At 70.3% G+C, this 41,849-nt stretch carries 39 protein-coding genes and 1 riboswitch; of the genes, 28 read left to right on the top strand and 11 right to left on the bottom strand.

Features of this window, described 5'->3' with window-relative positions:
* Positions 1-40: 40 nt before the first annotated feature.
* A complete protein-coding gene (nadA, locus tag ACFT9I_RS33745; protein WP_382570816.1) occupies positions 41-1,228 on the bottom strand; it encodes a quinolinate synthase NadA in 1,188 nt (395 codons plus the stop codon).
* Between the two features lie 342 nt (positions 1,229-1,570).
* Here nadA and ACFT9I_RS33740 point away from each other — a divergent pair, with 342 nt between their 5' ends.
* Entirely contained in the window at positions 1,571-1,927 is a 357-nt protein-coding gene (locus ACFT9I_RS33740) for an iron-sulfur cluster assembly accessory protein (RefSeq protein WP_023542295.1), read from the top strand.
* A 119-nt stretch (positions 1,928-2,046) separates the two neighbouring features.
* Here the strand turns inward: ACFT9I_RS33740 and ACFT9I_RS33735 are convergent, their stop codons facing one another.
* Both ACFT9I_RS33735 and ACFT9I_RS33730 read right to left on the bottom strand, forming a co-directional pair.
* Positions 2,047-3,549: a hypothetical protein gene (locus ACFT9I_RS33735; protein ID WP_382570813.1), complete on the bottom strand. Its 1,503-nt coding sequence runs from the start codon at positions 3,547-3,549 to the stop codon at positions 2,047-2,049.
* 85 nt (positions 3,550-3,634) lie between these two features.
* Positions 3,635-3,847, bottom strand: a complete 213-nt coding sequence (locus tag ACFT9I_RS33730; protein ID WP_382570810.1) for a hypothetical protein — start codon at positions 3,845-3,847, stop codon at positions 3,635-3,637.
* Between the two features lie 132 nt (positions 3,848-3,979).
* Here ACFT9I_RS33730 and ACFT9I_RS33725 point away from each other — a divergent pair, with 132 nt between their 5' ends.
* Positions 3,980-4,954, top strand: a complete 975-nt coding sequence (locus ACFT9I_RS33725; protein ID WP_382570807.1) for a carbohydrate kinase family protein — start codon at positions 3,980-3,982, stop codon at positions 4,952-4,954.
* An 83-nt stretch (positions 4,955-5,037) separates the two neighbouring features.
* Here ACFT9I_RS33725 and ACFT9I_RS33720 read toward each other — a convergent pair whose 3' ends face one another.
* Positions 5,038-6,423, bottom strand: a complete 1,386-nt coding sequence (locus tag ACFT9I_RS33720; protein ID WP_382570804.1) for a cysteine desulfurase/sulfurtransferase TusA family protein — start codon at positions 6,421-6,423, stop codon at positions 5,038-5,040.
* 279 nt (positions 6,424-6,702) lie between these two features.
* On the opposite strand from ACFT9I_RS33720, the gene coxB reads away from it, so the two are divergent.
* The 4 genes from coxB (at position 6,703) to ACFT9I_RS33700 (ending at position 11,179) form a co-directional block, all read left to right on the top strand.
* The gene (gene coxB, locus ACFT9I_RS33715) at positions 6,703-7,665 is read left to right on the top strand and encodes a cytochrome c oxidase subunit II (RefSeq protein WP_382570802.1); all 963 of its coding nucleotides are present in this window, start codon (positions 6,703-6,705) and stop codon (positions 7,663-7,665) included.
* On the top strand, positions 7,662-9,401 hold the full coding sequence (ctaD, locus tag ACFT9I_RS33710) for a cytochrome c oxidase subunit I (RefSeq protein ID WP_382570800.1): 1,740 nt from the start codon (positions 7,662-7,664) through the stop codon (positions 9,399-9,401). Before coxB ends, ctaD begins: the two co-directional genes overlap by 4 nt.
* Complete coding sequence (locus tag ACFT9I_RS33705) at positions 9,398-9,796, top strand: cytochrome c oxidase subunit 4 (RefSeq protein ID WP_382570797.1); 399 nt, start codon at positions 9,398-9,400, stop codon at positions 9,794-9,796. The genes ctaD and ACFT9I_RS33705 overlap by 4 nt, the downstream gene beginning before the upstream one ends.
* A gap of 129 nt (positions 9,797-9,925) precedes the next feature.
* Positions 9,926-11,179: an Ig-like domain-containing protein gene (locus ACFT9I_RS33700; protein ID WP_382570794.1), complete on the top strand. Its 1,254-nt coding sequence runs from the start codon at positions 9,926-9,928 to the stop codon at positions 11,177-11,179.
* 32 nt (positions 11,180-11,211) lie between these two features.
* Here ACFT9I_RS33700 and ACFT9I_RS33695 read toward each other — a convergent pair whose 3' ends face one another.
* Positions 11,212-11,613, bottom strand: a complete 402-nt coding sequence (locus tag ACFT9I_RS33695; RefSeq protein WP_382570792.1) for a hypothetical protein — start codon at positions 11,611-11,613, stop codon at positions 11,212-11,214.
* Between the two features lie 221 nt (positions 11,614-11,834).
* Between ACFT9I_RS33695 and ACFT9I_RS33690 the strand changes: the two genes are divergently transcribed.
* From ACFT9I_RS33690 to ACFT9I_RS33665, 6 genes are all read left to right on the top strand, one after another.
* Positions 11,835-12,455, top strand: a complete 621-nt coding sequence (locus tag ACFT9I_RS33690) for a heme-copper oxidase subunit III (protein WP_382570790.1) — start codon at positions 11,835-11,837, stop codon at positions 12,453-12,455.
* A 77-nt stretch (positions 12,456-12,532) separates the two neighbouring features.
* Entirely contained in the window at positions 12,533-13,342 is an 810-nt protein-coding gene (locus ACFT9I_RS33685; protein ID WP_382570788.1) for a c-type cytochrome, read from the top strand.
* Positions 13,339-14,391, top strand: coding sequence for a Rieske 2Fe-2S domain-containing protein (locus tag ACFT9I_RS33680; RefSeq protein ID WP_382570786.1), 1,053 nt, complete (start codon positions 13,339-13,341; stop codon positions 14,389-14,391). Before ACFT9I_RS33685 ends, ACFT9I_RS33680 begins: the two co-directional genes overlap by 4 nt.
* Positions 14,388-16,016 carry a cytochrome bc complex cytochrome b subunit gene (locus ACFT9I_RS33675; protein WP_382570783.1) on the top strand — a complete coding sequence of 543 codons (1,629 nt, stop codon included), beginning with the start codon at positions 14,388-14,390 and terminating at the stop codon, positions 16,014-16,016. Before ACFT9I_RS33680 ends, ACFT9I_RS33675 begins: the two co-directional genes overlap by 4 nt.
* Before the next feature lie 202 nt (positions 16,017-16,218).
* Positions 16,219-17,286: an anthranilate phosphoribosyltransferase gene (trpD, locus tag ACFT9I_RS33670; protein ID WP_382570781.1), complete on the top strand. Its 1,068-nt coding sequence runs from the start codon at positions 16,219-16,221 to the stop codon at positions 17,284-17,286.
* A gap of 177 nt (positions 17,287-17,463) precedes the next feature.
* Positions 17,464-17,581: riboswitch (SAM riboswitch) on the top strand.
* Between the two features lie 253 nt (positions 17,582-17,834).
* On the top strand, positions 17,835-19,202 hold the full coding sequence (locus ACFT9I_RS33665; protein ID WP_382570778.1) for an aminotransferase class V-fold PLP-dependent enzyme: 1,368 nt from the start codon (positions 17,835-17,837) through the stop codon (positions 19,200-19,202).
* A 10-nt stretch (positions 19,203-19,212) separates the two neighbouring features.
* Here ACFT9I_RS33665 and ACFT9I_RS33660 read toward each other — a convergent pair whose 3' ends face one another.
* Both ACFT9I_RS33660 and ACFT9I_RS33655 read right to left on the bottom strand, forming a co-directional pair.
* Positions 19,213-19,494 (bottom strand): Lrp/AsnC family transcriptional regulator, encoded by a 282-nt coding sequence (locus ACFT9I_RS33660; RefSeq protein ID WP_382570776.1) that lies wholly within the window; start codon positions 19,492-19,494, stop codon positions 19,213-19,215.
* Entirely contained in the window at positions 19,491-20,201 is a 711-nt protein-coding gene (locus ACFT9I_RS33655) for a rhomboid family intramembrane serine protease (protein WP_382570773.1), read from the bottom strand. The genes ACFT9I_RS33660 and ACFT9I_RS33655 overlap by 4 nt, the downstream gene beginning before the upstream one ends.
* 200 nt (positions 20,202-20,401) lie before the next feature.
* Here ACFT9I_RS33655 and ACFT9I_RS33650 point away from each other — a divergent pair, with 200 nt between their 5' ends.
* The 5 genes from ACFT9I_RS33650 to ACFT9I_RS33630 all read left to right on the top strand — a co-directional run bounded on the left by ACFT9I_RS33650 (position 20,402) and on the right by ACFT9I_RS33630 (position 26,082).
* Positions 20,402-20,644, top strand: coding sequence for a hypothetical protein (locus ACFT9I_RS33650; protein WP_354607100.1), 243 nt, complete (start codon positions 20,402-20,404; stop codon positions 20,642-20,644).
* Positions 20,645-20,679: 35 nt separating this feature from the next.
* The gene (locus ACFT9I_RS33645) at positions 20,680-22,041 is read left to right on the top strand and encodes an NYN domain-containing protein (RefSeq protein ID WP_382570770.1); all 1,362 of its coding nucleotides are present in this window, start codon (positions 20,680-20,682) and stop codon (positions 22,039-22,041) included.
* A 338-nt stretch (positions 22,042-22,379) separates the two neighbouring features.
* The gene (locus ACFT9I_RS33640; RefSeq protein WP_382570767.1) at positions 22,380-23,405 is read left to right on the top strand and encodes an NlpC/P60 family protein; all 1,026 of its coding nucleotides are present in this window, start codon (positions 22,380-22,382) and stop codon (positions 23,403-23,405) included.
* A gap of 310 nt (positions 23,406-23,715) precedes the next feature.
* On the top strand, positions 23,716-24,744 hold the full coding sequence (locus tag ACFT9I_RS33635) for an NlpC/P60 family protein (protein WP_382570764.1): 1,029 nt from the start codon (positions 23,716-23,718) through the stop codon (positions 24,742-24,744).
* Positions 24,745-24,813: 69 nt separating this feature from the next.
* Positions 24,814-26,082 (top strand): hypothetical protein, encoded by a 1,269-nt coding sequence (locus tag ACFT9I_RS33630; RefSeq protein ID WP_382570762.1) that lies wholly within the window; start codon positions 24,814-24,816, stop codon positions 26,080-26,082.
* Between the two features lie 63 nt (positions 26,083-26,145).
* Here ACFT9I_RS33630 and ACFT9I_RS33625 read toward each other — a convergent pair whose 3' ends face one another.
* Positions 26,146-27,471, bottom strand: a complete 1,326-nt coding sequence (locus tag ACFT9I_RS33625) for a glycosyltransferase 87 family protein (protein ID WP_382570760.1) — start codon at positions 27,469-27,471, stop codon at positions 26,146-26,148.
* Positions 27,472-27,579: 108 nt separating this feature from the next.
* Between ACFT9I_RS33625 and ACFT9I_RS33620 the strand changes: the two genes are divergently transcribed.
* Entirely contained in the window at positions 27,580-28,734 is a 1,155-nt protein-coding gene (locus ACFT9I_RS33620; protein ID WP_382570757.1) for a glycosyltransferase family 4 protein, read from the top strand.
* A gap of 16 nt (positions 28,735-28,750) precedes the next feature.
* Here the strand turns inward: ACFT9I_RS33620 and ACFT9I_RS33615 are convergent, their stop codons facing one another.
* Positions 28,751-30,559: an AMP-dependent synthetase/ligase gene (locus ACFT9I_RS33615; RefSeq protein ID WP_382570754.1), complete on the bottom strand. Its 1,809-nt coding sequence runs from the start codon at positions 30,557-30,559 to the stop codon at positions 28,751-28,753.
* A 279-nt stretch (positions 30,560-30,838) separates the two neighbouring features.
* Between ACFT9I_RS33615 and ACFT9I_RS33610 the strand changes: the two genes are divergently transcribed.
* The 6 genes from ACFT9I_RS33610 (at position 30,839) to ACFT9I_RS33585 (ending at position 36,022) form a co-directional block, all read left to right on the top strand.
* The gene (locus ACFT9I_RS33610) at positions 30,839-31,693 is read left to right on the top strand and encodes a metallophosphoesterase (protein ID WP_382570752.1); all 855 of its coding nucleotides are present in this window, start codon (positions 30,839-30,841) and stop codon (positions 31,691-31,693) included.
* A gap of 100 nt (positions 31,694-31,793) precedes the next feature.
* A complete protein-coding gene (locus ACFT9I_RS33605; RefSeq protein WP_382570749.1) occupies positions 31,794-32,279 on the top strand; it encodes an SRPBCC family protein in 486 nt (161 codons plus the stop codon).
* Positions 32,279-33,565 carry an ArsA family ATPase gene (locus ACFT9I_RS33600; protein WP_382570747.1) on the top strand — a complete coding sequence of 429 codons (1,287 nt, stop codon included), beginning with the start codon at positions 32,279-32,281 and terminating at the stop codon, positions 33,563-33,565. Before ACFT9I_RS33605 ends, ACFT9I_RS33600 begins: the two co-directional genes overlap by 1 nt.
* A gap of 88 nt (positions 33,566-33,653) precedes the next feature.
* On the top strand, positions 33,654-34,130 hold the full coding sequence (locus ACFT9I_RS33595) for a DUF5304 domain-containing protein (RefSeq protein WP_382570744.1): 477 nt from the start codon (positions 33,654-33,656) through the stop codon (positions 34,128-34,130).
* Between the two features lie 66 nt (positions 34,131-34,196).
* Positions 34,197-35,138, top strand: coding sequence for an ROK family glucokinase (locus ACFT9I_RS33590; protein ID WP_354608638.1), 942 nt, complete (start codon positions 34,197-34,199; stop codon positions 35,136-35,138).
* A 137-nt stretch (positions 35,139-35,275) separates the two neighbouring features.
* Positions 35,276-36,022, top strand: coding sequence for an endonuclease/exonuclease/phosphatase family protein (locus tag ACFT9I_RS33585; RefSeq protein ID WP_382570741.1), 747 nt, complete (start codon positions 35,276-35,278; stop codon positions 36,020-36,022).
* An 84-nt stretch (positions 36,023-36,106) separates the two neighbouring features.
* Here the strand turns inward: ACFT9I_RS33585 and ACFT9I_RS33580 are convergent, their stop codons facing one another.
* Positions 36,107-36,829, bottom strand: coding sequence for a hypothetical protein (locus ACFT9I_RS33580; protein ID WP_382570740.1), 723 nt, complete (start codon positions 36,827-36,829; stop codon positions 36,107-36,109).
* Positions 36,822-37,601, bottom strand: coding sequence for an alpha/beta hydrolase (locus ACFT9I_RS33575; protein WP_382570737.1), 780 nt, complete (start codon positions 37,599-37,601; stop codon positions 36,822-36,824). Before ACFT9I_RS33575 ends, ACFT9I_RS33580 begins: the two co-directional genes overlap by 8 nt.
* Positions 37,602-37,746: 145 nt before the next feature.
* Here ACFT9I_RS33575 and ACFT9I_RS33570 point away from each other — a divergent pair, with 145 nt between their 5' ends.
* From ACFT9I_RS33570 to ACFT9I_RS33555, 4 genes are all read left to right on the top strand, one after another.
* Positions 37,747-38,499, top strand: a complete 753-nt coding sequence (locus ACFT9I_RS33570; protein WP_382570735.1) for a lysophospholipid acyltransferase family protein — start codon at positions 37,747-37,749, stop codon at positions 38,497-38,499.
* Between the two features lie 66 nt (positions 38,500-38,565).
* Complete coding sequence (gene macS / locus ACFT9I_RS33565) at positions 38,566-39,828, top strand: MacS family sensor histidine kinase (protein WP_382570732.1); 1,263 nt, start codon at positions 38,566-38,568, stop codon at positions 39,826-39,828.
* Entirely contained in the window at positions 39,825-40,550 is a 726-nt protein-coding gene (locus tag ACFT9I_RS33560) for a response regulator (protein ID WP_382570730.1), read from the top strand. The genes macS and ACFT9I_RS33560 overlap by 4 nt, the downstream gene beginning before the upstream one ends.
* A 145-nt stretch (positions 40,551-40,695) precedes the next feature.
* Positions 40,696-41,724 carry a 6-phosphofructokinase gene (locus ACFT9I_RS33555; RefSeq protein ID WP_382570729.1) on the top strand — a complete coding sequence of 343 codons (1,029 nt, stop codon included), beginning with the start codon at positions 40,696-40,698 and terminating at the stop codon, positions 41,722-41,724.
* The last annotated feature ends 125 nt before the right edge of the window (positions 41,725-41,849 follow it).

Genomic DNA, 41,849 nt, shown 5'->3' with positions numbered 1-41,849 from the left:
CCCGCCAATGGCGGGCGCCCCTCACCTTCGTCCCTGTGCGTTACGGCAGCGCCAGCATCCGCTCCAGCGCCAACTGGGCGAAGTCCGCCGTCTCCTTCTCGACCTGGATCCGGTTGATCTCCTTGCCCTCGGCGAGCGATTCGAGCGCCCACACCAGGTGCGGCAGGTCGATGCGGTTCATCGTCGAGCAGAAGCACACCGTCTTGTCGAGGAAGACGATCTCCTTGTCGTCGGCGGCGAATCGGTTCGCCAGCCGCTGCACCAGATTCAGCTCGGTGCCGATCGCCCACTTCGAGCCGGACGGCGCCTCCTCCAGCATCTTGATGATGTACTCCGTCGAGCCCACGTAGTCGGCCGCGGAGACCACCTCGTGCTTGCACTCCGGGTGGACCAGCACGTTCACGCCGGGGACCCGCTCGCGGACGTCGTTCACCGAGTCCAGCGAGAAGCGGCCGTGCACGGAGCAGTGGCCGCGCCACAGGATCATCTTCGCGTTCCGCAGCTCCTCGGCCGTCAGACCGCCGTTCGGCTTGTGCGGGTTGTAGAGGACGCAGTCCTCCAGCGACAGCCCCAGGTCCCGTACGGCCGTGTTGCGCCCCAGGTGCTGGTCGGGCAGGAAGAGGACCTGCTCGCCCTGCTCGAAGGCCCAGTTGAGGGCGCGCTCGGCGTTGGACGAGGTGCAGATGGTGCCGCCGTGCTTGCCGGTGAAGGCCTTGATGTCGGCGGAGGAGTTCATGTACGAGACGGGGACGACCCGCTCGGCTATGCCGGCGTCGGTCAGCACGTCCCAGCACTCGGCGACCTGTTCGGCCGTCGCCATGTCCGCCATGGAGCAGCCCGCGGCCAGATCCGGCAGGACGACCTTCTGGTCGTCGGTCGTCAGGATGTCCGCCGACTCGGCCATGAAGTGGACGCCGCAGAAGACGATGTACTCCGCCCCGGGGCGCGCGGCCGCGTCCTTGGCGAGCTTGAACGAGTCCCCGGTCACGTCGGCGAACTGGATGACCTCGTCGCGCTGGTAGTGGTGGCCGAGGATGAAGACCTTCTCCCCGAGCTTCTCCTTCGCCGCACGGGCGCGTGCGACCAGATCCGGGTCGGACGGCGACGGCAGGTCGCCGGGGCACTCCACGCCGCGCTCGCTGCGGGTGTCGGCCTCGCGGCCGAGCAGGAGCAGTGCGAGGGGCGTCGGCTGGACTGCGAGATCCTGACGGGCTTGGGCCGTGGTCACGTCACGCACCCTTTCTTCTCTGCGGAGGAGCCTTTTCGTCTAATTGACGTTATCAATCATAACCGCTTCACGTCACTTTGACGATGTCGATAGCGTCGATGTGACGCATTCCCGGGAGCGTGACCCGTGCCGCTCCTGAGGCGGGTGTGCGAGCATGAAGAGAGAACGACCGAGCACGACACAGCACGAACACAGCACGACAGAAGAGCGACAGAAGAACGGCAGACGAGGCGAGCGGCGGGGCCCGGAATGAATCCGCGGCTGTGCTGGTTGTAGCTGTCGGCAATGAGTCCGTACTTCCCCTGCCTCCGGCGGGGAGGCCCCACCCCGGGAGAGAAGCAGATGTCCGTATCGGACGAGACCACCACCGTGAGCGACGGCATCCTCCTGTCCGACGCCGCCGCGGGCAAGGTCAAGGCCCTGCTCGACCAGGAAGGCAGGGACGACCTCGCGCTGCGCGTCGCGGTCCAGCCCGGCGGCTGTTCCGGTCTCCGTTACCAGCTGTTCTTCGACGAGCGCTCGCTGGACGGCGACGTCGTGAAGGACTTCGGCGGCGTCAAGGTCGTCACCGACCGGATGAGCGCCCCGTATCTGGGCGGCGCCTCGATCGACTTCGTCGACACGATCGAGAAGCAGGGCTTCACGATCGACAACCCCAACGCCTCCGGTTCCTGCGCCTGCGGCGACTCCTTCAGCTGATCGCTGATCGCGGTTCGGCTCACGAGTCGTACGCCCCGTGACGGGACAGTGAAAGGCGGCGGCCCCTCGACCAGGGACCGCCGCCTTTCGCGTGCGCCGTTACCTCCGGTACTTCCGGGCTACTTCCGCAGCGGCACGGCATCGCCCGTGACCGCGTCCAGGACCTTCCGGTCCCCGAGCGGCCGGTCCAGCGTCACCTTCTCGGTGAAGACCTTGGCCATCGCGATGCACACACCGCCCTTGGGGGCGGAGTCGACCACCTCCACCCGCACCGTGGACCCGCTCTCGTCGGCCCGCAGGGAGTACTCGCCGCACACGCCGCCCGTGAAGCGCACGCTCAACGTGCTGCCGTCGGCGGTGTAGGTGTCGATCGGCGACCCCTTGTTCTCCTGGGGGTCCTGAGGGGTCCCGGGCTGCTCGGTGGGGGGCGTCTCGCCACCCTGGGTCAGATACTCGGGAAGCACCGCCGTCCGGGTGACGGTCGACGTCGGTCCGTCCCCGGCGGCCGTCACCTCGAACCACCACGACGGTACGAGCGCGGCCCGCCCGTCCACCTGCTGCGACGCCAGCCCGAAGACCGCCTCGCCCACCGGCACCGGCGTGGGCTTCGCCGGCTCCGCGCCCTTGCCCTTGGGCCCGCACGGGGTCGCGGGCTCCGGCCCGTCCTTGTGCGGCACCGCGGACGCGCAGCCACCGATCCCGCTCGTGGCCGGGGCGTTCGACGCCTCGTTGAGCAGCTTCAGCGCCTCGGCCGCGCCCACCACCGGATACTCGGCCCCCTTCGCGGGGGCCTTCAACTTCCCGCTGCCGGCCACCACTTGGCCGTCCGCGCCGATCTGGATACCGGTCGACCAGCCGTACGTCGGCAGCCCGCCGATCACCGGCGCGGCGTTCACCACCCGTACGGCGCCCATCAGTTGGCCCGCGTCGAGGGCCGCGTCCTGCTGGCCCAGCGCCTTCAGCACGGGCGCGGCGGCCTTCTTCGCGGCCTGCTCGCTCACCGGACCGGCCCCGCTCTCCGGTACGACGGGGTTGACGCCGCCCCCGCCGCCGCTCGGGCACTCCTTGCCCTTCAGGCAGTTGTCGCCGCCGGGCGAGGAACCGTAACGGCCGAACGTCCAGGTCCCGGGCGCCTGCTTGTCGACACTGAGCAGCGGGCCCGAACCGTCCTTCTGGGCCCCGACCTTCCAGGCCGTACCGGAGAGTTCCGGCGTACCGGCCACCCCGAGGGCCTCGGCGAGCCGTGCCACGTCGGCCGCGGCGACCGATCCCTCGGGGAGATGTACGGCGGCGGAGTCGGGCCCCTCGGGCAGCGTGCCGGTCGCGCGGTACTCGACGCCGTACGGGCTCGGCTCACCCGGCGCGATGCCGGGCCCGCCCGCCTCGCCGCTGCCGAGCGTCAGCGGCGGCGGAGCCGGATCGCCGCCGCGCGCGGTCGATTTCGAGCCATCGCCGCCGTCCGACGAAGCCGTGGCGAAGTAGGCACCGCCGCCGCCCACGATGAGGACGGCCGCCGCCACCGACACGATCGCGAGCGGGGAACGCCGCAACCCGGAGCGCACCGCGCCTCGTTCGTCGTCGCGTTCGTCGTCGCTGTCCTGGGGTCGTTCGGTACTGGTCACCGTCTGCTCCTTCGGCCGGATCGGCCCCGCCGTGGCCGGGACACCGGTGAGACGGGCGGCAGGAGCGCTCGGTTCCCCGCGACCGTCAGTCGCCGTATTCGGCCATGCCGTCGATCAGCCGGGCCGAGGCCGCCGGGACCGTGATGCCATGGATCAGCGACGGAGGGACGGGGGCGGGAGCGGCGGCGGCCGGCTTCACCCAGTCCGGCGCCATCCGCGCGCAGTCACCGCGCAGGTCGGCCAGGCTGGTCTCGGACTCACGTACGGCGCGCTCACGGGGGACGACGTTGTTCCTCATATACGCACCGTAAGCACGGAGGGGTCGGGAGAAAAGCCCTACTATCGGGTAGTTCTGCCGTTTGGAGGCCCCGGGACGCCGAACCGATACCGTGAGGTGTCAACCGTTCTCCTCCACAGGAGCAGTCACGCCGTGAGAATCGCAGTCACCGGCTCCATCGCCACTGACCACCTCATGACCTTCCCCGGTCGCTTCGCCGACCAGTTGGTCGGGGACCAGCTGCACACGGTCTCGCTTTCCTTCCTCGTCGACAACCTCGACGTACGCCGGGGCGGTGTCGGAGCCAACATCTGCTTCGGTATGGGCCAGCTCGGCACCGCGCCGATCCTGGTCGGCGCCGTCGGATCCGACTTCGCGGAGTACCGCGCCTGGCTCGACCGCCACGGTGTCGACACCGGGTCCGTCCGGGTCTCCGAGGTGCTGCACACCGCGCGCTTCGTCTGTACGACGGACGCCGACCACAACCAGATCGGCTCCTTCTACAGCGGCGCCATGAGCGAGGCGCGGCAGATCGAACTGAAGTCGGTCGCCGACCGCGTCGGCGGCCTCGACCTGGTCCTGATCGGCGCCGACGACCCGGAGGCGATGCTTCGCCACACCGAGGAGTGCCGCACCCGGTCCATCCCGTTCGCCGCGGACTTCTCGCAGCAGATCGCGCGGATGGACGGCGACGAGATCAGGCTGCTGCTCGACGGCGCGACGTACCTCTTCTCCAACGAGTACGAGAAGGGGCTCATCGAGTCCAAGACCGGCTGGACCGACGCCGAGATCCTGGCCAGGGTCGGCCACCGGGTCACCACCCTCGGCTCGCGCGGCGTGCGCATCGAGCGCGTCGGCGGCGACCCGATCGAGGTCGGCTGCGCGGAGGAGACGGCCAAGCTCGACCCGACCGGCGTCGGCGACGCCTTCCGCGCCGGCTTCCTGTCGGGTCTGGCGTGGGGTGTGGGACTGGAGCGGGCCGCGCAGGTCGGCTGCATGGTCGCGACCCTGGTCATCGAGACGGTGGGCACCCAGGAGTACACGCTGCGCCGGAACAACTTCATGGACCGCTTCACCAAGGCGTACGGCCACGAGGCGGCCAACGAGGTCCGTACGCACCTGGAGTAGGAGCCTTGTGCTTGTCGGCGCGTGCCGCTCCCGGGGACCTCTCCGCGGGCGGCACGCGCCTTCCGGCCAACGGCAGTTGAGGCTCAGACGAGGCGGCGCACCAGGAACGCGGTGCCGCTCCGGCCGCCGTACTCGTGGCCGCGCATCTCGCACCAGGCCGGGATGTCCAGCCGGGCGGCCTCGTCGTCGGACAGGACGGTCACCGTGCCCCCCACCGGCACGTCCCCGATCACCTTCGCCAGCTCGATCACCGGGATCGGGCACAGCTTGCCGAGCGCGTCCACGACGAGTGACTCCGCCACGTCCGGCGCCGCGACCCCGCCGCCGGGCGCCGCCGGCGCGCCGAGCCGTTCCCGTACACCCGCCACCAGCCCCGGCAGCACCTCCAGGAACCGGTCCACCTCCGCCTCGGCCGTACCGGACGGCAGCGACACCCGGACGTTGCCCTCCGAGAGCACCCCCATCGCCCGCAGCACATGGCTCGGCGTCAGCGTGCTGCTCGTGCACGAGGAGCCCGACGACACGGAGAAGTCGGCCCGGTCCAGCTCGTGCAGCAGAGTCTCCCCGTCGACATAGAGACAGGAGAAGGTGACGAGATGGGGGAGGCGGCGCACCGGATCGCCCACCACCTCGACATCGGGGACCAGTTCCGGCACCCGCGCCCTGATCCGGTCCACCAGCACGCGCAGCCTGGCCGCCTCGGCCTCGGCCTCGCCCCGTACGGCGCGCAGCGACGCGGCGGCGGCGACGATCGCCGGCAGGTTCTCGAAACCGGGTACGCGCCCCGACTCCCGCTCGTCCACCGGGCCTTGGGGCGCGAACCGGACCCCCTTGCGTACGGCGAGCAGCCCCACCCCGGCGGGCCCGCCCCACTTGTGCGCGCTCGCCGTCAGCAGCGACCACGCCCCGTCCACCGGCCCCCACCCCAGCGACTGCGCGGCGTCCACCAGCAGCGGCACCCCGGCCGCCCGGCACGCCTCGGCGACGGCCGCGACCGGCTGCACCGTGCCGACCTCGTGGTTGGCCGACTGGAGGCAGGCCAGCGCCGTGTCGGGGCGCAGGGCCGCCGCGTACGTCTCCGGGGACACCGCCCCCGTACGGTCCACCGGAACCTCCGTCACGGCCGCGTCGGCCCCGTCGGTGACCCGCGTGTGCGCGGCGTGAAGCACCGACGAGTGCTCGACCGCCGAGACCACCACATGGCCGCCGACACGCCGACGGCCCGCGAGCGATCCGGCCATTCCCGAATGGACCGCGTACGTCCCCGAAGGAGTGAAGACAAGTTCGTCGGGGCGGCAGCCCACCGCCTCCGCCGCGGCCTCGCGCGCGGCGTCCAGCAGCAGCCTGGCCCGCCGCCCCTCCCGGTACAGCCTGCCCGGATCGGCCCAGCCCTCGTCCAGGGCGGCTTGCAGGGCCTGGTGTGCGACGGGGTGCAGCGGGGCGGAGGACGCGGAGTCGAAGTAGGCCACGCCGCCACGCTAATCCTTGCCCTCCCTACCGAGACCGCGCCCCGGTCGGCCAAGACGTTCGCGCCGTCTGGAGGGGCCGTCAGAAGCGCCCCGGAGCCGGTCATTCCACCCCTTCGGGGTGCCGGACGGCGCGTTGGGCACCCTCCATGCGCGACCCCAAATTGCGTCCAGTAGGGTTTGGTCCGCATAAACATCCAAACCCCTGCCCGCGTCAGGGCCGGCGACCGACCGTGACGGCCGCAGCCGGCTGTGCGGGCGAGACTCTCGGGAAGGCGCTACGTGAGTCCCAACGGCTCCGACCGCTCGTCGCGGCGCCCGATGCGGCGGAAGCTGCCGCAGGTGCTGACTGCGGGCCTGATCCTCGCGACCGCCACCGGTTGCACATACAGGGATTTCCCCCGCCTCGGAATGCCCACACCGGTGACCGAGGAGGCCCCCAGAATCCTCTCCCTCTGGCAGGGCTCGTGGGCGGCAGCGCTCATCACGGGCATCCTGGTGTGGGGGCTGATCGTGTGGAGTGTCATCTTCCACCGGCGGACCCGCACCAAGGTGGAGGTACCTCCACAGACCCGTTACAACATGCCCATCGAGGCCCTGTACACGGTCGTTCCGCTCATCATCGTCTCGGTGCTCTTCTACTTCACCGCGCGTGACGAGTCGAAGCTCCTCTCTCTTGAGGACAAGCCGGCCCACACCGTGAACGTGGTCGGCTACCAGTGGAGCTGGGGCTTCAACTACGTCGAGAACGTGGACGGCGAGACCTCCACCGGCGCCGAGGTTCCCAAGGAACTCGGCGACATCCCCCAGAAGTTCCAGGACGACTTCCCCGCCGGTGCCGAAGGCGTCTACGACGCCGGAATCCCGGGCACCAAGAATCCCCAGAACGGCAACCCGGGTCCGACCCTGTGGCTGCCGAAGGGGGAGAAGGTCCGGTTCGTCCTCACGTCACGTGACGTCATCCACTCCTTCTGGGTCGTGCCGTTCCTGATGAAGCAGGACGTCATCCCGGGTCACACCAACGCCTTCGAGGTGACTCCCAACCGGGAGGGCACCTTCATGGGCAAGTGCGCCGAACTGTGCGGTGTGGACCACTCCCGGATGCTCTTCAACGTCAAGGTCGTCTCCCCGGAGCGTTACCAGCAGCACTTGAAGGAGCTGGCCGACAAGGGGCAGACCGGCTACATCCCGTCGGGCATCGAGCTGACGGACCCGGCCAGGAATGCGGAGAAGAAACAACTGTGAGCATCCTCAACGAACCCAAGGGTGCCGCCGTAGCAACTGACGACTCGTACGCGAACGAGTTGCCGGTACGGCGCAAGCAGCCCGGCGCTGTCGTCATCAAGTGGCTGACCACCACCGATCACAAGACGATCGGCACGCTCTACCTGGTCACGTCGTTCGTCTTCTTCTGCATCGGTGGTGTGCTCGCGCTCTTCATGCGCGCCGAGCTGGCCCGTCCCGGCACGCAGATCATGTCGAACGAGCAGTTCAACCAGGCGTTCACGATGCACGGCACGATCATGCTGCTGATGTTCGCGACGCCGCTGTTCGCCGGTTTCGCGAACTGGATCATGCCGCTGCAGATCGGCGCGCCCGATGTGGCGTTCCCGCGGCTGAACATGTTCGCCTACTGGCTCTATCTGTTCGGCTCGCTCATCGCGGTGGGCGGTTTCATCACCCCGCAGGGCGCGGCGGACTTCGGCTGGTTCGCGTACTCCCCGCTGTCGGACGCGGTCCGTTCACCGGGCATCGGCGCCGACCTGTGGATCATGGGTCTGGCCCTCTCCGGCTTCGGCACGATCCTCGGCTCGGTCAACTTCATCACCACGATCATCTGCATGCGCGCGCCCGGCATGACGATGTTCCGGATGCCGATCTTCTGCTGGAACGTGCTCCTGACCGGTGTGCTGGTCCTGCTCGCCTTCCCGGTGCTGGCCGCCGCGCTCCTCGCCCTGGAGGCCGACCGGAAATTCGGTGCGCACATCTTCGACGCCGCCAACGGCGGCGCGTTGCTGTGGCAACACCTGTTCTGGTTCTTCGGGCATCCAGAGGTGTACATCATCGCCTTGCCCTTCTTCGGGATCATTTCCGAGATCATTCCGGTGTTCAGCCGGAAGCCGATGTTCGGCTACATCGGGCTCATCGGCGCGACGATCGCCATCGCCGGCCTGTCGGTGACGGTCTGGGCGCACCACATGTATGTGACGGGCGGCGTACTCCTACCGTTCTTCTCCTTCATGACGTTCCTGATCGCGGTACCAACGGGTGTGAAGTTCTTCAACTGGATCGGCACGATGTGGAAAGGCTCGTTGTCCTTCGAGACACCGATGCTCTGGACCATCGGCTTCCTGGTCACCTTCACCTTCGGTGGTCTGACGGGCGTCATCCTGGCCTCGCCGCCGATGGACTTCCACGTCTCCGACTCGTACTTCGTCGTCGCGCACTTCCACTACGTCGTCTTCGGCACGGTGGTGTTCGCGATGTTCGCCGGCTTCCACTTCTGGTGGCCGAAGATGACGGGCAAGATGCTGGACGAACGGCTCGGGAAGATCACCTTCTGGACGCTGTTCATCGGCTTCCACGGCACGTTCCTGGTGCAGCACTGGCTGGGAGCGGAAGGCATGCCACGGCGGTACGCGGACTACCTCGCGGCCGACGGCTTCACCGCGCTGAACACCATCTCCACGATCAGCTCGTTCCTGCTGGGCATGTCGGTCCTGCCGTTCTTCTACAACGTCTGGAAGACCGCCAAGTACGGGAAGAAGGTCGAGGTGGACGACCCGTGGGGCTACGGGCGTTCACTCGAATGGGCGACTTCCTGCCCGCCGCCCCGGCACAACTTCCTCACACTGCCGAGGATCCGCTCCGAATCCCCGGCGTTCGACCTGCACCACCCGGAGATCGCGGCGCTCGAACACCTTGAGAACGACGGACAGAAGGACGCCGCTCTGCTCGGTGGAAAGAAGGTCGGCAAGTGAAGGTCCAAGGCTGGATGTTCCTCTGGCTGAGCCTCTTCATCCTCGTTGTCGCCGGTGTGTACGGCGTGTGGTCGAAGGAGCCCGTCGGCACCACCGCGCTCTTCCTGGCGTTCGGTCTGAGCCTCATGATCGGCTTCTACCTGGCCTTCACGGCCCGGCGGGTCGACGCGATGGCGCAGGACAACAAGCAGGCCGACGTCGCGGACGAGGCCGGCGATGTGGGGTTCTTCTCCCCGCACAGCTGGCAGCCGCTCTCGCTGGCCATCGGCGGGGCGCTCGCGTTCCTCTCCATCGCCATCGGCTGGTGGCTGCTGTTCTTCTCCTTCCCGGTACTCCTGGTCGGCCTGTGGGGCTGGGTCTTCGAGTACTACAACGGTGAGAACCAGAACCAGTAGCCGAAACGGCGGCGGACAGCCGTCACCGAGACAAGGGCCCGGCTCCCCCTCACCCCTGAGGAGGATCCGGGCCCCTCGTTTGCAGTCACACAGCGCGCCGTAACCGGACATTCTTCATAACGTGTGCATATGAACCACACGCCGCGCTTTCGCACCGTTCTCGGCTGCACTCTGCTGGTCCTGTCCCTCGGGGCGGTAGCGACCGGCTGTGGCGCCTCGGACGGCCACCCGCTGTCCGGGAAGCCCTACGACGCAGCCGATCAGGTCTCCCTCAACGCGCCCAAGGGCGACACCAAGGCGAACCCCGACAAGCCTCTGGAAGTCGTCGCCAAGGGTGGCGACGGACGGATCACCGACGTGACCGTCACGGACGCCGTCGGCCACCACCTGGCGGGCGAGCTGGCCGCCGACGGCGGCCGCTGGCACTCCACGGCGCCGCTGGCCGCCGGTGCCCGCTACACGGTCAAGGTCTCCACGGAGGACGAGGACGGCGCTCCAGGCAGCCGTACGCTCACTTTCGAGACGTCCTCGGTGCAGCGGAACCTGAGCGTCAAGTTCGGCCCGCAGGCGGGCAAGTACGGCGTCGGCCAGCCCATCACCGCGGAGCTCAGCTCGCCGGTCAAGGACAGGGACGCCAGGGCCGTCGTCGAACGGGGCCTCAAGGTCCGCTCCAGCCCCGCCGCGGAGGGCTCCTGGCACTGGGTCGACGACAAGACCCTGCACTTCCGGCCCAAGGAGTACTGGCCCGCCAACGCCACCGTCAACGTCAGCAGCACCCTCGACGGCATCAAGGTGGGGAACAAGCTGTACGGCGGCCCGGTGAAGCCCCTCAAGATCACCACCGGCGACCGGCTCGAAGCCATCGCCGACGCCGGTTCCCACCACATGACGGTGATGCGCAACGGCGAGGTCATCAACACGATCCCGGTGACCACCGGCAAGCCCGGCTTCTCGACCCGTAACGGCATCAAGGTCGTGCTGGAGAAGCAGCAGTTCGTACGGATGCGCGGCACCAGCGTCGGCATCGCGGCCGGCAGCAGCGAGTCGTACGACCTGCCCGTCTACTACGCCACACGCGTCACCTGGAGCGGTGAGTACGTGCACGCCGCCCCGTGGTCCGTAGGCTCACAGGGGTCGGCGAACGTCAGCCACGGCTGTGTCGGCATGTCCACCGACAACGCCGAGTGGTTCTTCGACACCGTCCGCCAGGGCGACATCGTCAAGGTCGTCAACAGCGGTGGCGAGGACATGGATCCGTTCGGAAACGGCTTCGGCGACTGGAACCTGGACTGGGACAAGTGGCGCCAGGGCAGCGCCCTGGTCGCCGGGACCAAGGACGGCGGCGGCCCGGTGGAAGCCGCCCGGCTCCGTCCGCAGGTCTGACACGGGCCGGGTGACCGGACCGGGTGGAGCCGTCAGGCCTCCACGGCGAGCCTGGTGCGCAGCAGCGCGGCCAGCGCCTCCGGGAAGCCCACCGGCTCCACCGGCAGCGTCACAGCGGTCTCGGCGCGGCTCCAGGTGGCCAGCCAGGCGTCCTGCGGGCGGCCCATCAGCAGCAGCACGGGCGGGGAGTTGAAGATCTCGTCCTTGATCTGCCGGCACAGGCCCATGCCGCCGATGGGGGTGGCCTCGCCGTCGAAGACACACGCGTCGACGCCGCCCTTGTCGAGCACCTTCAGTACGGCGTGCATCGTCGCGCACTCGATGTACTCGACGGGCGGCAGGTCGGCGGCCGGCCTGCGGCCCGCTGCCGTCCGCACCTGCTCGCGGGTGTTCGCGTTGTCGCTGTAGATCAGGACCGTGGCGGTCGGCTGCATTGTTCCTCCGTGACATCCGTCGTGACATCCGCGTCTGCGAGGGCTTCGGGGCCCGGGCCCCGTCGACCCGCTGCGCGGATGCTACTCCGTCGGACACCATGTCAGCACGGGTCCCGGCCCTCCCGCGATGGGCCGTTCGGTCCTGGCTCGCGTCCCGTCCGAAGTGGCTGACACTCCGAATGGCACCCCCGGGAGTGAGGGCGGGATAAGCGACCGACATAATGTCGGTCGTGGCGACAGCAACGACAGTAGAAACCGGGCACGCGCACCCGACGGTCAATCGGCCGAACCTCACCAGTGTCGGAACCATCATCTGGTTGAGTTCCGAGCTGATGTTCTTCGCGGCCCTCTTCGCGATGTACTTCACCCTCCGGTCGGTGACAGGGGCGGCGTTCTGGTCGGAGAAGGCCGATTCGCTGAACATCCCGTTCTCCGCGGTGAACACCACGATCCTGGTGCTCTCCTCACTCACCTGCCAGCTCGGCGTCTTCGCCGCCGAGCGGGGCGACGTGAAGAAGCTCCGCTCGTGGTTCACGATCACGTTCGTGATGGGTGCGGTCTTCATCGGCGGTCAGATCTTCGAGTACACGGAGCTCGTCAAGCACGAGGGCCTCTCGCTCTCGTCCGACGCTTACGGCTCCGCGTTCTATCTGACCACCGGCTTCCATGGTCTGCACGTGACAGGCGGTCTGATCGCCTTCCTGCTGGTTCTCGGCAGAACGTACGCGGCCAAGAGGTTCACCCACGAGCAGGCAACCGCCGCCATCGTCGTGTCCTATTACTGGCACTTCGTCGATGTCGTCTGGATCGGCCTCTTCGCCACGATCTACCTGATCAAGTAGCGGGCCACAGCGCCCGACGCGCTTGCACACACCGTCCAGAAGCACCGACGCAGAAGATCCTGACACCGGGGTAATCCGTGAAAAAGCTCTCCGCACGACGACGCCATCCGTTGGCGGCGGTCGTCGTCCTACTCCTCGCGCTGGCGGCCACCGGGGGGCTGTACGCCGCGTTCGCGCCCGCGGGCAAGGCACAGGCAGACGACACCGCCCAGTCCCTCGCCATCGACGAGGGCAAGAAGCTGTACGCCGTTGGCTGCGCGAGCTGCCACGGCGTCGGTGGTCAGGGCACCTCCGACGGCCCGTCGCTGACCGGCGTCGGCGCCGCCGCCGTGGACTTCCAGGTCGGCACCGGCCGGATGCCGGCGCAGCAGCCCGGCCCGCAGGTACCCAAGAAAAAGGTCATTTACGACCAGAAGGAGATCGACCAACTCGCGGCGTACGTCGCCTCGCTCGGCCCCGGTCCCTCCATCCCGACCGCCGAGCAGTACAACCCGGAAGGCGCGGACTCCGCCAAGGGCGGTGAACTGTTCCGTTCGAACTGCGCCCAGTGCCACAACTTCGGTGGTGAGGGCGGCGCGCTGACGAACGGCAAGTACGCGCCGGGGCTTGAAGGGGTATCCAACAAGCACCTGTACGAGGCGATGCTGACCGGTCCGCAGAACATGCCCTCGTTCCCCGACTCGACGATGCCCGAGGAGCAGAAGCGGGAGATCATCAAGTACATCGAGGACGTGAACGGTGACGAGTCGTCGAACCCCGGCGGTCTCAAGCTCGGTGGCATCGGCCCCGTCAGTGAGGGCCTGTTCTCCTGGATCATCGGTCTGGGCCTGCTGATCGCAGTCGCCATCTGGACCGCGGCGCACACCGCTAAGGCCAAGAATTCATGAGTAGCAACCGGATTTCAGACGAGAACCTGCCGGCTGAGCAGGAACCCGCGCACGCCGAGGTCGAGCGTGCCGACGACCCGTTCGCCAACCCCGGCATGCCGGCCCACCGGCCGCGTATCCAGGACATCGACGAGCGGGCGGCCAAGCGCTCGGAACGCACGGTGGCGGGGTTCTTCACGCTGTCGATGCTGGCCACGATCGGCTTCATCGCCTCGTTCGTCGCGTTCCCCATCGAGAAGATCGTGTACATCTGGCCGTTCGGTCATGTGAGCGCGCTCAACTTCTCGCTGGGGCTGACGCTCGGAGTCGCCCTCTTCGCCATCGGCGCGGGCGCGGTCCACTGGGCGCGCACCCTGATGAGCGACGTGGAGATCGTCCAGGAGCGTCATCCGATCGAGGCCACCCCCGAGGTCGCCGCGAAGGCGAAGGAGGACTTCCTCCTCGGCTCCGCGGAGTCCGGCTTCGGGAGGCGCAAGCTGATCCGCAACACGATGTTCGGCGCGCTGGCCCTGGTGCCGCTCTCCGGCGTGGTCCTGCTGCGCGACCTCGGTCCGCTGCCCGAGGACAAGCTCCGCAAGACGTTCTGGAAGAAGGGCTTGATGCTCATCAACCAGAACACGAGCGAGCCGCTGCGTCCCGAGGACGTCACCGTGGGGTCGCTGACCTTCGCCCAGCCCGAGGGGCTGGACGACCACAACGAGAACTTCAACAATGAGATCGCCAAGGCGGCTCTCATGATCGTTCGCATTCAGCCCGAGGACATCAAGGACAAGCGCGAACTCGAGTGGTCGCACGAGGGCATCGTCGCGTACTCCAAGATCTGCACCCATGTCGGCTGTCCCATCAGCCTGTATGAGCAGCAGACGCACCACGTGCTCTGCCCGTGCCACCAGTCCACCTTCGACCTCTCCGACGGCGCCCGCGTCATCTTCGGCCCGGCCGGTCACGCGCTTCCGCAACTGCGGATCGGTGTGAACGAAGAGGGTTACCTCTACGCGCTCGGCGATTTCGACGAGCCCGTCGGTCCGTCCTTCTGGGAGCGCGGATGAGTACTGCGTCTGACGAAAAGAGCCGCCAGGCACCCGCGGGAGAGCGGGTCGCCGACTGGGCGGACGGTCGCCTCGGGATCTACGGCGCGGCCAAGGGCATGGTGCGGAAGGTCTTTCCGGACCACTGGTCGTTCATGCTGGGCGAGATCGCCCTGTGGAGTTTCGTCGTCATCATCCTCACGGGTGTGTATCTGACGCTGTTCTTCCACCCGAGCATGAACGAGGTCGTGTACGACGGCAGTTACGTGCCGATGCAGGGTGTCCGGATGACCGAGGCGTACGCCTCGACGCTGGACATCAGCTTCGACGTCCGCGGTGGTCTGCTGATCCGGCAGATCCACCACTGGGGCGCGCTGATCTTCGTGGCCGCGATGTTCGTGCACATGATGCGCGTCTTCTTCACGGGCGCGTTCCGCAAGCCCCGTGAGATCAACTGGGTGTTCGGGTTCCTGCTGTTCTTCCTGGCACTGCTCACCGGACTCACCGGGTACTCACTGCCGGACGACCTGCTGTCCGGCACCGGTGTGCGCTTCGCGCAGGGCGCGATCCTGGCCATCCCGATCGTGGGCACGTACATCTCGATGTTCCTGTTCGGCGGGGAGTTCCCCGGCCATGACATCGTGGCGCGGTTCTACTCCATCCACATCCTGCTTCTTCCGGGCATCATGCTCGGGCTCGTGGTGGCGCACCTGATCCTGGTCTTCTACCACAAGCACACGCAGTTCGCCGGTCCCGGCAAGACCAACAACAACGTGGTCGGCGCGCCGTTCCTGCCGATCTACATGGCCAAGGCCGGCGGCTTCTTCTTCCTGGTCTTCGGTGTCATCACGATCATCTCGGCCATCGCCACGATCAACCCGGTGTGGGCCATCGGCCCGTACCGCCCGGACATGGTCTCCACCGGAGCACAGCCGGACTGGTATCTGGGCTTCTCCGAGGGTCTGATCCGAGTGATGCCCGGCTGGGAGATCAACCTCTGGGGTCATACGCTCGCACTGGGCGTGTTCATCCCGTTCACGGTCTTCCCGTTGGTCCTGGTGATCCTCGCGGTCTACCCGTTCGTGGAGTCCTGGGTCACCGGCGACAAGCGCGAGCACCACATCCTGGACCGGCCGCGCAACGCGCCGACCCGGACCGCCTTCGGTGTGGCGTGGCTGACCGTGTACTTCGTCCTGCTCGTCGGCGGCGGAAACGACATCTGGGCCACCCACTTCCATCTGTCGATCAACACGATCACCTGGTTCGTCAGGATCGCGGTCTTCGTCGGCCCGGTCGTCGCGTTCGTGATCACCAAGCGGTTCTGTCTGGGACTTCAGCGCCGCGACGCCGAGAAGGTGCTGCACGGACGCGAGTCCGGCATGATCAAGCGGCTGCCGCACGGTGAGTTCGTGGAGGTCCACCAGCCGCTGAGCCAGGGAGAGCTGCACTCGCTCACCGCTCACGAGCAGTACAAGCCGGCCGAGATCGGGCCGACTGTCGACGAGAACGGTGTCGAGCGCAAGACCTCTCCGGTGGAGAAGCTGCGGGTCAAGCTGAACAAGGGCTACTACGGCGAGGGAAACCAGATTCCCAAGCCGACGGCCGAGGAGTACAAGGAGATCACGAGCGGCCACGGCCACCACTGATCACCTGATGTACGTGGGCCCCGGCCCGGCTCCCTTCGGGGGACCGGGCCGGGGCCTTCGTACGTCCCGGGTACGGCTCCGGCGGCCCGGCTGTCCGCAGTTCGGTCAGCGGGTCTTGGATCGCGGTCGACGCCGATAGGCTGGCGCCTGGCAGCACGGGTCAGAAGGCCGTGCACCCGTCCACAGATCCCCAGGAGCGAGCATGAGCAGCGCTGTTGCACCGGCCGGAGGCGACACCCTGGCGGCTCGTTCCTGGCCGGGTGTACTGAACTCGCTGCTGCGCGGCCAGGATCTCGACGCCGGGGCCACGGCCTGGGCCATGGACCGCATCATGAGCGGCGAGGCCACCGACGTACAGATCGCGGGTTTCGCCGTCGCGCTGCGCGCCAAGGGCGAGACCGTGGACGAGGTCTCGGGACTCGTACGCGCGATGTACGAGCACGCCAAGACCATCGAGGTGCCCGGCGCCACGGTCGACGTCGTCGGCACCGGCGGCGATCTCGCCAAGACCGTCAACATCTCCACGATGGCCGCGATCGTCGTGGCCGGGGCGGGCGGCAAGGTCGTCAAGCACGGCAGCCGCGCGTCGTCGTCCGCGAGTGGTGCCTCCGACGTGCTGGAGAAGCTCGGCGTCAATCTGGAGCTGACGCCGCAGCGGGTCGTGGAGGTCGCCGAGGAGGCGGGCATCACGTTCTGCTTCGCGGTGAAGTTCCACCCGGCGCTGCGGTACGCGGCCAAGGCCCGCAAGGAGCTGGGCGCGCAGACCACGTTCAACATCCTGGGACCGCTCACCAACCCGGCGCGGGTCCGCGCCCAGGCGGTCGGCGTGGCGGACCTCCGGATGGCGCCGATCGTGGCCGGTGTGCTCGCCGAGCGGGGCAACTCCTCGCTCGTCTTCCGCGGTGACGACGGTCTGGACGAGCTGACCACGACCGCCACTTCACACGTATGGGTGGTTCGGGACGGCCAGGTCACGGAGCAGGCCTTCGACCCCAGGGACATCGGCCTGGAGCTGGTTCCGGTCGAGGCCCTGCGGGGCGCGGACGCGTCGTACAACGCGGACGTCGCGCGCCGGCTGCTGGCCGGTGAGACCGGCCCCGTACGGGACGCGGTCCTGCTGAACGCGGCGGCGGCGCTGGTGGCGCTGGAGCCGGCCGACGGCACACTGAACGACCAGCTCGCGGCGGGATTCGCGCGGGCGGCGGCAGCGGTGGACTCGGGCGCGGCGAAGCAGGCGCTGGAGCGCTGGGTGGCGGCGAGCAACGCGTAGTGGCAGGCGCCGGCCGAGGACGGCCGGTGGCCGGTTCGTCCTCGACCGCCGGACGGGCTCGATCGCGCCCGTCCGGCGATCGAGGACAGGCGCGGCCCATGAGCCGCGCACCGCGGCGTGTCCCGTATCGCGGACGCCGTCTGGGCCGTCGCGCACGGGTGGGGTAATCTCACCCCAGGTCATGAGTGACAGCGACTACGGCCCCGGCCCGCTGTCCGGCAACCCTCCGTCCGTGGCGGGGTGCCCCGGGTGAAGACCAGGCCGTAGGCAGCGAGGTCTGCGGCAAGCGCGGACCCCTGGACATCGTTCGGATGTCGTCATCCCTGGGGTCCTGGTCCTCAAGGGAGCAGTCTCGTGAGCAAGCGAATGCGATAGGGCCTTCGGCCCTTCCGGTGCGTCCCGCGCCGGAGACAAGGGCCCGAGCCCTCTTCAGTGAGCGCCACCCCCGCAGTGCGTCCCGCGCCGTCACGGCATCCGCCGTCACGACGACGCGTCCGCCTGTCGGGTCCTGATGCCGTTTCCGCCTCGTCCTGCCGGGAGATACCGCCATGTCCGCACCCATCGACGCCCTCAGCCACACCACCACCGACCAGCCGCTGCCCGTCCTCGGACGCGATGTCACCGTCCCCCTCGTCACCGGCGGCGAAGTCACCTACGCGGCCCTCGACTACGCGGCCAGCGCCCCCGCCCTGCAGCGTGTCTGGGACGACGTCGCCGCCTACGCCCCGTACTACGGCAGCGTCCACCGCGGCGCCGGGTACCTCTCGCAGCTCTCCACCGACCTCTTCGAGAACAGCCGCCGCACCGTCGCCGACTTCCTCGGCTGTCGCGAGGACGACCAGGTCGTCTTCACCCGGTCCACCACCGACTCGCTCAACCTGCTGGCCGCCGTGCTGCCCGCGGACTGCGAGGTGTTCGTCTTCGAGACCGAGCACCACGCGTCGCTGCTGCCCTGGCGCGACGCCCGCGTCAGCTACCTGAACGCGCCGCGCACCCCCGACGAGGCCGTCGACACGCTGGAGCGCGCCCTCGCCGGACACGACCCGAAGGACCCCGCCCTGGTGTGTGTCACCGGCGCCTCCAACGTCACCGGCGAGCTGTGGCCCGTGCGTGAACTGGCCGCCACCGCGCACGCCCACGGCGCGCGCATCGTCCTCGACGCCGCGCAGCTCGCCCCGCACCACCCCGTGGACATCGCGGAGCTGGACGTGGACTGGGTGGCCTTCTCCGGGCACAAGCTGTACGCGCCGTTCGGCTCCGGCGTGCTCGCGGGCCGCGCCGACTGGCTGCGGGAGTCGGAGCCGTACCTCGCCGGTGGTGGCGCCAGCCGCAAGGTCGCGCGCCGCGGCGACGGCGGTGTGGACGTCGAGTGGCACACCACCGCGGCCCGGCACGAGGCCGGATCGCCGAATGTCATCGGTGTGTACGCGATCGCCTCGGCCTGCAAGGCGCTCACCGAGGCGGGCTTCGACCGGCTCGTGGAGCGTGAGCAGGAACTGGTGGCCCGGGTGCGCGAGGGGCTCGCGGAGGTGCCCGAGGTGCGGGTGCTCTCGCTGTTCGGCGACGACGCGCCCCGGGTGGGTGTCATCTCCTTCGTCGTGGACGGCTGGAACAGCTCCCACTTCGCCGCCGCGCTCTCGGCGGAGTACGGCATCGGCGTACGGGACGGACTGTTCTGCGCCCACCCGCTGGTCAGGACCCTGCTGGGCGGCGACGCCGGGGACCCGGGGGAGTGCGGCGCGCCGGACGCCGGTCCCGGTGAGAAGTCGCTGAACGCGATCCGGGTCAGCTTCGGGGCCGGCACGCCGGACGAGCACGTGGCCCGCTTCATCGGCGCGGTCGGGGAACTCGTCCGGGACGGCGCCCGCTGGAACTACCGCACCGAGGACGGCCGTTGCGTCCCCGACCGCGGCTGAAGAAGAACGCTCAGGCGTCGAGGCCGATGGCGAAGGCGGCTTCCAGGTCGTGCTGGGAGTACGTACGGAACGCCACGTGCGTGTCCGTGGCCTCGACGCCCGGGATCTTGCTGATGCTGCCGGGGATGACGTCCGCCAGATCGTCGTGCCTGGGGACCCGCACCATGGCGATCAGATCGTAGGTGCCGGTGACGGAGAAGACCTCGCTGACGCTCTCCAGTCCCGCGATGGACTCGGCGATCTCGGGGATCCGGTCGACGCTGGTCTTGATGAGCACGATCGCGGTGATCACGGTTGACGTTCTCCCTCGGTGGCCACGGGACGGGGCTTCACTCTAGCCGTACGCCGGAAGAGCCCCCAGGCGCCGACGAAGCCGAGGGCGAAGCCCACCAGATGCGCCAGATACGCGACGCCGGGGCCCGGCTCGGCGTTCCGGGCCGCCAGCCACTGCAGGACGAACCAGAAGATCAGGACGATCCAGGCGGGGAAGCGCAGCGGCAGGAAGAAAAGGAACGGGAAGAGGCTGGTGACGCGCGCGCGGGGAAAGAGACAGAGGAAGGCGCCGAGCACACCGGAGATCGCGCCCGACGCGCCCACCAGGGTCTGGTCGGAGTCCGCGTTCGCCACCGCGTAGGCGAGCAGCGCGAGATATCCGCAGACGAGATAGAAGAGGGTGAACCGCACTCGTCCCATCCGCTCCTCGGCCATCGCCCCGAAGACGTAGAGGAAGAGCAGGTTGCCCAGCAGATGGAGCCAGCTGCCGTGGACGAACAGCGCGGTGAGAGGGGTGAGGAGCGCGTGGGAGTCACCGCTCATCAGCTGGTCGGGAATCACCCCCCAGCGTTCGAAGTACGCGCTCTGCGCGGCGAGCAGGGTGTCGCCCGTCCCGTACGCGGGATTGAACCCCGAGAGCGGACCGGTCAGGAAGGCCAGAGCGCACAGGCCGATCAGACCGTAGGTCACCACCGGCGCTCCGGCCGCCGCGCGCCAATTGATCATCCATGGATCATCCCGTACGCGGACAGACAGGCACAGACCGCCTCGCCGCGACATGGGGTACGCGGGAGGCCGTAGGGTTACGGGCGCGTACTTCCCCGGTTCGGCGCCACACCGGGGTCACGGCACGGCAGGCTCGACCTCAAGGCCGCAGGAATTCAGGACATCAGGACATCAGGGCTCGACGAAACGAGGACGGCACGATGACGACGGTTCCCTTGCCGACCGACGCCACCCGGTGGCGCTGCACGCTGTGCGGCAATCTCACCCGGTTCGACGTGACGCGCTCGTCCAAGGTGGTGGAGTACGTCCATCTGGACCTGGCCGGGCAGTCGAAGGTCGAGGAGCGCGACGTGGTCAGTGAGACCATCGAGTCCGTCCGCTGCCGCTGGTGCAACGCGGTGGATCAGATCGAACTGGTTGACAGGCCGGGCGCCGGTTCCTGAGGGAGCCGCCCGAAAGGGTAGTGGGGTGACGGATCGTGGAGCAGCCCGCAAGTGGCGCTGAGCCGGCCGGTGCGGCCGGCGGCGACGCCGAGGCGCTCGACAGGCCGCTGCCCGAGGGAGTACGGCGCCGGGTCGTGGCGCTGGTCTCGGACGCCTTCGGCGGTCTGACCGTCACCGAACTGCCCGCCCAGCTACGACAGTACGCGCGCTTCACGCCGACCAGACGCGCCCGGTTCGCGGGCAACGCGATGGCCGCCGCCCTGGAGAGCGACCCGCTGTTCCGGCAGCGGATCGGTGAGCGGTTCGGCCAGGCGGACCCCGAGCTGGCCGCCGCGGTCGAATCGGGATCGCCGCCCCCGGCCGCCGATCCCGTCGACGTGGCGGCGGCGGCCTATGTCCTGCGCCCCGTCGGCTGGGTGAAGCTGGTGGCCGCAGCGGGCGAGGAGGTCCAGCGTGCCGACGCCGAGCGTGTCGACGAGGAGAACCGCCGCGAGCTGGAGCGGCTGCGCGAGGAACTGACGCTGGCCCGCGCCTCGACGAAGAGCGAGACGGAGCGCCTCCGTACGGAGCTGGACGCCGCCCGCAGGGAGGCCGAGTCCACGCACCGCAAGCTGCGCAGCGCACTGAGCGACGTGAAGCGCGGTGAGGCCGCCCTGCGCCGTACGGCCGCCGAGATCGAGACGGCCCGCGCGGAGGCCGCGACCCAGCTGTCCGCGGCGGTGAGCGAGTCACGGCGCCTCAAGGCCCGGCTCGCGGAGGCGGAGGCGGCCGTGGAGGCGGGGCGCCGGGCCGCCCGTGAGGGGCGCTCGGTGGAGGACATGCGGCTACGGCTGCTGCTGGACACCGTCCTGGAGTCGGCGCAGGGGCTGCGGCGCGAGCTGGCGCTGCCGCCGGCCGCCGCGCACCCCGCCGATCTGGTCGACGCCGTGGAGCCCGGCCGGATGTCTCCCAAGGACGTCGCGGCCCGCGCGCTGTCGGACATGGACCCCGCGCTGCTGGACCAGTTGCTGGCGCTGCCGCAGGCGCATCTGGTCGTCGACGGCTACAACGTCACCAAGACCGGCTATCCGACGATGCCGTTGGAGAAGCAGCGGCTGCGGCTGCTCGGCGGGCTCGCGATGCTCGCGGCGCAGTCCGGCGCCGAGATGACATGTGTCTTCGACGGGGCCGAACTGGCCGCCCCCGTACTGCTCGCGCCGCCGCGCGGGGTGCGGGTGCTGTTCTCCAAGCCGGGTGTGACGGCGGACGAGCTGATCCGTCAGCTCGTCCGGGCGGAGCCGCCGGGGCGTCCGGTGGTGGTCGTCTCCACCGACCGTGAGGTCGCCGACGGAGTGGCGCGGGCCGGCGCGCGCCCCGTCGCGTCCGCCTTGTTGCTGAAGCGGCTTTCGCGCGTCTAGTAACTCCTGTGTCCAATGCGGCATTTGGTCATACCATGTCGCACCACAGCGTCAATTGTTCATCACTGTCCGTGCGATGTATGTGAAGAAACCACTCCGAGGCGAAATTTTTTCCCTTCAGGATTTGAACTGATCACAAGAAGGTCACTAGGGTCAGGCCTCGAACCTTCGCGCGGTTGATCACCCATCCGGGGTGGCGGCGAAGGAACCGCCGAATTCGTGTAGTTCAGTCCGGTAGTACCGGATTCCCGGCCCCGCCGGGAGAACTGGACCGCATGGAGCCGGGGACTCGCTCCCCACACCCGGTAGGCGGCTCGAGGAAGAAGGAGCTCGCCTTCGTGGCGTCCCACCGTCGTCCCAAGCAGCCGAGCCGCGCCCGCGTGACCGTGCTCACCGCGACCGCAGCCGCAGCTGTCGCCCTGACGTCCCAGGCCGCGCAGGCCGATCCGAAGCCGACCAAGGAAGACGTCAAGGAAAAGGTCGACAAGCTCTACCACGAGGCCGAGGCCTCGACCGAGGCGCACAGCGGCGCCGAGGAGAAGGAAAAGAAGCTCGAGAAGCAGGTCGAGGCGATGCAGGACAAGGTCGCCCGTGGCCAGGAGGAGCTCAACGAGCTCCGTACCGGCCTCGGTTCGATGGCCAGCGCCCAGTACCGCACCGGTGGCATCGACCCCGCCCTCCAGCTCTTCCTCTCCGCCGACCCTGACGACTATCTGGACAAGGCCTCCGTGCTCGACCAGATGGGCAGCAAGCAGGTCAGCGCGCTGGAGAAGATCCAGGCCAAGCAGCGGACCCTCGCGCAGCAGCGCAAGGAGGCGACCCTCAAGCTGAAGGACCTCTCCGACACGCGCACGGAGCTGGCCAAGAAGAAGAAGGACGTCCAGACCAAGCTCAACGCGGCGAACAAGCTTCTCAACACGCTGACCGCCCAGGAGCGCGCGCAGATCCAGGCCGACGACGCGAAGCGCGCGGCCCGTGGCAACGAGCGCGTCAACCTCGGCAACGAGACGGCCTCTTCGGGCATGGCCGCCGCCGCGCTGGCCGCCGCCAAGACCCAGCTGGGCAAGCCGTACATATCCGGTGCCGAGGGACCCAACTCCTACGACTGCTCCGGGCTGACCCAGTGGGCCTACGCCCAGGCGGGCGTGAGCCTCACCAGGACCACGTACACCCAGGTCAACGACGGCGTGAAGATCGGCCGCGGCGAACTCGCCCCCGGCGACCTCGTCTTCTTCAGCGGTCTGAGCCATGTCGCGCTGTACGTCGGCAACGGCCAGGTCATCCACGCCCCCAAGCCGGGCACCGTGGTGCGGTACGAATCCATGGAGTGGGCCGGCAGCTTCCAGTTCGGCGTCCGCGTCTGACGCGACCGCGCGGGCTGCGGATTTACGACGGCCTGCACGTACGACCCCACTACGCCGCATACATACGGCCCCTTCACGGACACGACCGCGACCGCCCGTTCGGGCGAACTCCGGTTACTCCCGCTGACGCACGCCCCGCCGGTGACCTGTGGTCTCCGGCGGGGCATCACTGTCTGTGCCCGGCGCGGTCTTTGGTCACTCCGTGTCCGCACGGTTACTGTCTGCTGCGCCGCAGCTCCCGGCCATGTTTCCGCCCGTCGGGCGGCAGGGGCTGCGCAGTTGCGTCCAGCGGAAGGAAGTGCGGCTTCCTGTGGTGTCCCATCGTCGTTCCTCACACCCCGGCCACAGCCGGGGCACCCGGGTCACGGTCCTGTCCGCCGCCGCGGTCACCGCCGCGGCCGCCCTCGGGACGGCGCCGGCGAGCGCGGACCCGCGGGACACGACCGAGGCGACCCGGTCGACCGTCGACCGGCTGTTCGAGGAGGCCGAGAAGGCCACCGAGCGGTACAACGAGGCGGGCGAGCGGGCCGGTGTGCTGCGCCAGCGCGTGAACCGGGTGCAGGACAGCGCGGCCCGGGGCCAGGAGCGCGTCAACCGGATGCGAGGCGCGCTCGGTTCGATCGCCGGCGCCCAGTACCGCTCCGGCGGGCTCGACCCGGCGCTCGCGCTGCTGCTCTCCTCCGACCCGGACAGCTATCTCGACCGGGCCGAGGCGCTCGACCGGCTGAGCGACCGCCAGGCGGTCGCCCTGCGCGACCTCGGGAAGGCCCAGCGCAAGCTCGGCCTGCAGCGCGACGAGGCGACCAAGGACCTCGCCGAACTGGAACGCAGCCGGGCCGCCGTCGCCCGCCACAAGCGCACCGTCGAAGCCAAGCTCGGCGAGGCGCGGCGGCTGCTGAACGCGCTGCCGGACGCCGAGAGGGACGCCGACCGGGCCTCGCGCTCGGGGCGCGACGGCGGCCCGCTGTCGCTCTCGGGCGAGGCGCCCGCGTCGGCGCGGGCGGCTGCCGCCGCCCGCGCGGCCCGCGGTGTGGTGGGCCTGCCCTACGTGTGGGGCGCCAACGGCCCCTCGGGGTTCGACTGTTCGGGCCTGACCCAGTGGGCGTACGCACAGGCGGGCGTCTCCCTGCCGCGCACCTCGCAGGCGCAGCGGTACGCGGGACAGCAGGTGCCGCTCTCCGAGGCGAGACCCGGCGACCTGGTCGCCTACCGCGACGACGCCAGCCACATCGGGATGTACATGGGCAACGGCCAGGTGGTGCACGCGCCTTACCCCGGCGCCTCGGTCCGCTACGACCCGGTGGGCATGATGCCGGTCTCGTCGGTCACCCGCGTCTGAGCGCCGCCCGGCCCCGTCGCCGACGCTCTGTCGGGATTCGTCCTCGCGGCGCCCCGTACGATCGGCAGGGTGGCAGGTCAGGGACGTACGACCCGGAGACGTGCGGCGGGTCGGTGGCGTCCGACCCGTCGCGGCACGGTGCGCCGCCGTGCGGCGGCCGCGCTGCTCGGGTGTCTGCTGGTCGCCTCCGGCTGTTCCGCGCCCACCGCGACCGACGCCGCCACCGGCGCGATCCAGCGGATCCTCGACCGTCGCGCCGACGCCCTGCTCGACCGTGACGAGAGCGGCTATCTGGCCGCCGTCGACCCCGCCGCCGACGACCTGCTGGCCGCCGAGCGGCGGACGTATCGGAACCTCACCGACGTGCCCGTGCGGTCCTGGGAGTACAAGGTGCGGGACGTCGACCGCTCCGGCACCCGCGCGACGGCGAGCGCCGAGCTGCGCTACCGGATAGCGGGCTACGACAGCGCGCCCGTCACCTCGGCCCGCACGCTGGAGCTGACGGAACGGGACGGGCGCTGGTACGTGACGGCCGACCGGCCCGGCGAGGGCGGTGTGCAGCAGCTCTGGCAGCAGGGCGCCGTCGACGTCGTCCACGGCAGGCGCAGCCTGATCCTCGGCGTCGGCCAGGACAACGCCCGGCTCCGCGAGATCGCCGCCGTCGCCGACCGGGCGGTACCCGCCGTCGACGAGGCCTGGCCCGGCACCTGGTCGGGCCGCGTCGTGGTGCTGGTGCCCGGGTCGGTGGCGTCGATGGCCGGTCTGCTGGGCGCCTCGGCCACGAGCTACCGGGGCATCGCCGCCGTCACGACCGGTGAGACCCGGCAGCAGGGCTCCTCGCCGGCGGACCGGGTGATCGTCAACCCCGACGCGTACGGCATCCTGGGCGACTTCGGGCGCCGGGTGGTCCTCACCCACGAGACCACCCATGTGGCGACGCGGGCGGACACCTCCGGGGCCACCCCGATGTGGCTGTCGGAGGGTTTCTCCGACTGGGCCGCCTACCGGGACACCAGCCGCACGGACGGGCAGGCGGCGCCGGAGCTCGAACGGTCCCTGCGCCGGGGTGAACTGCCCGCCGCGCTCCCCGAGGACGGTGACTTCGCCTTCGACGCGAAGGCGGACGAACTGGCGCGCGCGTACGAGGGCGGGCGCCTCGCGTGCGAGCTGATCGCCCAGCGCTGGGGCGAGCGGAAGCTGACGGACTTCTACCGGGCGGTCGGGAAGCACGAGCAGCGCGAGGGTGCCGTCGAGGACGCGATGAACGAGGTGCTGTCGGTGACGCCGGAGAAGTTCACCACGCTGTGGCGGGACCACATGAGCGAGCGGCTGCGCTGAGGAGTCGCCCTCGGGCGGACGGGCGTACCTTCCGGACACGCCCCACGCCCCCTGTGCGGGCGCTCAGGAGCCGAGCAGCCGGGACTCGTCCTCCTGGGCCCCGTCACCGCTCCCGGCCGTGTCCGCCGCCTCCTGGCGGGTGCGCGGGCCCGGCACCGTCGCGCGCCACAGCCGGCCGCACGCGGTCAGCGTCGCGGCGACCAGCAGCCCGTTGCGTACGACGAGGAGGGTCACGCCCAGCCAGTCGCTCGCCGTCACGTGCGAGAAGAGCAGTGGGAATTCGAGCACCGTGACCGCGGAGGCCGCCACCACGAGCACCGCGGGCAGCGTCATCGGGCTGGACCGCAGGAGCAGACAGACGGCGGCCAGGCCGACCAGCCAGACCATGTACTGCGGGCTGATCACCCGGCTGGTGACGGTGAACAGCAGGACGGCGGTGAACGCCGCGTCGCACAAGGTGCTCGCGGTGAACGTCGCCGCCTTCAGCCGCCAGACGAGCAGCCAGCCGAAGGCGGTCACGCTGAGGACGAGGGCGAGCGCGCTGACGAGGGGCACGTACGGCCCCCGGAACTCCACCGAGCCGTAACTGAACATCACCGCGCCGTCCCAGCCGAGATGCCGGGCCACATGGAAGACCAGCGCGCCCAGCGACTCGACCTCGGTGCCCCGGTCGCGCTGCGCGGTGAGGAAGTCCAGCGCGCCCGGCAGCACCGCCGACACCATGGCGAGCAGCGCGAGGGCCGTCGCGACGGCGGCGGACCAGGACAGCCGGGTGGCCCGGCCGCGCGGCGTACCGATCAGCAGCAGCACCGGCCACACCTTCAGCAGCGCCCCGAACCCGGCCAGCGCGCCGAGCAGTTGGGGTCTGCGGAGGCCCACGAGGAGGGCGCAGACGGCGACGGCGGTGACCATCACGTCGTAACGGGCGTAGACGGTGGGCCCGAGCACCGCGACGCCGGCCACCCACACCCAGGCACCGCGTGTCGAGCGTCCCGGGCGCAGCCCCGTGCGGAGCAGCAGCCCGAAGACCAGCGCGTCGCAGAGCAGGCACAGGGTGAAGAACGCCGTGGCGTAGCCGAGGAAGGGCAGCAGGGCGGGGGAGAGGATCGCGAACGCGGCGGCGGGCGGGTACTGCCAGGTGACGTCCGACTGGGGGAAGGTGCCGGCGCGCAGGACGTCGTACCAGCCCTGGTAGGTGACGGAGACGTCCGGGGTGACGTCGGAGCCCGGTGTGACGATGATCCGCAGGACGCAGAGCATCGTCACGGTCCTGGTGAGGAGCCACACCGTGACCGGCCCGACCGTGCCGAGCACGCCGACCGCGCGGCTCCCCCCGACCCCGGCGGCCCCCGCGGCCGCTCCGACGCGTGTCGTGTCCTCGACCGTCATGAGTACCTGCCCGTTTTGACCGATATGTACATGCGTTGGCGGGAGCCATCATGCGGGGGGACAGGCGTGGGAACGATGAGGCGGGGCCGTTCGGTACTGTCGGCGGCGATGCACAAGACCTTGATCGTGACCAACGACTTCCCGCCCCGGCCCGGCGGCATCCAGGCGTTCCTGCACAACATGGCGCTACGGCTGGACCCCGACCGGATCGTCGTCTACGCCTCCACCTGGAAGCGCGGCGCCGAGGGCGCGGAGGCGACGGCGGCCTTCGACGCCGAGCAGCCCTTCACGGTCGTGCGCGACCGTACGACGATGCTCCTGCCGACCCCGCGAGTGACCCGGCGGGCGGTGGGACTGCTGCGCGAACACGGCTGCGAGTCCGTGTGGTTCGGCGCCGCGGCCCCGCTCGGACTGATGGGCCCCGCGCTGCGCCGGGCCGGTGCCCGGCGGATCGTCGCCACCTCGCACGGCCACGAGGCGGGCTGGGCGCAGCTGCCCGCGTCCCGGCAGCTGCTGCGCCGGATCGGCGAGGGCACGGACACGATCACCTACCTCGGCGAGTACACGCGCTCACGCATCGCCGCCGCGCTCACGCCCGACGCGGCCGGCCGCATGGTCCAACTGCCGCCCGGTGTCGACGAGAAGACGTTCCACCCGGCGTCGGGCGGTGACGCGGTACGCGAGCGGCTGGGGCTCGCCGAGCGGCCCGTCGTCGTCTGCGTCTCCCGGCTGGTGCCGCGCAAGGGGCAGGACACGCTGATCCTCGCCATGCCCGCGATCCTGGCGCGGGTCCCGGACGCCGTGCTGCTGATCGTCGGCGGTGGACCGTACGCCGAGGAGCTGCGGAAGCTGGCGGCCGAGACGGGCGTCGCCGACTCCGTACGCTTCACCGGCGCCGTGCCCTGGTCCGAACTGCCCGCCCACTACGGCGCGGGCGACGTCTTCGCGATGCCCTGCCGCACCCGGCGCGGCGGCCTCGACGTGGAGGGCCTGGGCATCGTCTACCTGGAGGCCTCCGCGACGGGGCTCCCGGTGGTCGCGGGCGACTCCGGCGGCGCGCCCGACGCGGTGCTGGACGGCGAGACGGGGTGGGTGGTGCGCGGCGGCCCCGCCGCGCTCGCCGCCGAGGAATCGGCGGACCGTATCGTGACGCTGCTCGGCGACCCCGAACTGCGGCGCCGGATGGGCGCCCGCGGCCGTGCGTGGGTCGAGGAACGCTGGCGCTGGGACCTGCTGGCGGAGCGGCTGCGGGCGCTGCTGTAGCCGGACCCGGTGTGTCCTACGCGCGGTAGAGCGACTCGATCTCGTCCGCGAAGTCCTTCGCCACCACACCGCGCTTCAGCTTCAGCGACGGCGTGATGTGCCCCGCGTCCTCGGTGAACTGCGCCTGAAGGACGCGGAACTTGCGCACCGACTCCGCCTTCGACACCGCCGCGTTGCCGTCGTCCACCGCCTGCTGGACCGCCGCCAGCAGATCCGGGTCCTCGCGCAGCGTCGCCGCCGTCGAGCCCGCCGGCTTGCCGTGGTCCTTCGCCCAGCGGGCCAGGAACTCCTCGTCGATCGTCACCAGCGCGCCCACGAACGGACGCCCGTCGCCGACGACCATGCACTCGGCGACCAGCGCGTGCGCGCGGATACGGTCCTCGATCACGGCCGGCGCGACGTTCTTGCCGCCCGCCGTCACCAGGATCTCCTTCTTGCGGCCGGTGATCGCGAGATACCCGTCCTCGTCGAGGGTGCCGATGTCACCGGTGTGGAACCAGCCGTCGGCCAGCGCCTCCACCGTCGCCGCCTCGTTGTTCCAGTAGCCCGTGAACAGGTGCTCGCCGTGCAGCAGCACCTCGCCGTCGTCGGCGATCCGGATCACCGAACCCGGCAGCGGCTGCCCGACCGTGCCGATCTTCTGCCGGTCCCACGGGTTGAACGCGGTCGCCGCGCACGTCTCCGTCAGGCCGTACCCCTCCAGCACCGTGAAACCGATGCCGCGGAAGAAGTGACCGAGCCGTTCGCCCAGCGGGGCGCCGCCGGAGATGGCGTACTCGCCGCGACCGCCGAGGACCGCGCGCAGCTTGCCGTACACGAGCGCGTCGAAGACCTTGTGCCGGATCCTGAGCCCGAGCGACGGACCCTGCGCGCTGCCCAGCGCGCGGCTGTAGTCGATCGCGGTCCGCGCCGCCCGGTCGAAGATCTTGCCCTTGCCGTCCGCCTGGGCCTTGGCGCGCGCCGAGTTGTAGACCTTCTCGAAGACGCGCGGCACCCCGAGGATCAGCGTCGGCCGGAACGCGGCCAGTTCCTCGGTCAGATTCTTGATGTCCGGTACGCAGCCGAGTTTGATCGGCGCCATCACGGAGGCCACCTCGACCAGCCGGCCGAAGACATGCGCGGCGGGCAGGAAGAGCAGGACGGAGCACTCGCCCGTACGGAACAGCGGCTTCAGGCGCTCCACCACGTTGCCGCACTCCGCGAAGAAGGCGCGGTGCGTCAGCACGCAGCCCTTGGGGCGGCCGGTGGTCCCCGAGGTGTAGACGATCGTCGCCGGATCGTCGGCCTTCGCCGTCGCGCTGCGCTCGTCGACCACCGCCTCGGTGATCTCCGCGCCCGCGGCGGTCAGTTCCGCCACACAGCCCTTGTCGTCGCCCCGGTCGATCTGCCAGACGTGGCGCAGCCGCGTCAGCCCGTCGGAGACCGACCGGACCGCCGCCGCGTGCTCGTCGGACTCCACGATCACGGCCGCGGTGCCCGAGTCGCCGAGGATCCACTGCACCTGCTCGGCGGAGCTGGTCTCGTACACCGGTACGGTGACGGCGCCCGCGCTCCAGATCGCGAAGTCGAGCAGCACCCACTCGTACCGGGTCCGCGACATCAGGGCGACCCGCTCACCCGGGCGGATGCCGGACGCGATCAGCCCCTTGGCCACCGCCCGTACCTCGGCGAGGAACTGGACAGCCGTGACGTCCGTCCACACCCCGTCGACCTTGCGGCCCATGACGGCGGCATCGGGATGCTGAGCGGCGTTGCGGCCGATGAGGTCCGTCAGGTTGCCGTCCGAGGGGACCTCGTACAGGGCCGGAAGGCTGAACTCGCGCAAGACTGCTGCTCCTCGTCGGGCGCCGGTGGCACGGCACTGTGCCGAACCGGCTGCGGTCCACATCGGGCAGGTGCTCTCGGGGGTGAGCACGACGGGACGGCCCGGACGTTACCCACCGGTACTCCGTTCCGGATAGGGGGTCCTGGCCAGATGTTCGCTGCGTCACACGTTTTTTGACGGTCCTTCGCGCAGAGTAGTCCACAGCTGTGCGGGCGTGTGAGTAACCGCAGGTCCGGACCCCTCTACACAGCAGGAAGGCGGCGATCTAGGGTGAGCGGCATGCGTGGTGGCGAGAACGGCGGCGGGAACGCGGGCGGCGGTACGGACGGGACGGGTGACGCGGCCGGCGGAAACGGCCGCACCCGGACCCGCGTCCATGTCGTCAGCGACGTGCACGGCAACGCCCGCGACCTCGCGCGGGCCGGCGACGGCGCGGACGCCCTGATCTGCCTCGGCGACCTCGTCCTCTTCCTCGACTACGCCGACCACTCGCGCGGCATCTTCCCCGAACTCTTCGGCAAGGAGAACGCCGACCGCATCGTGGAGCTGCGCACCGCCCGCCGCTTCGACGAGGCCCGTGACCTGGGCCGCGACCTGTGGGCCGGGCTGGAGAGCGACCGGGACACCGCCATCGAGGCGGCCGTACGGCGGCAGTACGCCGAAATGTTCGCCGTCCTGCCCACCCCGACGTACGCCACCTACGGCAATGTCGACATCCCCGCCCTCTGGCCCGAGTACGCCGGACCGGGCACGACCGTCCTCGACGGTGAGCGGGTCGAGATCGGGGGCCGCGTCTTCGGCTTCGTCGGCGGCGGTCTGCGCACCCCTATGCGCACCCCGTACGAGATCTCCGACGAGGAGTACGCGGCCAAGGTCGAGCGGCTCGGCGCGGTCGACGTCCTCTGCTCGCACATCCCGCCCGAGGTACCCGAGTTGACGTACGACACCGTCGCCCGCCGCTTCGAACGCGGCAGCCGCGCGCTGCTGGACGCCCTGCGCCGTACGAAACCGAGGTACGCCCTCTTCGGCCATGTCCATCAGCCGCTCGCCCCCCGGATGCGCGTCGGCTCGACGGAATGTGTGAACGTCGGACACTTCGCGTCCACCGGACGGCCCTGGGCCATGGAATGGTGACCGGCGCGCACGCGATAACCTGCACGCTGCACGGCCGGTACCGGTAAGCGTGACCGTCGCCCCGCACCACCGGGGAGACACCATCTGGAGGAGCACGTCGATGGCGGAGCACACCAAGTCGAGCATCACGATCGAGGCGGCACCCGCCGACGTGATGGGCGTGATCGCCGACTTCGCCCGCTATCCCGAGTGGACCGGCGAGGTGAAGGAGGCCGAGGTCCTCTCCACCGACGCCGAGGGCCGCGCCGAGCAGGTCCGGCTGGTGCTGGACGCGGGCGCGATCAAGGACGACCACACCCTCGCGTACACCTGGACCGGCGGTGACGAGGTCAGCTGGACGCTGGTCAAGTCCCAGATGCTGCGGTCGCTCGACGGCTCGTACCACCTGGCGCCGGCGGGCGGCGGCGAGCGTACCGAGGTCACCTACCGGCTGACCGTCGACGTCAAGATCCCGATGCTCGGCATGATCAAGCGCAAGGCCGAGAAGGTCATCATCGACCGCGCCCTGGCCGGTCTGAAGAAGCGCGTCGAGAGTGCCCCCGGAAGCGCCGGATCCGCCGGAGCGGCCGAGACGCCCACCGCCTGATGACGGAGAGCACGGCGCCCCTCGCACGTACGACCGGAACGCCCCGTACGGTCCTGGTCACCGGCCCCGGCGGCGCGGGCCGTACCACCGTCGCCGCGGCGACCGCCCTGGCCGCCGCCCGGCGCGGCGACCGCACGCTGCTGCTCTCCGCCGACCCGGCGGGCCCCGGCGCCGTCCTCGGCGCCCCGGCCGCCGTCGCCGTCGAACCCGCCGAGGTGACGCCCGGCCTCTGGACCGCGCGCGTCGACCCCGCCGACTACTTCCGCACCGAATTCCTCGCGCTCCAGGAGCGCGCCGCCACCGCGCTCGACATGCTCGGCGCCCGGCGTCTCGACGGCGAGGAGCTGACCGAGCTGCCGGGCGCCGAACAGTTCGCCCTGCTCCAGGCGCTGCGCCGGGCCTCGGCAGGCGGGTGGGACGTGCTCGTCGTCGACCTGCCGCCGCTGCGCGACGCCCTGTCCGTGCTCGCTCTGCCCGAGCGGCTCCGCCGGCTGCTGGGCCGCCTCCTGCCCGCCGAGCGGCAGGCCGCGCGGGCGCTGCGGCCGATGATCGCGCAGCTCGCCGGGGTACCGATGCCGGCGGGCTGGCTGTACGGCGCCGCCGCCCGCAGGGACGAGGAACTGGCCGCCGTCCAGGCGCTGATCGAGGCACCCACCACGACGGTGCGGCTCGTCGCCGAGCCCGGCCCGGCCGCCGGGGACGCCCTGCGGGTGGCCCGCGACGGGCTCAGCCTGTACGGGCTGCGCGTCGACGCCCTCGTACCGAACAAGGTCCTGCCGACGGACTCGTCCGACGCCTGGCTCGCGACGCTCGCCGCCCAGCAGCAGAAGTGCCTGGACGAGTGGAGCGAGGAGTACGGCTCCGACTCCGGCGCCGGGTCCGACTCCGGCGCCGGCTCAGGCTCCGCGTGGCCGGTGCGCTCGGTGCGCCACCTGGGCCGCGATCCGCGCGGACTGGACGATCTCGCCGATCTTGGTCCGGACCTGGACCTGGACGAGGGCGGGGGTCCGGACCCGGAGCCGTACCGCGATCCCTGGTGGGTCGAGGACCGGCGGGAGGAGGACGGGCTGCTGGTGTGGTCCCTGCCACTGCCCGGCGCCGTGAAGGCGGACGTCGGCCTCGTGCGGCGCGGCGACGAACTGCTGCTGACCGTCGGCCCGTTCCACCGCATCGTGCCCCTCGCGGCGGCTCTGCGGCGCTGCACCGTCTCGGGCGCCGCGCTCACGGACGGTGTCCTGAAGGTCCGTTTCACGCCGGACCCGGGGCTCTGGCCGCGCACTCCCTGAATGTCCCGCCGGGGTTCAGGTACCGTCGAAGGTACACAGCCTCCGGTCCGCCCCGGACGAGGCGCCTTGCCCCATGCGGGAGTAACCCATGAGCGATGCCACCGAGCGTCCCGCCGCCGACCCGGACGCCTGGGCCACGGCCTGCGCCGAGGACCTGGCCGCCGAGAAGGCCCGTCGTCGTTCCGTGCACGGGACGACGCCCGGCTCCGCCTCCGAAGAACTGCGCCGGTTCGTCGACGCCGTCGCCGACAAGGTGTCCTCGTTCCAGAGCCCGCTGCTCGGCATGGCCGCACAGGGCGCCGTCCAGCAGTTCATCAATCAGGCCAAGTCCGCCGTCGAGCCGGTCATCGACCGCAACCCCGACATCTTCGACCACCTCGCGGCGGCCGGAAACGAACTGCTCGCCGCCTACCGCTCCGCCGTCGAGGGCGACGAGCGCCGCTGGACCCAGGGACCGTCCGAGGCGCCCGACATCAGCCTGAAGAAGGCGGACGAAAAGGCCAACGACCCCTCGGATCCCCGCGACGAGGGCCCCACCCCCGGCAACCGCATCGACCTGGACTGACCAGGGGGACGCCCGCCCTCGGGTACGGTTGGGCCCAGCGGGGCTCGACCGAAAACTGAGGGACACATGGGACTCACCATCGGCGTCGACATCGGCGGCACGAAGATCGCGGCGGGCGTGGTCGACGAAGAGGGCGCGATTCTCGATACGTACCAGGTGCCCACCCCGCCGACCGCCGAAGGCATCGTCGACGCGATCTGCGCCGCGGTGTCCGGCGCCGGCAAGGGACACGACATCGAGGCCGTCGGCATCGGCGCCGCCGGTTACGTCGACGACAAGCGCGCCACCGTCCTGTTCGCGCCGAACATCAACTGGCGTCACGAACCGCTCAAGGACAAGGTCGAGCAGCGGGTCGGGATGCAGGTAGTCGTGGAGAACGACGCGAACGCGGCGGCCTGGGGCGAGTACAAGTTCGGGGCCGGACAGGGCCACGACGACGTCATCTGCATCACGCTCGGCACCGGGCTGGGCGGCGGCATCATCATCGGCAACAAACTCCGCCGCGGACGCTTCGGCGTCGCGGCGGAGTTCGGCCATATCCGGGTCGTACCCGACGGGTTGCTGTGCGGCTGCGGCAGTCAGGGCTGCTGGGAGCAGTACGCGTCGGGCCGCGCGCTCGTCAGATACGCGAAGCAACGCGCCAACGCCACCCCCGAGAACGCGGAGATCCTGCTGCGTCTCGGCGACGGCACACCCGAAGGCATCGAGGGCAAGCACGTCAGCGCCGCCGCCCGCGAGGGCGACCCGGTGGCCGTCGACTCCTTCCGGGAGCTGGCCCGTTGGGCCGGCGCGGGCCTGGCCGACCTGGCCTCGCTCTTCGACCCGTCGGCGTTCATCGTCGGCGGTGGCGTCTCGGACGAGGGCGAACTGGTCCTCGACCCGATCCGCAAGTCCTTCCGCCGCTGGCTGATCGGCGGCGAATGGCGTCCGCACGCGCAGGTTCTCGCCGCCCAACTGGGCGGCAAGGCCGGGCTGGTGGGCGCCGCGGACCTGGCCCGCCAGGGCTGACCTGTACGAACCGGCCACCGGACGCACCCCGGTATCCGGACGATCAACGCCCGCCGCGCCCTTCAAGGGTGCGGCGGGCGTTGGCCTATCGTGGACCGGTGACAACTCCGGTGAGTGGACTGGGTGGACCCGTCCCCATGATTTCGCTGCCCGACTCCCGTACCGAGCCCGACGGTTCGGCCGTGATCCGGGTGCTCAGCTACAACATCCGTTCCATGCGCGACGACTGCGAGGCGCTGGCCCGGGTGATCCGGGCCTGTGAGCCCGACCTGGTCCTCGTCCAGGAGGCGCCGCGCTTCTTCCGCTGGCGCAAGCGCGCCGCGTGGCTGGCCGCCCGGACCGATCTCGTCGTCCTCAGCGGCGGCGGCACCGCCGCGGGCCCGCTGCTGCTGTGCTCGCTGCGCGCGACCGTGGAGCGTACGGAGGACGTACTGCTGCCGCTCACACCGGGACTGCACCGGCGCGGCTTCGCCACGGCCGTCGTACGGATCGGCGGCGCCCGCATCGGGCTGCTCAGCTGCCATCTCAGCCTGCGGGCCGACGAGCGCCTCGCCCAGGCGGGGATGCTGCTGGACCGGGTCCGGACGATGGACGTGCCGCACGCCGTCGTGGCGGGTGATCTCAACGACCGGCCGCAGGGGCGTTCGTTCCGGCGGATCGCCGAGGAGCTTCGGGACGCCTGGGCGGTCAAGCCGTGGGGGAGCGAGTACACCTCGACACCCACCGATCCGCATCAGCGCATCGACGCGATCTTCACGACCGAGGGTGTCGAAGTGCTGGGCTGCGGAGTGCCGTTGGGCCTGCCGGGCATCGAGGCGAGCGACCTGCGGGCGGCCACTGACCACCTTCCGGTGCTGGCCGCCCTGCGCGTGCCCGCGTCGTGAACCCAGGCTCCCGAAAGGGAGCTTGACCCCGCGTCGGATCCGACGCGGGGTCAGGACGGGCGCCGTGCCAGGGCAGACGCCGTGTCAGACGACCGCGCCGCGGCCCGGATCGTCCTCCTCGTCGTCGTCATGCTGCATCCGCGCCACCAGCGTGGCGAAGCCGCCGAGGAAGCCGCCGATACAGACCGTCGTCAGCCACCAGGTCATCTCCCACTGGAACAGCACGGCGAGGAGCATGAGCACCGGGCCGCCGATCACGGCGAGCCAGGCGAACTTGGCCGTGACATCGGCCTCCGGCAGCGGCGGCGGCTCGGGCGGTACGAAATGGCCCTCGTCGCTGTCGTCGAGGTCGTCGTCCTTGGGCTCCGCCACCGAGTAGTCGCGCGGCCCGCCGTCGGCCACGCCGGGCGCGAAGACGATGGAGCTGCCGAGCGAGGGCTTGTCGGGCTTGGCGTCCGGCTCACGCGCGGGCTCGGGCACCGGCGCGGGCGTCACGACCGATTCGGCGTCGGCGCCGGTGGTGTCCGGCTTGGTGCCGGCGGCGGTGTCCGGCTTCGTGTCCGGCCCGGCGTCCGACCGGTTCACCGGCCCGAGGTCCGCCTTCGTGGTCCCGGAACCCTTGTCCTTGGGCGCCGCGGGCTCGGTGCTGTTCCGGTCGCTCTCCAGGAGCGCCAGGTCCTCGACCGACTTGAAGGGCTTGGCACCCGGCGGATCGGCCGGCTCCTCCCCGTACCCCGCGACGATCGCCGCCCACGCGGCGTCCTCGTCGATCGGCTGCGGCTCGCGGTCCGCGTCATGCTCAGCCACCGGTTGTGCTCCCCTTCTTCCCGACGTTCGGAGCGAGTCGGCCGATGAACGCGTGACTCTCCTCGAAAATCCGCTCCGCATCGTGGTCCAACGTCGCCACGTGGTAGCTCTGTTCCAGGACGACCTCCCGGATGTCGGTCGACGAGACCCGGCCGAGGATCCGCGCCGAGTCGGCCGGGGGCACGACATGGTCACGCGGGCTGCGCATCAGCAGCAGCGGCTGGGTGACCTGGGGCAGCTCCCCGTCCACCAGCCGGAAGAAATTCCGCAGCGAGTGCGCGGCGTGCAGCGGCACCCGGTCGTAACCGACCTCCTCGCTGCCCTCCAGCGCGATGTCGCTGCGCAGGCCGTTCGTCGTCCGGACGAGATGACGGGCGAGCGGCAGGGCGTACGCCGAAAGGCCGTGCACCTTGTTCCCCGGGTTGACGACGGCGACGCCGCTCACCGCGTGCCCGTGCTTGGCGGCGAGGCGCAGCGCCAGCGTCCCGCCCATGGAGAGACCGAAGACGAAGACCCGCTCGCACCGCTCGCCCAGCTCCCGCAGCGCCCGGTCCACCTCCGCGTACCAGTCCTGCCAGCCAGTGATCTGCATGTCCTCCCAGCGGGTGCCGTGCCCGGGGAGCAGCGGCAGTGACACGGTGAGGTCCCGGGCGGCCAGATACTCGGCCCAGGGGCGCAGCGACTGCGGGGAACCGGTGAATCCGTGGCAGAGGAGGACGCCGACATCTCCGCCCTCGTGGCGGTACGGCTCGGCTCCAGGAAGGACCGGCACAGGGTCTCCTGTTCGTGAGTCTCGGAGTGGTACTTCACCGTACGCGACCGGACCGACACCGACCAGAGCCGTCGGCGCCCCAGGGCGGAACCCGCGCGCCCCCCGCGGGTTAAGGTCGGTCGACAGCACACAGGAGGCACCCGAGTTGATCTACGGCGCGATGAAGTTCTCCATCGGAGGCTCGCTCAAGCTTGCTTTCCGGCCCTGGGTGGAGGGCATCGAGAACATTCCCGACGAGGGGCCGGCGATCCTCGCGAGCAACCATCTCTCCTTCTCGGACTCGTTCTTCCTCCCCGCGGTCCTGACCCGGAAGGTCACCTTCATCGCCAAGGCGGAGTACTTCACCTCGCCGGGTGTGAAGGGGCGGCTCACGGCCGCGTTCTTCAAGGGCGTCGGCCAGTTGCCGGTCGACCGCTCCGGCGGGCGCGGCGCGGGTGAGGCGGCCATCAAGAGCGGCATGGCGGTACTGGAGAGCGGCGAACTCTTCGGCATCTATCCCGAGGGCACACGGTCGCCCGACGGGCGGCTCTACCGGGGCAAGCCCGGCGGCCTCGCGCGCGTGGCGCTCGCCACCGGCGCGCCCGTGATCCCGGTCGCCATGATCGACACGGAGAAGATCCAGCCGCCCGGGACGGTGATGCCGAAGCTGATGCGGCCGGGGATCAGGATCGGCAAGCCGCTCAACTTCAGCCGCTATCAAGGCATGGAGGGCGACCGCTTCATCCTGCGTTCGCTGACCGACGAGGTCATGTACGAGATCATGAAGCTCTCCGGCCAGGAGTACGTCGACATCTACGCGACGGCGGCCAAGCGCAAGATCGCCGAAGAGGCGAAGGCGGAGAAGGCGGAGAAGGCCGAGAAGGCCGAGAAGGCGGAGAAGACCGGGAAGACGGGCTGATCAGGCCCGTCCGGCGAGCAGCACCCGGGAAGAATCCGTGAACCAGGGAGAACCAGGGGGGGACACGTGGCCGGACGTGAACGGGTCGTACGGATGTCGGTCGAGCAACCGCTGTGGCGCGCGCTCACCGCGTACCGCCTGCTGACCATGGTCTACGCGGTCCTGATCGCCGCCTTCGCGCGCGACAAGTTCGAACGGCCCTGGGTCGCCGCCACGTACCTCGCCGTCGTCGTCGTCTGGACGGTCGCCACGCTGCCCAAGGTGGCCAACGCCGTCAGCTGCACCAAGCGCTTCCTCGGTGTCGACCTCACCATCGCCCTCGCCGGCGTCCTGCTCACCCCGGTGGCCGACGTACAGGCGCGGTACGAGGACGGTCCCACCCTGCCGAGCATATGGACCGCGGGCGCCGTCCTCGCCTTCGCCGTCAAGGGCGGCTGGCGCTGGGCGGCCTTCGCCTCCTCGCTGGTCGCCGTCGCCAACCTGGTCGGGCGCGGCAACCCCAGCCGGGACACCCTGCACAACGTGCTGCTGGTGTGGGTGGCGTCCATCGCGATCGGCTACATCGTGGAGGTCGCCCGCGCCTCCGAACGCACCCTGGCGCGCGCCCTGGAGATCGAGGCGGCCACCCGGGAACGCGAGCGCCTGGCGCGCGACATCCACGACAGCGTGCTCCAGGTCCTGGCGATGGTGCAGCGGCGCGGTACGGCCCTCGGCGGCGAGGCGGCGGAGCTGGGCCGGATGGCCGGGGAGCAGGAGGTCGCCCTGCGGACACTGGTCTCCAGCGGTCTCGTGCCGACCACGCGCGCTTCCGAGGACGCCTCGCTGGGGGCGGTGGTGCGCGCGATCGACGACGCGGAGTACGAGGCCGGGAATGACGCCGGGAGCGACGGCGAGGGCGTCGGCGGGGCCGAGTTGTGGGATCTGCGTACGCTCCTGGCGCCGCTCGCCGGCTCCGCCGTGACGCTCGCCGAGCCGGGCGCTCCCGTCCTGCTCCGGCCCGCGGCCGCCAGGGAGCTGGCCGCGGCCGTGAACGCCGCCCTGGACAATGTCCGCAAGCACGCCGGTGACGGCGCGCGGTCCTGGATCCTGGTCGAGGACTCGCCGGACGAGGTGATCGTGACGGTCAGGGACGACGGCCCCGGGATCCCGGAGGGCCGGCTGGCGCAGGCCGAGGGGGAGGGGCGCCTCGGTGTCGCCCTGTCGATCCGGGGGCGGTTGCGGGAGCTGGGCGGTACGGCCGAGCTGATCTCGGTCCCCGGCCAGGGCACGGAAGTCGAGTTGAAGGTTCCACGGGATTCACGGGTTGCACGGGGGAAGGCGGAGCGATGAGCGAGCAGACGGACAAGAACGAGCGGGGCACGGGCGTGGCCGGCGACGCGAAGGACGCGGACGGCGCGACGCGTGTGATGGTCGTGGACGACCACCCCATGTGGCGCGACGCCGTCGCCCGCGATCTGACCGAGGCCGGCTTCGACGTCGTGGCGACGGCCGGTGACGGCCCCCAGGCGGTGCGCCGCGCGACCGCCACCACCCCGGACGTGATCGTCCTCGACCTCAACCTGCCCGGCATGCCCGGCGTCCAGGTCTGCAAGGAACTCGTCGGCTCCCAGCCCGGCCTGCGGGTCCTGGTCCTCTCGGCGAGCGGCGAGCACGCCGACGTACTCGAAGCGGTGAAGTCCGGTGCCACCGGCTATCTGCTGAAGTCGGCCAGTACGGCCGAACTGACCGACGCCGTACGGCGCACCGCCGTCGGCGACCCGGTCTTCACCCCCGGGCTCGCCGGGCTGGTCCTCGGCGAGTACCGCAGGCTCGCCTCCGAGCCCGCGCCCGCGGCGTCCGACGACCCCAAGGTGCCGCAGCTGACCGAGCGCGAGACCGAGGTGCTGCGCCTGGTCGCCAAGGGGCTCTCGTACAAGCAGATCGCCGAGCGCCTGGTCATCTCGCACCGCACGGTGCAGAACCACGTGCAGAACACCCTCGGCAAGCTCCAGCTCCACAACCGCGTTGAGCTGGTGCGGTACGCGATCGAGCGCGGCCTCGACGACGTGTGAACGCCCGCCCGTCCCGCCGCCGTCCCGCAACCACCTCCCGCCGCCCTCTGGTGCAACGGAAATGACCCTGCGCACCATGCCGGGGTGACCTGTGTCACTCAGGCGTGGCTCAGGTGCGTCACCGACGGCGAAGGGAAGTGTTTCCATGCGGGTCGGAGTATTGACCGGGGGCGGCGACTGCCCAGGGCTCAATGCGGTCATTCGAGGCATCGTGCGCAAAGGCGTCCAGGAGTACGGGTACGAGTTCACCGGCTTCCGGGACGGCTGGCGCGGACCGCTGGAAGGCGACACCGTACGGCTCGACATCCCCACCGTGCGAGGCATCCTGCCCCGCGGCGGCACCATCCTCGGATCCTCGCGCACCAATCCGCTCAAGGAGTCGGACGGTGTCCGCCGGATCAAGGAGAACCTCGCGAGCAGCGAGGTCGACGCGCTCATCGTGATCGGCGGCGAGGACACCCTGGGCGTGGCGGCCCAGCTCTCCGACGTGCACGGCGTGCCCTGTGTGGGCGTGCCCAAGACCATTGACAACGACCTTTCGGCGACCGACTACACCTTCGGCTTCGACACGGCGGTCGGCATCGCGACGGAGGCGATCGACCGCCTCCACACCACCGCCGAGTCGCACATGCGCGTCCTCGTCTGCGAGGTGATGGGGCGGCACGCGGGCTGGATCGCCCTGCACTCGGGTCTCGCGGGCGGCGCGAACGTCATCCTCATCCCGGAGCAGCGCTTCGACGTCGACCAGGTCTGCGCCTGGGTGACGTCGCGTTTCAAGGCCTCGTACGCGCCGATCGTCGTCATCGCCGAGGGCGCGATGCCCAAGGACGGCGAGGTGATTCTCAAGGACGGGACGCTGGACTCCTTCGGCCATGTCCGGCTGTCGGGCGTCGGCGAATGGCTGGCCAAGGAGATCGAGAAGCGCACCGGCAAGGAGGCGCGGACGACGGTCCTCGGCCATGTGCAGCGCGGCGGCACGCCGAGCGCGTTCGACCGCTGGCTGGCCACGCGTTTCGGTCTGCACGCGATCGAGGCCGTGCGGGACGGCGACTTCGGCAAGATGGTCGCCCTGCGCGGCACGGACATCGTGCGGGTCCCGATCTCGGAGGCGATAGCGGAACTCAAGACCGTCCAGCCGGAGCTTTATGAAGAGGTCGGCGTCTTCTTCGGCTGACCGGTCGGTGCTGTGCCCTCACCCGCCGGACGGGCCGCGACCGGCCCGTCCGGCGCTGCGGGACGTTCCTAGGGGGTGTCTTGCCGATCTTGCCGGGCTCGCGGTCCCTGGCACCTGTCTCTTAT

The organism is Streptomyces sp. NPDC057137, assembly GCF_042670825.1.
Taxonomy (GTDB): domain Bacteria; phylum Actinomycetota; class Actinomycetes; order Streptomycetales; family Streptomycetaceae; genus Streptomyces.
The sequence above is the reverse complement of the archived record's forward strand: the minus strand, read 5'-3'. Positions and strand labels throughout refer to the sequence as shown.

Excerpts from the sequence above, each read along its gene's own strand:
- ACFT9I_RS33650 (WP_354607100.1), top strand. The coding sequence starts at position 20,402 with ATGACGACGGTTCCCTTGCCGACCGACGCCACCCGGTGGCGCTGCACG.
- ACFT9I_RS33590 (WP_354608638.1), top strand. The coding sequence starts at position 34,197 with ATGGGACTCACCATCGGCGTCGACATCGGCGGCACGAAGATCGCGGCG.
- ACFT9I_RS33655 (WP_382570773.1), bottom strand. The coding sequence starts at position 20,201 with ATGATCAATTGGCGCGCGGCGGCCGGAGCGCCGGTGGTGACCTACGGT.
- ACFT9I_RS33695 (WP_382570792.1), bottom strand. The coding sequence starts at position 11,613 with ATGCAGCCGACCGCCACGGTCCTGATCTACAGCGACAACGCGAACACC.
- ACFT9I_RS33680 (WP_382570786.1), top strand. The coding sequence starts at position 13,339 with ATGAGTAGCAACCGGATTTCAGACGAGAACCTGCCGGCTGAGCAGGAA.
- ACFT9I_RS33600 (WP_382570747.1), top strand. The coding sequence starts at position 32,279 with ATGACGGAGAGCACGGCGCCCCTCGCACGTACGACCGGAACGCCCCGT.
- ACFT9I_RS33555 (WP_382570729.1), top strand. The coding sequence starts at position 40,696 with ATGCGGGTCGGAGTATTGACCGGGGGCGGCGACTGCCCAGGGCTCAAT.
- ACFT9I_RS33700 (WP_382570794.1), top strand. The coding sequence starts at position 9,926 with ATGAACCACACGCCGCGCTTTCGCACCGTTCTCGGCTGCACTCTGCTG.
- ACFT9I_RS33740 (WP_023542295.1), top strand. The coding sequence starts at position 1,571 with ATGTCCGTATCGGACGAGACCACCACCGTGAGCGACGGCATCCTCCTG.
- ACFT9I_RS33585 (WP_382570741.1), top strand. The coding sequence starts at position 35,276 with ATGATTTCGCTGCCCGACTCCCGTACCGAGCCCGACGGTTCGGCCGTG.
- trpD (WP_382570781.1), top strand. The coding sequence starts at position 16,219 with ATGAGCAGCGCTGTTGCACCGGCCGGAGGCGACACCCTGGCGGCTCGT.
- ACFT9I_RS33560 (WP_382570730.1), top strand. The coding sequence starts at position 39,825 with ATGAGCGAGCAGACGGACAAGAACGAGCGGGGCACGGGCGTGGCCGGC.
- ACFT9I_RS33675 (WP_382570783.1), top strand. The coding sequence starts at position 14,388 with ATGAGTACTGCGTCTGACGAAAAGAGCCGCCAGGCACCCGCGGGAGAG.
- ACFT9I_RS33690 (WP_382570790.1), top strand. The coding sequence starts at position 11,835 with ATGTCGGTCGTGGCGACAGCAACGACAGTAGAAACCGGGCACGCGCAC.
- ACFT9I_RS33665 (WP_382570778.1), top strand. The coding sequence starts at position 17,835 with ATGTCCGCACCCATCGACGCCCTCAGCCACACCACCACCGACCAGCCG.
- ACFT9I_RS33605 (WP_382570749.1), top strand. The coding sequence starts at position 31,794 with ATGGCGGAGCACACCAAGTCGAGCATCACGATCGAGGCGGCACCCGCC.
- ACFT9I_RS33620 (WP_382570757.1), top strand. The coding sequence starts at position 27,580 with ATGCACAAGACCTTGATCGTGACCAACGACTTCCCGCCCCGGCCCGGC.
- ACFT9I_RS33610 (WP_382570752.1), top strand. The coding sequence starts at position 30,839 with ATGCGTGGTGGCGAGAACGGCGGCGGGAACGCGGGCGGCGGTACGGAC.
- ACFT9I_RS33595 (WP_382570744.1), top strand. The coding sequence starts at position 33,654 with ATGAGCGATGCCACCGAGCGTCCCGCCGCCGACCCGGACGCCTGGGCC.
- ACFT9I_RS33730 (WP_382570810.1), bottom strand. The coding sequence starts at position 3,847 with ATGAGGAACAACGTCGTCCCCCGTGAGCGCGCCGTACGTGAGTCCGAG.
- ACFT9I_RS33625 (WP_382570760.1), bottom strand. The coding sequence starts at position 27,471 with ATGACGGTCGAGGACACGACACGCGTCGGAGCGGCCGCGGGGGCCGCC.